Annotated in this window: 60 protein-coding genes and 5 tRNA genes (1 of these 65 cut by a window edge); 3 read left to right on the top strand and 62 right to left on the bottom strand. The window is 59.4% G+C overall.

What is annotated here, in order from left to right; translation table 11 throughout:
• Positions 1–621: the 3' portion of an asparaginase gene (locus RR51_RS21435; protein ID WP_039614609.1), read on the top strand. It extends 369 nt beyond the left edge of the window; only the last 621 of its 990 coding nucleotides appear in the window; its start codon lies beyond the left edge, outside the window; it ends in the stop codon at positions 619–621.
• A gap of 117 nt (positions 622–738) precedes the next feature.
• Here the strand turns inward: RR51_RS21435 and RR51_RS21430 are convergent.
• The 9 genes from RR51_RS21430 to RR51_RS21385 all read right to left on the bottom strand — a co-directional run bounded on the left by RR51_RS21430 (position 739) and on the right by RR51_RS21385 (position 11,784).
• Positions 739–834: transfer RNA gene (locus RR51_RS21430), tRNA-Sec, on the bottom strand.
• Positions 835–840: 6 nt separating this feature from the next.
• Positions 841–2,763 carry a selenocysteine-specific translation elongation factor gene (selB, locus tag RR51_RS21425; protein WP_039614608.1) on the bottom strand — a complete coding sequence of 641 codons (1,923 nt, stop codon included), beginning with the start codon at positions 2,761–2,763 and terminating at the stop codon, positions 841–843.
• Positions 2,760–4,187, bottom strand: a complete 1,428-nt coding sequence (gene selA, locus RR51_RS21420; RefSeq protein ID WP_039614607.1) for an L-seryl-tRNA(Sec) selenium transferase — start codon at positions 4,185–4,187, stop codon at positions 2,760–2,762. Before selA ends, selB begins: the two co-directional genes overlap by 4 nt.
• Positions 4,188–4,346: 159 nt before the next feature.
• Positions 4,347–5,267 (bottom strand): formate dehydrogenase accessory protein FdhE, encoded by a 921-nt coding sequence (gene fdhE, locus RR51_RS21415; protein WP_039614606.1) that lies wholly within the window; start codon positions 5,265–5,267, stop codon positions 4,347–4,349.
• A gap of 4 nt (positions 5,268–5,271) precedes the next feature.
• Positions 5,272–5,928: a formate dehydrogenase subunit gamma gene (locus tag RR51_RS21410; protein ID WP_013970651.1), complete on the bottom strand. Its 657-nt coding sequence runs from the start codon at positions 5,926–5,928 to the stop codon at positions 5,272–5,274.
• On the bottom strand, positions 5,925–6,875 hold the full coding sequence (gene fdxH, locus RR51_RS21405; RefSeq protein WP_039614605.1) for a formate dehydrogenase subunit beta: 951 nt from the start codon (positions 6,873–6,875) through the stop codon (positions 5,925–5,927). The genes RR51_RS21410 and fdxH overlap by 4 nt, the downstream gene beginning before the upstream one ends.
• The gene (fdnG, locus tag RR51_RS21400) at positions 6,875–9,943 is read right to left on the bottom strand and encodes a formate dehydrogenase-N subunit alpha (RefSeq protein ID WP_152619920.1); all 3,069 of its coding nucleotides are present in this window, start codon (positions 9,941–9,943) and stop codon (positions 6,875–6,877) included. Before fdnG ends, fdxH begins: the two co-directional genes overlap by 1 nt.
• A 272-nt stretch (positions 9,944–10,215) precedes the next feature.
• Entirely contained in the window at positions 10,216–10,977 is a 762-nt protein-coding gene (locus RR51_RS21390; protein WP_039614603.1) for an SDR family NAD(P)-dependent oxidoreductase, read from the bottom strand.
• 21 nt (positions 10,978–10,998) lie between these two features.
• Positions 10,999–11,784, bottom strand: a complete 786-nt coding sequence (locus RR51_RS21385) for a sulfite exporter TauE/SafE family protein (RefSeq protein WP_039614602.1) — start codon at positions 11,782–11,784, stop codon at positions 10,999–11,001.
• A gap of 199 nt (positions 11,785–11,983) precedes the next feature.
• On the opposite strand from RR51_RS21385, the gene RR51_RS21380 reads away from it, so the two are divergent.
• On the top strand, positions 11,984–13,366 hold the full coding sequence (locus tag RR51_RS21380; protein WP_039614601.1) for an aminotransferase-like domain-containing protein: 1,383 nt from the start codon (positions 11,984–11,986) through the stop codon (positions 13,364–13,366).
• 232 nt (positions 13,367–13,598) lie between these two features.
• On the opposite strand, the gene RR51_RS21375 is transcribed toward RR51_RS21380, so the two are convergent.
• The 3 genes from RR51_RS21375 to RR51_RS21365 all read right to left on the bottom strand — a co-directional run bounded on the left by RR51_RS21375 (position 13,599) and on the right by RR51_RS21365 (position 16,314).
• Positions 13,599–14,057 (bottom strand): hypothetical protein, encoded by a 459-nt coding sequence (locus RR51_RS21375; protein ID WP_039614600.1) that lies wholly within the window; start codon positions 14,055–14,057, stop codon positions 13,599–13,601.
• A 310-nt stretch (positions 14,058–14,367) separates the two neighbouring features.
• Entirely contained in the window at positions 14,368–14,910 is a 543-nt protein-coding gene (locus RR51_RS21370; RefSeq protein ID WP_013970644.1) for a single-stranded DNA-binding protein, read from the bottom strand.
• 9 nt (positions 14,911–14,919) lie between these two features.
• On the bottom strand, positions 14,920–16,314 hold the full coding sequence (locus RR51_RS21365; protein ID WP_039614599.1) for an MFS transporter: 1,395 nt from the start codon (positions 16,312–16,314) through the stop codon (positions 14,920–14,922).
• 129 nt (positions 16,315–16,443) lie between these two features.
• Between RR51_RS21365 and uvrA the strand changes: the two genes are divergently transcribed.
• Positions 16,444–19,278 (top strand): excinuclease ABC subunit UvrA, encoded by a 2,835-nt coding sequence (gene uvrA, locus RR51_RS21360; RefSeq protein ID WP_013970642.1) that lies wholly within the window; start codon positions 16,444–16,446, stop codon positions 19,276–19,278.
• Between the two features lie 117 nt (positions 19,279–19,395).
• Here the strand turns inward: uvrA and bfr are convergent, their stop codons facing one another.
• The 50 genes from bfr to birA form a co-directional block, all read right to left on the bottom strand.
• Complete coding sequence (bfr, locus tag RR51_RS21355; protein ID WP_003257116.1) at positions 19,396–19,860, bottom strand: bacterioferritin; 465 nt, start codon at positions 19,858–19,860, stop codon at positions 19,396–19,398.
• Positions 19,861–20,023: 163 nt separating this feature from the next.
• Entirely contained in the window at positions 20,024–21,463 is a 1,440-nt protein-coding gene (locus tag RR51_RS21350; protein ID WP_039614598.1) for a catalase, read from the bottom strand.
• A 172-nt stretch (positions 21,464–21,635) separates the two neighbouring features.
• Positions 21,636–22,022: a 50S ribosomal protein L17 gene (rplQ, locus tag RR51_RS21345; RefSeq protein WP_003255451.1), complete on the bottom strand. Its 387-nt coding sequence runs from the start codon at positions 22,020–22,022 to the stop codon at positions 21,636–21,638.
• A 42-nt stretch (positions 22,023–22,064) separates the two neighbouring features.
• Positions 22,065–23,066, bottom strand: a complete 1,002-nt coding sequence (locus RR51_RS21340; protein WP_003255452.1) for a DNA-directed RNA polymerase subunit alpha — start codon at positions 23,064–23,066, stop codon at positions 22,065–22,067.
• Between the two features lie 22 nt (positions 23,067–23,088).
• Positions 23,089–23,709 (bottom strand): 30S ribosomal protein S4, encoded by a 621-nt coding sequence (rpsD, locus tag RR51_RS21335; protein WP_003257114.1) that lies wholly within the window; start codon positions 23,707–23,709, stop codon positions 23,089–23,091.
• A 15-nt stretch (positions 23,710–23,724) separates the two neighbouring features.
• Positions 23,725–24,114 carry a 30S ribosomal protein S11 gene (gene rpsK, locus RR51_RS21330; RefSeq protein WP_003255454.1) on the bottom strand — a complete coding sequence of 130 codons (390 nt, stop codon included), beginning with the start codon at positions 24,112–24,114 and terminating at the stop codon, positions 23,725–23,727.
• Positions 24,115–24,132: 18 nt separating this feature from the next.
• Positions 24,133–24,489, bottom strand: coding sequence for a 30S ribosomal protein S13 (rpsM, locus tag RR51_RS21325; RefSeq protein ID WP_003257112.1), 357 nt, complete (start codon positions 24,487–24,489; stop codon positions 24,133–24,135).
• A 131-nt stretch (positions 24,490–24,620) separates the two neighbouring features.
• A complete protein-coding gene (gene rpmJ / locus RR51_RS21320; RefSeq protein WP_002555468.1) occupies positions 24,621–24,737 on the bottom strand; it encodes a 50S ribosomal protein L36 in 117 nt (38 codons plus the stop codon).
• A 28-nt stretch (positions 24,738–24,765) separates the two neighbouring features.
• Positions 24,766–26,097 carry a preprotein translocase subunit SecY gene (gene secY / locus RR51_RS21315; protein ID WP_003257108.1) on the bottom strand — a complete coding sequence of 444 codons (1,332 nt, stop codon included), beginning with the start codon at positions 26,095–26,097 and terminating at the stop codon, positions 24,766–24,768.
• Complete coding sequence (rplO, locus tag RR51_RS21310) at positions 26,098–26,532, bottom strand: 50S ribosomal protein L15 (protein ID WP_003257107.1); 435 nt, start codon at positions 26,530–26,532, stop codon at positions 26,098–26,100.
• A 3-nt stretch (positions 26,533–26,535) separates the two neighbouring features.
• Complete coding sequence (gene rpmD / locus RR51_RS21305) at positions 26,536–26,712, bottom strand: 50S ribosomal protein L30 (protein WP_003255463.1); 177 nt, start codon at positions 26,710–26,712, stop codon at positions 26,536–26,538.
• A 2-nt stretch (positions 26,713–26,714) separates the two neighbouring features.
• Positions 26,715–27,215, bottom strand: a complete 501-nt coding sequence (rpsE, locus tag RR51_RS21300) for a 30S ribosomal protein S5 (RefSeq protein ID WP_003255465.1) — start codon at positions 27,213–27,215, stop codon at positions 26,715–26,717.
• 3 nt (positions 27,216–27,218) lie between these two features.
• Complete coding sequence (rplR, locus tag RR51_RS21295; protein ID WP_009397496.1) at positions 27,219–27,569, bottom strand: 50S ribosomal protein L18; 351 nt, start codon at positions 27,567–27,569, stop codon at positions 27,219–27,221.
• 10 nt (positions 27,570–27,579) lie between these two features.
• Complete coding sequence (gene rplF / locus RR51_RS21290; RefSeq protein WP_009681972.1) at positions 27,580–28,113, bottom strand: 50S ribosomal protein L6; 534 nt, start codon at positions 28,111–28,113, stop codon at positions 27,580–27,582.
• A 12-nt stretch (positions 28,114–28,125) separates the two neighbouring features.
• Positions 28,126–28,518, bottom strand: coding sequence for a 30S ribosomal protein S8 (rpsH, locus tag RR51_RS21285; protein ID WP_009681971.1), 393 nt, complete (start codon positions 28,516–28,518; stop codon positions 28,126–28,128).
• 209 nt (positions 28,519–28,727) lie between these two features.
• A complete protein-coding gene (gene rpsN, locus RR51_RS21280) occupies positions 28,728–29,033 on the bottom strand; it encodes a 30S ribosomal protein S14 (protein WP_013970638.1) in 306 nt (101 codons plus the stop codon).
• Between the two features lie 13 nt (positions 29,034–29,046).
• Positions 29,047–29,586, bottom strand: coding sequence for a 50S ribosomal protein L5 (rplE, locus tag RR51_RS21275; protein ID WP_003257095.1), 540 nt, complete (start codon positions 29,584–29,586; stop codon positions 29,047–29,049).
• 20 nt (positions 29,587–29,606) lie between these two features.
• On the bottom strand, positions 29,607–29,921 hold the full coding sequence (gene rplX, locus RR51_RS21270) for a 50S ribosomal protein L24 (protein WP_013970637.1): 315 nt from the start codon (positions 29,919–29,921) through the stop codon (positions 29,607–29,609).
• A gap of 11 nt (positions 29,922–29,932) precedes the next feature.
• A complete protein-coding gene (gene rplN / locus RR51_RS21265) occupies positions 29,933–30,301 on the bottom strand; it encodes a 50S ribosomal protein L14 (protein ID WP_002555479.1) in 369 nt (122 codons plus the stop codon).
• 23 nt (positions 30,302–30,324) lie between these two features.
• Positions 30,325–30,591 carry a 30S ribosomal protein S17 gene (gene rpsQ / locus RR51_RS21260; RefSeq protein WP_003255478.1) on the bottom strand — a complete coding sequence of 89 codons (267 nt, stop codon included), beginning with the start codon at positions 30,589–30,591 and terminating at the stop codon, positions 30,325–30,327.
• A 2-nt stretch (positions 30,592–30,593) separates the two neighbouring features.
• Positions 30,594–30,785 (bottom strand): 50S ribosomal protein L29, encoded by a 192-nt coding sequence (rpmC, locus tag RR51_RS21255; RefSeq protein WP_002555481.1) that lies wholly within the window; start codon positions 30,783–30,785, stop codon positions 30,594–30,596.
• Positions 30,785–31,198: a 50S ribosomal protein L16 gene (gene rplP / locus RR51_RS21250; RefSeq protein ID WP_003255479.1), complete on the bottom strand. Its 414-nt coding sequence runs from the start codon at positions 31,196–31,198 to the stop codon at positions 30,785–30,787. Before rplP ends, rpmC begins: the two co-directional genes overlap by 1 nt.
• A 12-nt stretch (positions 31,199–31,210) precedes the next feature.
• The gene (rpsC, locus tag RR51_RS21245) at positions 31,211–31,897 is read right to left on the bottom strand and encodes a 30S ribosomal protein S3 (RefSeq protein ID WP_003255481.1); all 687 of its coding nucleotides are present in this window, start codon (positions 31,895–31,897) and stop codon (positions 31,211–31,213) included.
• A gap of 13 nt (positions 31,898–31,910) precedes the next feature.
• On the bottom strand, positions 31,911–32,243 hold the full coding sequence (gene rplV / locus RR51_RS21240) for a 50S ribosomal protein L22 (RefSeq protein ID WP_003103908.1): 333 nt from the start codon (positions 32,241–32,243) through the stop codon (positions 31,911–31,913).
• Positions 32,244–32,254: 11 nt separating this feature from the next.
• Positions 32,255–32,530, bottom strand: coding sequence for a 30S ribosomal protein S19 (rpsS, locus tag RR51_RS21235; protein ID WP_003255482.1), 276 nt, complete (start codon positions 32,528–32,530; stop codon positions 32,255–32,257).
• 16 nt (positions 32,531–32,546) lie between these two features.
• Complete coding sequence (gene rplB / locus RR51_RS21230; protein ID WP_015268750.1) at positions 32,547–33,371, bottom strand: 50S ribosomal protein L2; 825 nt, start codon at positions 33,369–33,371, stop codon at positions 32,547–32,549.
• 14 nt (positions 33,372–33,385) lie between these two features.
• Positions 33,386–33,685 carry a 50S ribosomal protein L23 gene (gene rplW / locus RR51_RS21225; protein ID WP_003255484.1) on the bottom strand — a complete coding sequence of 100 codons (300 nt, stop codon included), beginning with the start codon at positions 33,683–33,685 and terminating at the stop codon, positions 33,386–33,388.
• On the bottom strand, positions 33,682–34,284 hold the full coding sequence (gene rplD / locus RR51_RS21220; RefSeq protein WP_008089819.1) for a 50S ribosomal protein L4: 603 nt from the start codon (positions 34,282–34,284) through the stop codon (positions 33,682–33,684). The genes rplW and rplD overlap by 4 nt, the downstream gene beginning before the upstream one ends.
• A 12-nt stretch (positions 34,285–34,296) precedes the next feature.
• A complete protein-coding gene (gene rplC / locus RR51_RS21215; protein ID WP_003257089.1) occupies positions 34,297–34,932 on the bottom strand; it encodes a 50S ribosomal protein L3 in 636 nt (211 codons plus the stop codon).
• An 80-nt stretch (positions 34,933–35,012) separates the two neighbouring features.
• Positions 35,013–35,324: a 30S ribosomal protein S10 gene (gene rpsJ / locus RR51_RS28700; protein WP_003186070.1), complete on the bottom strand. Its 312-nt coding sequence runs from the start codon at positions 35,322–35,324 to the stop codon at positions 35,013–35,015.
• Between the two features lie 141 nt (positions 35,325–35,465).
• Positions 35,466–36,659: an elongation factor Tu gene (tuf, locus tag RR51_RS21205; protein ID WP_013970626.1), complete on the bottom strand. Its 1,194-nt coding sequence runs from the start codon at positions 36,657–36,659 to the stop codon at positions 35,466–35,468.
• Between the two features lie 27 nt (positions 36,660–36,686).
• Entirely contained in the window at positions 36,687–38,834 is a 2,148-nt protein-coding gene (gene fusA / locus RR51_RS21200; protein ID WP_039614596.1) for an elongation factor G, read from the bottom strand.
• Between the two features lie 30 nt (positions 38,835–38,864).
• Positions 38,865–39,335, bottom strand: a complete 471-nt coding sequence (rpsG, locus tag RR51_RS21195; protein WP_003246741.1) for a 30S ribosomal protein S7 — start codon at positions 39,333–39,335, stop codon at positions 38,865–38,867.
• A gap of 106 nt (positions 39,336–39,441) precedes the next feature.
• A complete protein-coding gene (gene rpsL, locus RR51_RS21190; RefSeq protein ID WP_003257088.1) occupies positions 39,442–39,813 on the bottom strand; it encodes a 30S ribosomal protein S12 in 372 nt (123 codons plus the stop codon).
• Between the two features lie 211 nt (positions 39,814–40,024).
• Entirely contained in the window at positions 40,025–44,224 is a 4,200-nt protein-coding gene (gene rpoC, locus RR51_RS21185; protein WP_013970632.1) for a DNA-directed RNA polymerase subunit beta', read from the bottom strand.
• Positions 44,225–44,288: 64 nt separating this feature from the next.
• Positions 44,289–48,362, bottom strand: coding sequence for a DNA-directed RNA polymerase subunit beta (rpoB, locus tag RR51_RS21180; protein WP_013970631.1), 4,074 nt, complete (start codon positions 48,360–48,362; stop codon positions 44,289–44,291).
• 220 nt (positions 48,363–48,582) lie between these two features.
• A complete protein-coding gene (rplL, locus tag RR51_RS21175) occupies positions 48,583–48,954 on the bottom strand; it encodes a 50S ribosomal protein L7/L12 (RefSeq protein ID WP_013970630.1) in 372 nt (123 codons plus the stop codon).
• A gap of 78 nt (positions 48,955–49,032) precedes the next feature.
• Positions 49,033–49,533, bottom strand: coding sequence for a 50S ribosomal protein L10 (rplJ, locus tag RR51_RS21170; protein WP_003257082.1), 501 nt, complete (start codon positions 49,531–49,533; stop codon positions 49,033–49,035).
• A 197-nt stretch (positions 49,534–49,730) separates the two neighbouring features.
• Entirely contained in the window at positions 49,731–50,426 is a 696-nt protein-coding gene (gene rplA / locus RR51_RS21165) for a 50S ribosomal protein L1 (protein ID WP_013970629.1), read from the bottom strand.
• Positions 50,426–50,857: a 50S ribosomal protein L11 gene (gene rplK / locus RR51_RS21160; protein ID WP_003255500.1), complete on the bottom strand. Its 432-nt coding sequence runs from the start codon at positions 50,855–50,857 to the stop codon at positions 50,426–50,428. The genes rplA and rplK overlap by 1 nt, the downstream gene beginning before the upstream one ends.
• Before the next feature lie 119 nt (positions 50,858–50,976).
• Positions 50,977–51,510: a transcription termination/antitermination protein NusG gene (gene nusG / locus RR51_RS21155; protein ID WP_003255501.1), complete on the bottom strand. Its 534-nt coding sequence runs from the start codon at positions 51,508–51,510 to the stop codon at positions 50,977–50,979.
• A 9-nt stretch (positions 51,511–51,519) separates the two neighbouring features.
• A complete protein-coding gene (gene secE / locus RR51_RS21150) occupies positions 51,520–51,888 on the bottom strand; it encodes a preprotein translocase subunit SecE (protein ID WP_039614595.1) in 369 nt (122 codons plus the stop codon).
• A 44-nt stretch (positions 51,889–51,932) separates the two neighbouring features.
• Positions 51,933–52,008 (bottom strand) — tRNA-Trp (locus RR51_RS21145).
• 54 nt (positions 52,009–52,062) lie between these two features.
• Positions 52,063–53,256, bottom strand: a complete 1,194-nt coding sequence (gene tuf / locus RR51_RS21140; protein ID WP_013970626.1) for an elongation factor Tu — start codon at positions 53,254–53,256, stop codon at positions 52,063–52,065.
• Positions 53,257–53,334: 78 nt separating this feature from the next.
• Positions 53,335–53,410 (bottom strand) — tRNA-Thr (locus RR51_RS21135).
• Between the two features lie 29 nt (positions 53,411–53,439).
• Positions 53,440–53,513: transfer RNA gene (locus RR51_RS21130), tRNA-Gly, on the bottom strand.
• A gap of 24 nt (positions 53,514–53,537) precedes the next feature.
• Positions 53,538–53,621 (bottom strand) — tRNA-Tyr (locus tag RR51_RS21125).
• Positions 53,622–53,773: 152 nt separating this feature from the next.
• Positions 53,774–54,199 carry a hypothetical protein gene (locus tag RR51_RS21120; RefSeq protein WP_039614594.1) on the bottom strand — a complete coding sequence of 142 codons (426 nt, stop codon included), beginning with the start codon at positions 54,197–54,199 and terminating at the stop codon, positions 53,774–53,776.
• Between the two features lie 7 nt (positions 54,200–54,206).
• Positions 54,207–54,956, bottom strand: coding sequence for a pantothenate kinase (locus tag RR51_RS21115; RefSeq protein ID WP_039614593.1), 750 nt, complete (start codon positions 54,954–54,956; stop codon positions 54,207–54,209).
• A complete protein-coding gene (birA, locus tag RR51_RS21110) occupies positions 54,946–55,905 on the bottom strand; it encodes a bifunctional biotin--[acetyl-CoA-carboxylase] ligase/biotin operon repressor BirA (RefSeq protein ID WP_003257078.1) in 960 nt (319 codons plus the stop codon). The genes RR51_RS21115 and birA overlap by 11 nt, the downstream gene beginning before the upstream one ends.
• Positions 55,906–56,176: the final 271 nt, after the last annotated feature.

Here is a 56,176-nt window from a genome sequence, read left to right as displayed (position 1 = left end):
GCAGGTAGCGCGGACAGCGACGCCTGGGGCAACTTGTGCGGCGCACTGCGCCAGTTCGAACAAGGGCTGGAAGATGGCGTGCAACTGTACTTCCATGGGCAGCTGCTGCATGGCTGCCGGGCGTCGAAGCTGCGCAGCGAGGCGTTCGATGCCTTTGCCGCGCTGCCGCGCCATCGTGACAGTGAGCGCGCAACGGCGATCCCTGCCGAGCTTGGCTACAAGCACCCGCGCCAGCCGGTCAACCTGGCGGTAGTGCCGGTGTTCCCGGGCCTGCAGGCCGGGCATTTGCAGGCACTGCTGGGCAGCGGCGTGCAGGGTTTGCTGCTGGAATGCTACGGCAGCGGAACCGGGCCGTCGGATGACCAGGCGTTACTGGATGTGCTGAGCGCGGCACGCCAGCGGGGTGTGATGCTGGCAGCTATCAGCCAGTGCCCTGAGGGGTCGGTGGTGTTCGATACCTATGCGGCGGGTAACCGCTTGCGCGGGGCCGGGCTGGTCAGTGGCGGGGGCATGACCCGGGAGGCGGCGCTGGCCAAGATGGTTGCGTTGCTGGGGGCCGGGCTGGATGTCGAAACGGCAGAGCGGTGGTTTGCCCTGGACCTGTGTGGGGAACGGGCCTGAGTGTTGCCTGGTCTGGCCCTATCGCCGGCAAGCCAGCTCCCACAGGGATAACACGGTCTGTGGAGTACCTGCGGGAGCTGGCTTGCCGGCGATAGGGCCCTGACAGGCAAAAGAAAATGGCGGAAGGCAGCGGGAGTCGAACCTGCCCGGGAACGGCTGCCGTCCCCAACCGGGTTTGAAGCCCGGCCGCGCCACCGGGCGCGATTGCCTTCCTTGAACTCAGTGCCTGGCCTGCTGCTGGGCCAGGGCGCTTTCGGCGCGAATGTGACGCTGATCGGCCACCCTCCGGGTCAGGCCGATGCGGTCGAAGTACTCCAGAATCTGCACACTGCGCTTGCGACCGATGCCCAACATATCGCGAAACGCGGCAACCTGCACTATCGGCGTTTCACTGGCCTGCCCCAGCAGCAGCTCTGCCATGCGCTGTAGCGTCGCCTCGGGGTAGAACAGGTCGCGCACCACCTGGTGCACCAGGCCCAACCGGGCCAGCTTGCGCAGCAACAGGCGCACATCGGCTTCGGCACAATTTTCCTCGCTCGCCAGCGTCCGGACCCAGGGCGGATCGTATTGCCCCGCCAGCAACTTCGGTTGCAGACTCGCCCATAATGCACTGTCGGCTTCGCTCAACTGCACCTTGTGATCGGGCAGGTGCAGCCAAGGCCCGCTGCTGGCAATGGCGCCGTCTTCGAGCAACTCATCCAGCAGGCTGACAAAAGCGGGCCGCTCCAGCGGCAAGGCAGCAAAGCGGCGCAGGCGGTCGCGGTCCGGGCCGAGCTGGTCGGGCTCCTGTTCATGGAACCGCGCCAGCTGCTCCAGCACCTGGCGCTTGAGCGCCTGCCACCGGGCACTGGCAAACAGCAGTTGGCCCTGCCGCGTAGCCACCACCAGCACATCTTCCGGCAACTGCCAGGTTTCGCGCAGGCGATTGAACTGCCGTTCCAGACGTTGCGGGTCGATACCCCCGGGTGCGCTGGCAAGCAGTGCCGGCAAGGCCTGCTCCAGGTCCTCGGCATCACGCAGCACCTGCAATTGGCGCAGGCGCTCATCACTGCGACGCTGACGGCTTGGCGCGAACGGATCGAGTACCTTGCCGCCCCCCAGTGTGCGCTGGGCACGCTGATCGCGCAGCACCAAGCGGTCGCCGTGTACCGCCTGCAGCGGCGCGTTGAGCAGCAACTGGGCGAACATGCGCTGGCCTGCCACCAAGGTTTCACCCTCGAGCAAGGCTACCCGGGCCGTTACATCCTGGGTGCCCAGGTGCACGTGCACAGCGCTGAAATGCTCGAAGGTACGGGTCTCGCCCGGCAACAGGTTCAACTCGACATCCACCCGCACGCTAGGCGCATGCAGCCACTCGGGCACCAGCCAGCCCCCCCGGCGCACCTGCTCCACCGCCAGGCGTTCGGCAGCAATGTTCAGTGCCACCCGCTGGCCCGCTTCGGCCACCAGTGCGGCCTGGTTCTGCGCATGCAGGCCACGCACCCGCACCGGTTTGCCGGCCTTGCCCAGTAACAAGGTGTCACCGGCACTGACCCGCCCGGCCAGCGCCGTGCCCGTGACCACCACACCCGCACCGGTAACGGCAAAGGCGCGGTCGACGGCCAGGCGGAAACCGCCGCGCACGCTGCGCTGGCACACGCGCTGTTGCGCGGCCAGCAAGGCCTGGCGCAAGGCATCGATACCTTCGCCGGTCACACTGGACAACGGAAACTGCCGCGCACCGGCATATGGGCCCGGCGCCAGAAGTTCGCTGACCTGTGCCTGCACTTCGGCCAGGCGGGCCGGCTCTACACGGTCGCATTTGCTGATCGCCACCAGGGCTTGTGGGATGCCCAGCAACTCGATGATCGCCAGGTGCTCGCGGGTTTGAGGCATCACCCCGTCGTCGGCCGCGACTACCAGCAGCACCAGATCGATGCCATGGGCGCCGGCCAGCATGTTGTGGATAAAGCGCTCGTGACCGGGCACGTCGATGAAGCCGGTCAGCGCTGCGCCCTCGGTCAACGCCGCATAGCGATAGCCAAGGTCGATGGTCATGCCACGGGCGCGCTCCTCCTGGCGCTGGTCACCGGCCTGGCCGGTCAGGGCCTGGAGCAGTGCGGTCTTGCCGTGGTCGATGTGGCCGGCGGTACCAACGATCACTGTACCGGCCCCAATTGCAGGGCGGGCAACTGAGCCAGCCACTGGGCCTCGTCATCCAGTTGGCGCAGGTCCAGCCACAGGGCGTCATCGTCGATTCGGCCGAGCACTGGCACGGGCAGACCGCGCAAGGCGCGCTCCAGTACATGCAGGCTGCGCCCGCGCAACTTCTTCGACACCTGCGGGCGCAGGCACAATGCCGCACTTGGCAGGCGGGCCACCGGTTGGCTGCCACTGCCAATCATGCCCAACGCCGGCTCCACACTGACCGCCCATTGCTCGCCGAGGCGGGCTTTGATTTCAGGGGCCAGGCGCTCGGCCTGGGCCTGGATTTCTGCCTGGCTGCGGGTCAGCAGGCGCAAGCTGGGCAGGCGCTCGGCCAGGCGGTCGGGGTTGCGGTACAACGCCAGCACCGCTTCGAGTGCGGCAAGGGTGATCTTGTCGACCCGCAGCGCGCGCTTGAGCGGGTTCTTCTTGATTCTGGCGATCAGCTCCTTGCGCCCGACGATGATTCCGGCTTGCGGCCCGCCCAGCAGTTTGTCGCCGCTGAAGGTGACGATATCGGCGCCGTCAGCAAGGGCCTGACGCACAGTAGGCTCGGCGGGCAGGCCCCAGCGGGCAAGGTCAAGCAGGCTGCCGCTGCCAAGGTCTTCGAGCAACGGCAAGTCATGTTGGTGGGCGATACGCGCCAGCTCGGCGGTGGGCACCTGGGTAGTGAAGCCCTGAATGCTGTAGTTGCTGCAATGCACCCGCATCAGCAGGCCCGTACGCGGGCTGATGGCGGCCTCGTAGTCACGGGCGTGGGTGCGGTTGGTGGTGCCGACTTCGTGCAGCTTCACGCCGGCGCGGGCCATGATGTCGGGGATGCGGAAGGCACCGCCGATCTCGATCAGTTCACCGCGGGAGATGATCCCCTCCTTGCGCGCACCCAGGCTGTTGAGCGCCAGCAGCACGGCGGCGGCGTTGTTGTTGACCACGGTGACGGCTTCGGCGCCTGTCAGCTCGCGGATCAGGCCCTCGATCAGGTCGTCACGGTCGCCGCGCTTGCCGGTGGCCAGGTCGAACTCAAGGTTGAGCGGGTAGCGGGCGGCGGTCTGCATGGCCTCGATGGCCTCCTCTGGCAACAGTGCGCGGCCGAGGTTGGTGTGCAACACGGTGCCGGTGAGGTTGAACACTCGGCGGACCTGGCTGCGTTGCTGGGTGGCCAAGCGTTCGCCAGTGCGGCCCAGCAGGACTTCAGCGGCCAGTTCGGCGGTGCTGAGCTGGCCGGTGCGGGCGGGGTCGCGCAGATCGTCGAGCAGTTGCCGCAGGGTGGCGAGGACCGCGTCGCGACCGTGGCGGTCGATCAGCGGGAGGCAGGCTGGGTGGCGCAAAAGGGTGTCGATGGAGGGCAGGCGTGGGGTGTCGCTGGCTAGGCTGGAGGACATGCGGTACTACCTTGGACTGATCCGTTGTCTGTACTGGCCTCTTCGCGGGTAAACCCGCGCCTACAAGGGCCGCGCAAGCCTCAAAAGCTGCGCGGGCCCTGTGGGAGCGGGTTTACCCGCGAAGAAGGCGACTCGGTCTTACAGTGTAGACACTCTCCATTACCCGGGTGCGAGCATCAGGTTCGGTGCCAACCGATGGAAGCCCTCCTCGTCCAGGCGAATGTCCAGTGCCAGGCTGGCCAGGTCATCGGCCAGCGGCTCGGCCGCCGCATCGTTTTCCAGGTAGTTCTGCTTCAGGTAGCTCTCGCACTCCGGGCAGCACTCCGCCCGTAGCGGCGCCTTGCCCGGCGCATGGCGGTCATCGTCAAGGCTGGTATAGCGCAGGTCCTTGCTCGACTCGCAGTACACGCATTTGACCCGCACCACATGCCATTCGCAGGCACACAGCGAACAAGCCAGGTAGCGCAGGCCATTGTGCTTGCCGCGGTTGCGCACCACCCCGGCCATCGCCGGCGAACCGCAGGCCGGGCACTGGGCCAGGCTGTCGGCGGGCTTGAGCTCTGGCGCGGGCAGCGCCAGCAACCAGCTGGACCAGGCCGCCTGCAAGGCCGCACCAATGAACGGCACCAGCGCCGCAGGCACGGCATCGTACTGACCGGCAAGCAAGGCGATGCCCCAACCCTTGCGTTGACAGTCGTCACTGCTGCGCAGAACTTGCAGCGCCTCCCCTAATGGACCGCTGGCCTGCGGATTGAAGTGCTCGAGCAAGGCCTGCAACCAGACCAGCCACGGCCCTTCACGCACCAGGCTGTCCGCCGCCAGTGGCGGCAAACCATGACTTATGCACAGGCGCTGACGCTCCTCTGCCACCGGCATGCCAGCGGGCGGGTTATCCACAAGCTGCTGCTGGATACGGCACAAACGAGCCACCAGCTTCAGGTATTCGCCAAGGGCATTGCCCTCGGCCAGCTGCTCCAGGCGCGCGGCGCGCAGTTCGAACAGGTTGGCGGGGGGCAGGTACAGAAACGGCGGCATCACTGCCGACGCTTCGATCTGCCCGGGTTCGAGTATCGTGCTCAAGCGCTCATCCTTCTTTTCGTCCGTGATTGCCCGGCGTCTTGTCACCAGTCACTTCGCGGTACCACAACTCATGGTGCTTGCGCGCCCAGGCGCGGCTGACCCAGCCATGCAGCATGGCGCCGATCGAGCCCTTGATCCAGATACCGGCGTAGATGTGCACGATGATGCTGAGGATCAGCACGAACGCCGCCAGGGCGTGGAGCAGCGCAGACAGGCGAATGACCTCGATGCCGAACAAATGGCTGAAGTATGCGCGCCAGATCACCACGCCGCTGACCAGCAGAACCAGCATGCACACCAGCAGGGTCCAGAACAACAGCTTCTGCCCGGCGTTGTACTTGCCGATCGGTGGCACACCCTCCTCCTTGTTGAGCATCACCCGGTCCACCCGGCGCAGCCACAGTCGGTCATTGGCAGTGATGAAATTGGCGCGCCAGAAACGCAGCACCAAGCCGAGGAAGAACACGAACATCGCCACCCCGAGGAAGGGGTGCAGGATGCGTGTCCACGGGCCACCGCCGAACAGGTTGCTGAGCCAGAACAGCGCCGGATGGAACAGCGCCAGCCCCGACAGGCCAGCCAGGATGAACAGGATCGCGACGACCCAGTGGTTGCTGCGCTCGTTGGCGTTGTAGCGCAGGATGGGTTTGTTGTCGTTCATGGTCGCTGCTCCCCTTGCCCACCGGGCTTGGTCGGATCATAGACATGGACCGACGGGTCCACCTGGTGCACGCTTTCATCCGCGGGTGTCGGGTGTTCGTCCTCCTCCACCCGCTGTGGCCCCACCCGCACATAGTGGAAGAACCCGGCCAGCACCGCAGCCCCCATGGCCAGCAGCGCCAGCGGCTTGGTAAAGCCCTTCCACAGCCCCACCAGCGGGCTGATCACCGGCTGGTCCGGCAGGCCGGCGTACAGCTTCGGCGTGTCGGCATGGTGCAGCACATACATCACGTGGGTGCCACCGACGCCGTCCGGGTCGTACAGCCCAGCCTTGTCGTAGCCTCGCGACTTGAGATCGACGATGCGCTCGGCAGCATGCACCTTCATCTCGTCCTTGGTGCCGAACACGATCGCCCCGGTCGGGCAGGTTTTCACGCAGGCCGGCTCCAGGCCCACGGTCACGCGGTCGGAACACAGGGTGCACTTGTACGCCTTGTGGTCCTTCTGCGAAATACGCGGGATATTGAACGGGCAACCGGTGATGCAGTACCCACAACCGATGCAGTGGTCCTGGTTGAAGTCGACGATGCCGTTGGCGTGCTTGATGATCGCTCCCGGGCTCGGGCACGCCTTCAGGCAACCTGGCTCGGCGCAGTGCATGCAGCCATCCTTGCGAATCAGCCACTCCAGGTTGCCGTCGTCGCGCTCGTGCTCGGTGAAGCGCATCAGGGTCCAGGTCTCGGCGGTGAGGTCCTGGGGGTTGTCGTAGGTGCCGTGGTTGTGGCCGACCTCGTCACGCAGTTCGTTCCACTCCGAACACGCCACCTGGCAAGCCTTGCAGCCGATGCACTTGGTGGTGTCGATCAGCTTGGCGACTTCCTGCTGCTGGCGTACCGAAGGCGGTACGGTGGTGGTGGCCGAGCGGGCGATGATGTCTTGGCTGGCCATCAGAGTTTCTCCACTTTGACGAGGAACGACTTGGACTCTGGCGTCTGGGTATTGCCGTCACCCAGGAAAGGCACCAGGGTGTTGGTCAGGTAGCCATGCCGCGTAGCCCCGGTGAAGCCCCAGTGCAGCGGGATGCCGATCTGGTGCACGGTCTGGTTGTTGACCTGGAGCGGGCGAATCCGCTTGGTCACTACCGCCACCGCATCGATATGCCCGCGCTTGCTCGATACCCGCACCCGGTCACCGGCCTTGATACCTTTCTCGTTGGCCAGCACCTCGCCAATTTCGACGAACTGCTCGGGCTGGGCAATGGCGTTGAGCCGGCAATGCTTGCTCCAGAAGTGGAAGTGCTCGGTCAGCCTGTACGTGGTCGCCGCGTACGGGAACTCGTCGTGCTTGCCGAGGGTGTCCCACACCGAGTCGAACACCCGCCCGGCCGGGTTGCTGGTGGCCTTCTTGTTCTGCGGGTGCAGCGGGTTTATGCCAATCGGCGTCTCGAACGGCTCGTAGTGCTCGGGGAACGGGCCTTCGGCCATCTTGTCGATGGCAAAGAACCGCGCCACGCCTTCGGGGTTCATGATGAACGGGTTCATCCCCGCCTCGGGCGGCGAGTCGACCTTGAAGTCGGGCACATCGGTCCCGGTCCAGGCCTTGCCGTTCCACCACACCAGGCGCTTCTTCTCCGGGTCCCACGGCTTGCCTTGCGGGTCGCTGGAAGCACGGTTGTAGAGGATGCGGCGGTTGGCCGGCCAGGCCCAGGCCCAGTTCTGCACCTGGTGCATGCCGTACGGGTCGCTGTTGTCACGGCGAGCCATCTGGTTACCCTGCTCGGTCCAGCTGCCGGCGAAGATCCAGCAACCGGACGCAGTGCTGCCGTCGTCCTTGAGCTGGCCAAAGCCCGCCAGTTGCTGGCCGGCCTTGAGCACTGCGCCAGTCGGATCGGTGACGTCCGTCACCGCCCAGCCGTTCATTTCCTTGGCCAGCTCCTCCGGGGATGGCTCTTCAGGGACCTTGTATGGCCAGTTGATGTTCATCAGCGCGTCAGGATAGGCGCCGCCTTCGGCCTGGTAGCGTCGCCGCAGGCGCAGGAACAGCTCGCTCATGATGTGAACGTCGGTGCGGGTCTCGCCCGGGCCGTCGGCGCCCTTCCAGTGCCACTGCAGCCAGCGGCTGCTGTTGACCAGCGAGCCGTCTTCCTCGGCAAAGCAGGTAGTGGGCAGGCGGATCACTTCGGTCTGGATGTTGGCCGTGTCGACATCGTTGAACGGCCCGGCGTTGCGCCAGAACTCCGAGGTCTCGGTGGCCAGCGGGTCCATGATCACCAGCCACTTGAGTTTGCTCAGGGCAGCAGTGACACGGTTCTTGTCCGGCAGCGCGGCAATCGGGTTGAAACCTTGGCACATGTAGCCGTTTACCTTGCCCTGGCCCATCATCTCGAACATGCGCAGCACGTCGTAGGCCGGCACATCAAGCTTGGGCAGCCAGTCGTAGCCCCAGTTGTTCTCCGCCGTGGCATTGGCGCCGTACCACGCCTTCATCAGGCTGACATGGAACTTGCCGTAGTTCTGCCAGTACGACAGTTGGCCAGGACGCAGTGGCTTGGAGGCGCGCTTGTCGATATAGGCGGCATAGTCCTGCTCGGCGTCGCCGGCAAGTGTCAAGTAACCCGGCAACGAGTTGGACAGCAGGCCGAGGTCGGTCAGGCCCTGGATGTTGGAGTGCCCGCGCAAGGCGTTGACCCCGCCACCTGGCATGCCGACGTTACCCAGCAGTAACTGCACCATGGCCGCACTGCGGATGATCTGCGCACCGATCGAGTGCTGCGTCCAGCCCAGCGCGTAGAGGATCGTCATGGTTTTGCCCGGTACCGAGCAGGTGGCGATCTCTTCCCAGATCTTCAACATGGCGTCCTGCGGCATGCCACAGGTCATGCTTGCCAGTTCCGGTGTATAGCGGCTGTAGTGCTGCTTCATCAGCTGGAACACGCAGCGCGGGTGCTGCAGCGTCGGGTCAACCTTGGCAAAGCCGTCTGCACCCAGCTCGTAACCCCAGCCGGACTTGTCGGCATACACGCGCTTGGCCTCGTCGTACCCGCTGAACAGGCCATCCTCGAAGCCATAGCTCTCTTTGACGATGAACGACACGTCGGTGTAGTTGCGCACGTACTCGTGCTGGATCTTGTCGTTGCTCAGCAGGTAATTGATCAGCCCGCCCATGAAGGCGATGTCGGTACCAGTACGGATCGGTGCGTAGTAGTCCGCCACCGAAGCGGTACGGGTAAACCGCGGGTCGACCACGATCAGCCGCGCCTTGTTGTGCGCCTTGGCCTCGGTCACCCACTTGAAGCCGCACGGATGCGCTTCTGCTGCGTTGCCACCCATCACCAGGACCAGATTCGCATTGGCGATATCGGACCAGTGGTTGGTCATGGCGCCACGGCCGTACGTCGGGGCAAGACTTGCCACCGTCGGGCCATGTCAGACACGAGCCTGGTTATCGAACCCCAGCATGCCTGTTGCGCGGATGACCTTGTGGGTCAGGTAGCCGGCCTCGCTGGAGGCGGCGGAAGCAGCAAGAAAACCGGTGGTAAGCCAGCGGTTGACCGTTTGCCCCTGGGCGTTCTTTTCGATGAAGTTGGCGTCGCGGTCCTGCTTCATCAGGTCGGCAACGCGATCGAGCGCCTCGTCCCAGCTGACCCGCACCCACTCCTTGCTGCCCGGCTTGCGTACCTCGGGGTACTGCAGGCGGCTCGGGCTGTGGATGAAGTCCAGCAAGCCGGCGCCTTTCGGGCAGAGGGTGCCGCGGTTGACCGGGTGGTCGGCGTCACCTTCGATATGGATGATGTTCTGTTTGACGTTCTTGCCCGCATCGCCCTGGCTGTACATGATCAGGCCGCAGCCGACCGAGCAGTAGGGGCAGGTGTTACGGGTTTCTTTGGTATGCGCCAGCTTGAAGTGACGCACCTGCTCGGCGAATGCTGGTGTCGGGGCCATGCCCAACGCCGCAAGGCTCGAGCCTCCAAGGCCGACGGCGGCGACCTTGAAGAACTGCCGACGGTTCAGGTCCATCGTGCACTCCTGATCAGGTGGTGGACGCACGGAACATGGCCGGCGCCTCTTGGTAGTCACGGTGGCGGCCAATTGATGGCCGCCAACAGTTAAGACTAGCCAAGAATCGAGAAGGTGCGATGACATGGGTCAGCTGAAGGCGCTGTGCTGCCTGATTCGCGGGTGAACCCGCTCCCACAGTTACTGCACATGCCCGAAACAGGGCGCTATTCCTGTGGGAGCGAGCGTGCCCGCGAACACCGGCAACACCGGTGCCATCCACCACCGGCCGATCAGCAAGCCGGCAGGTTGCGCACCACGTTCAGCGCCGCACTGCTCTGGGCCACCGGCATGATCTCGATGGTATTGATGTTCACATGCGCCGGCTGCTCGGCAATCCAGGCCACCGTGGCCGCGATGTCCTCGGGCAGGATGGCCTCCACGTCCCGATACAGCGCCTGCACGGCATCCAGATCACCGTTCAGGCGCACCACCGAGAAATCGGTCCCCGAGCACAGCCCAGGCTCGATGTTGCTCACTCGAACGCGGGTGCCCGCCAGATCGGCGCGCAGGTTGAGGCTGAACTGGCGAACGAAGGCCTTGCTGGCGCCATACACGTTACCGCCCGGGTAGGGATAGGTGCCGGCGATCGAGCCGATATTGATGATCATGCCGCTGTCAGCTTCCACCATCTGCGGCAGGATCTTGTGGGTGACCATGGCCAGGCCAGTGATGTTGGTGTCGATCATCCGCTGCCAGTTTTCCGCACTACTGGCCTGGGCACGGTCCACGCCCAGCGCCAGCCCGGCATTATTGACCAGCAGGTCGACCTGCAGTGACGCATCAGTAATCTGCTCGACCGCCTTCTCGAGCGACACCGGGTCGGTGACATCCAGCGCCAGCGGAATGAAATTGACGCCCAGCTCGGCGGCCAGCGCTTGCAGCTTGTCCATGCGCCGGGCGCCACCGATCACGCGGTAGCCTTTGCCGATCAAGGTACGGCAGATGGCGCGGCCAAAGCCCGAGGAGGCGCCGGTTACGAATGCGGTTTTCATCAGTTGTCTCCTATGGAAGGGTCAGGCCAGGTACTTCACGCCCAGGCTGGTGAACAGGCAGAGCATCGAGAACACCAGCGCCTTGCGCACCACTTCGTTGCCCTTGCGCAGGGCCAGTGCGCTGCCCAGGTGGTTACCGAGGATGTTGCAGGCCACCAGCGGCACCGCCAGCAGGTAGACGACCTTGCCGGCAATGACGAAGGCCACCAAAGCGCCGATGTTGGATGCGAAGTTGAAGGTTTTTGAATTGGCCGAGCTGGAGACCAGGTCCATGCGCAACAGGTAGTGGAACGCGATGATGAACATGCTGCCGGTACCCGGGCCGAAGAAGCCGTCGTAGAAGCCGATGGCCAGGCAGGTCAGCGGCACCACGGTGAAGAGCATGCGCGATGACAGTTCGCGCTCCTCGACCAAGCGGTCCTTGGGGGTGAGGAAGATGAGGATGCCGAAGGGGATCAGCGCCAGGATGATCTTGCCCACAGCTTCCTGGGAGATCGAGACGATCAGGTGCGCTCCCAGGTAGGCACCGAGCAACGAGAATGGCACGCCGACCAGCGCCACCTGCCAGACCATCTTGCTGTTGGCCAGGAAGTTGCGAATGGCTGCCAGTGTGCCAAGGGTACTGACCAGTTTTTCCTGGCCGAGGGCAACCTGCGGTGGCATGCCGACCAGCAGAAAGCCCGGCACCAGCAACAACCCGCCGCCACCGGCAATGCTGTCTACGAAGCCGGCAACGAAAGCGATAGCCCCAAGCATGAGCACCGCCAGCAACCAGTGTTCCGCCCAGAAAGCGCCCAGAATTTCCATAGCGAAGTCCATCCAGTGGAGTTTTCTGCCAAGCACAACGCAAATGTGCATGTCCCAATCAGCGCGATGATTGTAATTACAAAAATTGAATCGATGCAATATCGAATTAAATCGACTCAATGACGAATATTGCCATCATTACCCGCATCTTGGCTTTCATGTTAGGCTGCGCGCAATTGCAGAATCTGGTGCCATTTCCATGTGGGTCCCTCAATACGGCGATCAAACCCAGCCGGTTTACCTGATGATCGCTAATGCCCTTGAACAGGACATCGAAAGTGGTCGGCTTGCAGCAGGCGATCGTTTGCCCACCCTCAAAGACCTTGCCGAGGCACTGAATGTAACCCCCGGCACCGTTGGAAGAGCCTACGACGAAGCCGCCAAGCGCGGGCTGGTGGTTGGAGAGGTAGGCCGTGGCACATTTGTCAGGCAGTTGCGACAGCGGTTATCCGCCCCGTCGGTGCACACACCAGCTACTGGCGAAAGCAGCCAGATCGATCTCTCGATCATCAAACCCAACGACGCCCACATGAGTGAGTGGCTGGGTGCGGCCATCAGCGAGCTGGCCACCTCTGCGGACCTGGGACAGGTACTCGACTATGTGACAGAAGGTGGTCACACCTCCCACAAACAAGCAGGTGCAGCCTGGATTCAGCGCTGGCTGCCTGATGCCCGCTGGCAACAGGTTGTACTGACCTCTGGCGCCCAGCATGGACTATTGGTGGCCATCAGCAGCCTGTCGAAGAGCGACGATGTGGTGTTGTGCGAATCGTTCTGCTACCCAGGCATCATCTCCCTGGCCCACAGCATGGGCCGCCGCCTGCGTGGCGTGGCCATGGACGAGCATGGCCTTATTCCCGAGGCATTGCGCGCGGCCTGCCTGGAGCATCGCCCTTCCCTGTTGGTGTGTGTCACCACCCACCAGAACCCCACCAACTCGATCATGCCCCACGCACGGCGCCAGGCCATCGCAGAGATCGCCCGCGAGTTCGATCTGTTCATCGTCGATGACGATATCTACGGTTTCCTTGAACCCGCACCGGATTACCAGCCACTGGCGGCGTATGCGCCAGAACGTTCGGTGTATCTCACCAGCCTGTCCAAAAGTGTGCTGCCGGCGCTGCGTATCGGTTACCTGTACGCCCCACCGCAAACCCTCTCGCGGCTATCGTCGATGGTACGCAGCAGCGTCTGGATGCCATCTCCGTTGATGGCACAACTGGCCAGCAACCTGATCAACAGCGGCATGGCCGACCAGTTGGTGCGAGAACAACAGGAAGAGGCTGCCGCGCGCCAGCAAATGGCCCAGGAGATCCTTGGCAAGTACAAGATCCGCAACCAGCCCAACAGCTTCCACATCTGGCTGGAGTTGCCCGAGCCATGGACCAGCGACGAATTCGCCAACCTGGCGCGTAACAACGGCGTCACGGTAGTTAGTGGCAGCCAGTTCCTGCCAGAGCGCAGCCACGCCAGCTGCGGCGTGCGCATCGCCCTGATGGCCCCCAGCCGCCAGGAACTGGGCTTTGCCCTGACCAAGCTGGTCAGCTTGCTGGACTCGCCGGAGCCGCGGTTGTTTTATTGAACTGGACTGGTATTGGTGTAGTCGTGCCATTGGGGCACTATGCGCCCGTTTCGCGACGCGAGACCACTCCAACAGGCACTCGGTTTCACAGGGCTCGATTTGTAGCCGTCAACCAAACAGGTACAGCAGAACGGCACCAGCCAAAAGATCTGAGGGCAGACTGTCAAGCAAGAGGCATAACTTGAATCAATGACGAATGTGACGCTAACAAGGCCCGAACATACTCGCTCGACTACAAGTCGATGAATACACTGAAATTATCTCCTTCCAGATATCGGACAGAAACCTGACCGCTAACATCTTGCCCATCTTCCGTTACAAACTTGTAATGGGACAGGAGAAAATCCTCCCGATAAACAATGCCTTCATCCCGCTGCTTCCCGCCCCACGCCATTATCAACCCGCCGGCCATTGCAACGAGGCCGGAGTTCGCTTGTATGTGTTGAATCAGAGTTGGGCCTGAAAACCGGTCATAATAAATAACCTCAGGCCCAAACAGGAAGATGCCAAGGCCCAGTGCGGAAATTGCGAAACCAATGCCTATCAGTACTCGACCGTAAAACGCAGCGTCCCCAGCAGGCCCCTCAAGATGAGCCGCATACATCTCGGAAAAACCGGAGACATCGTAGTTTCGCGCGTCTGATTTCAGGTTTATTTGACCTAACAGGCATTCCTTCTCAGCACTTTGCATGATCCACTCCTTTAAAAAGTGAATACTAAGCGATCAGAATAGAAAAAGTGCGCTCCACTAAAACTTCAGAAGTCTCTGACATTTACGGTCAGCGTTTCCTATAACCATATAAAATTGGCAATATCTTATAGGCATTTTTCCTACTCAATGGGCTGCCGAGATTCCCGCAATATCGCGAAGCTGGCGCCCTATCCTCGCCGCTTTCTTTTTAGAGGAAAGCCCGCACAGCACTACCACTGTTTGCTCATAAAAAAACCCAAGACATCTGCCTTGGGTTTTTGGTTTTTTGCCAGCTGCTTAACGGCTTGGATCAGAACGGAATATCGTCATCGAAGCTGTCGAAGTCAGCCGCCGGCTGCGGGGCTGGCTGCTGCGGGGCCGGGCGCTGAGGAGCCTGTTGCGGGCGCGGGGCCTGCTGGCGTGGGGCCTGGTTGTACTGCTGCGGCTGGCCGCCACCGTAGTTGCCGCCACCCTGGTTGTACGGGTCACCGCCCTGCTGCTGGTTCTGCGGACGACCGCCGAGCAGCTGCATGGTGCCGTTGATGTCGACGATGATCTCGGTGGTGTAGCGCTTGATGCCGTCTTTTTCCCACTCGCGGGTCTGCAGCTTGCCTTCGATGTAGCACTGCGAACCCTTGCGCAGATATTCGCCGGCGATTTCGGCAACCTTGCCGAACAGCGACACACGGTGCCACTCGGTACGCTCGACCTTCTGGCCCGACTGCTTGTCGGTCCACTGCTCGCTGGTAGCCAGGCTCAGGTTGGTCACGGCGTTACCGTTGGGCAGGTAGCGGACTTCGGGATCCTGGCCACAGGTGCCGACCAGAATGACTTTGTTAACCCCACGGGCCATAACGTTCTCCTAGGCTTCGCACGCCGAAGAGGCCGGGTTCACCAGGCGCTCGAGGGTCGTACGGTCCAAAATTTTCGTATCCAGTTTGATATAGATGGCGGCTTCTTCCGCCACCACGACGGCGTCGGTCACACCCGGTACAGCCATCAGGCGCTCGGTCAGGCCGGCTTCCCGGACTGCCTCTGGCGTCAGCGGCATGCGCAGGCTGGTCACATAGGGCGGCTCGTTCATGCGCAAGGCGACGACCAACCAGATGGCACACAGTACCGCACAACCGAGGAACACCATGTTCAGCCCGCCGTGCTGGAACAACCAGCCACCGAGGATTCCTCCCAGGGCAGCGCCGAGGAACTGGCTGGTGGAGTAGACCCCCATTGCCGTCCCCTTGCCACCTGCAGGCGACACCTTGCTCACCAGTGAAGGCAGCGATGCCTCCAGCAGGTTGAATGCAGTAAAGAATACCACGGTGCCGATCACCAGTCCGCGCAAACCGTCAGCCCACTGCCAGAAGAACACCTCCACCAGCAGCAATACACTGACCGCCCCGGCCAGCACGCGTTTCATCTTGCGCTTTTTTTCGCCATAGATGATGAACGGGACCATTGCAAAAAATGAGATGAACAACGCGGTCAGGTATACCCACCAGTGCTGCTCCTTCGGCAGGCCGCCGCGCTCGACAAAGGCCAGTGGCAATGCGACGAAGCTGGCCATGAGGATGGCGTGGAGGATGAAGATGCCCACATCCAGGCGCAGAAGGTCCGGATGGCGCAGGGTCGGGCCGATGGCCTGGCGCGCCACACCCGACTCACGGTGCTGCAGGATGCTGTGGGTATTGGGCACCAGAAAGGCGATCAGCAGGATGCCGACCAGGGCAAGTCCTGCCGTGGCGAGGAACAATCCTGACAAGCCAAAGGCACGAGTCAGCAATGGGCCGACGACCATGGCGACAGCAAACGAAAGGCCGATGCTCATGCCGATCATGGCCATGGCCTTGGTCCGATGCTGCTCGCGGGTGAGGTCGGACAGCAGCGCCATGACCGCAGCGGAAATCGCCCCGGCACCCTGCAGGATACGCCCGGCAATCACACCCCAGATGGAGTCGGCCTGGGCCGCCAATACACTGCCCAGGGCAAAGATGACCAGCCCCAGGTAAATCACAGGCCGGCGGCCGATGCGATCGGAAATGATCCCGAACGGGATCTGCAATACGGCCTGGGTCAGGCCATAGGCACCAATGGCCAGGCCGATCAGCGCAGGCGTGGCACCGGCCAGGTCCATGCCGTAGGTGGCCAGCACCGGCAAGACCATGAACATGCCCAGCATACGAAAGGCAAAGACCAGGGCCAGGCCGCCAGCGGCGCGGGTTTCGCCGCCACTCATACGCTCGTTGTGGGTGTCGTGCATGGATTAACCTCGTGTGAACCGGCGGCGATTCTATCAGTCCGACAGCTTGACGGCATCTACGCGACGCTTTGCCGCGTACTGGCAGCGCGCCGTATACTTCCTTGTTTATGCCCGCCGAGCGAGGCCGCAGTGGACAAGATCCTGATTCGTGGGGCACGTACCCACAACCTGAAGAACATCGACCTGACCCTGCCCCGGGACAAGCTGATCGTGATCACCGGCCTGTCCGGTTCCGGCAAGTCGTCCCTGGCGTTCGACACTCTGTACGCCGAAGGCCAGCGCCGCTATGTGGAATCGCTGTCGGCCTACGCCCGGCAGTTCCTGTCGATGATGGAAAAGCCCGACGTCGACACCATCGAAGGCCTGTCGCCGGCCATTTCCATCGAGCAGAAGTCGACCTCGCACAACCCCCGCTCCACGGTCGGCACCATCACCGAAATCTACGACTATCTGCGCCTGCTGTACGCTCGCGTGGGTACCCCACGCTGCCCGGATCACGATATCCCGCTGGAAGCGCAAACGATCAGCCAGATGGTCGACCTGGTGCTGGAGCGACCGGAAGGCAGCAAGCTGATGCTGCTGGCGCCGGTGGTGCGCGAGCGCAAGGGCGAGCACCTGGCGGTGTTCGACGAGCTGCGCGCCCAGGGCTTCGTGCGCGCCCGGGTCAACGGCAAGCTCTACGAGCTCGACGAACTGCCCAAGCTGGACAAGCAGAAAAAACACAGCATCGATGTGGTGGTGGACCGTTTCAAGGTCCGCGCCGACCTGCAACAGCGCCTGGCCGAGTCGTTCGAGACCGCGCTCAAGCTGGCCGATGGCATAGCCCTGGTAGCGCCGATGGATGACGAGCCAGGCGAGGAGACGATCTTCTCCGCGCGTTTCGCCTGCCCGGTCTGTGGCCATGCCATCAGCGAGCTGGAGCCGAAGCTGTTCTCCTTCAACAACCCCGCCGGCGCCTGCCCTACCTGCGATGGCCTGGGGGTGAAGCAGTTCTTCGACACCAAGCGCCTGGTCAATGCCGAGCTCACCTTGGCCGAAGGCGCGATCCGCGGCTGGGACCGGCGCAACGTGTACTACTTCCAGATGCTCGGCTCGCTGGCCGCGCATTACGGCTTCAGCCTGGAGGAACCATTCGGCCAGCTTTCGGCCGAGCACCAGAAGGTGATCCTGCAGGGCAGCGGCAAGCAGAGCGTCGACTTCAAGTACCTCAACGACCGTGGCGACATCGTCAAGCGCTCGCACCCGTTCGAAGGCATCGTGCCGAACCTGGAGCGTCGCTACCGCGAGACCGAGTCGGCCACCGTGCGCGAAGAACTGGCCAAGTTCCTCGGCACCCAGCCGTGCCCCGATTGCCGCGGCACCCGCCTGCGCCGTGAGGCAAGGCATGTGTGGGTGGGTGAAAAAACGCTACCGGCAGTGACCAACCTGCCGATCGGTGAAGCCAGCAACTACTTCGGCGAGCTGACTCTGACCGGACGCCGTGGCGAGATTGCGGCGAAGATCCTCAAGGAAATCTGCGAGCGCCTGCAGTTCCTGGTGAACGTCGGTCTCGACTATCTCACCCTGGACCGCAGCGCTGATACCCTGTCCGGTGGCGAAGCGCAGCGTATCCGCCTGGCCAGCCAGATCGGTGCTGGCCTGGTGGGAGTGATGTACATCCTCGATGAGCCGTCCATCGGCCTTCATCAGCGTGACAACGACCGCCTGCTGGCCACCCTCAACCACCTGCGCGACCTGGGCAACACGGTGATCGTGGTGGAACACGACGAGGACGCCATTCGCCTGGCCGACTACGTTGTGGACATCGGCCCTGGGGCAGGCGTGCACGGCGGTCAGATCGTCGCCGAGGGGTCGCCGCAGGAAGTCATGGAGCACCCCGACTCGCTGACCGGCAAGTACCTGTCCGGACGCAAGAAGATCGTAGTGCCGGCCAAGCGCACGCCGCGCAACAAGAAGTTGCAACTCAAGCTCAAGGGCGCGCGTGGCAACAACCTGCAAAACGTCGACCTTGAAATCCCGATCGGCCTGCTGACCTGCGTGACCGGGGTGTCCGGTTCGGGCAAGTCGACACTGATCAACAACACCCTGTTCCCACTGGCCGCGACCGCCCTGAATGGCTCAAGCAGCCTGGAAGCGGCGCCGCATGCCAGCATGGATGGCCTGCAGCACCTGGACAAGGTAGTGGACATCGACCAGAGCCCGATCGGCCGCACCCCTCGCTCGAACCCGGCGACCTACACCGGCATCTTCACGCCGATTCGCGAGCTGTTCTCCGGTGTGCCGGAATCGCGTTCGCGCGGCTATGGTCCGGGGCGTTTCTCGTTCAACGTCAAGGGAGGCCGTTGCGAGGCCTGCCAGGGCGATGGCCTGATCAAGGTGGAGATGCACTTCCTGCCGGACATCTACGTGCCGTGCGACGTGTGCAAGAGCAAGCGCTATAACCGCGAAACCCTGGAGATCAAGTACAAGGGCAAGAACATCCACGAGGTGCTGGAAATGACCATCGAGGATGCCCGCGAGTTCTTCGACGCAGTGCCGGCGCTGGCGCGCAAGCTGCAGACGTTGATGGATGTGGGGCTGTCATACATCAAGCTGGGCCAGTCGGCGACCACGCTGTCGGGCGGTGAGGCACAGCGAGTGAAGCTGTCGCGCGAACTGTCCAAGCGTGACACCGGCAAGACACTGTACATCCTCGACGAGCCGACCACGGGCCTGCACTTTGCCGATATCCAGCAGTTGCTGGACGTGCTGCATCGCCTGCGCGACCACGGCAATACCGTGGTGGTGATCGAACACAACCTAGATGTGATCAAGACCGCGGATTGGCTGGTGGATCTGGGGCCGGAGGGTGGTTCGAAAGGCGGGCAGATCATTGCCTGCGGTACGCCGGAAGAACTGAGTACGATGAAGCAGTCGTATACCGGGCACTACCTGAAACCGTTGCTGGAGCGGGATCGGGCGTAAGGCCTCGGGGGGCGCTTTGCGCCCATTTCGCGACAAAAGGCCGCTCCACAGGAGGAATGCATTTCCCTGTGGGAGCGGCCTTTTATCGCGATAGGGCTGCAAAGCAGCCCCAGCCTTTTACATCTGCGACTGCAGGTAATTCTCGAGGCCAATGGCCTTGATCAGCCCCTGCTGCTTCTCCAGCCAGTAGGTGTGATCTTCTTCGGTATCAGCCAACTGAGCGCGCAGGATGTCGCGGCTGATGTAGTCCTTGTGCAATTCGCACAGTTCGATGCCTTTGCACAGCGCGCCGCGTACCTTGTACTCGAGCTTGAGGTCGGCCTCGATCATTTCCGGCACGGTGCTGCCCACTTCCAGGTCATCCGCGCGCATGTCAGGGGTGCCTTCGAGCATGAGGATGCGACGCATCAGGGCATCGGCGTGCTGCGTCTCTTCTTCCATTTCGTGGTTGATGCGCTCGTAGAGCTTGGACAGGCCCCAGTCTTCGTACATACGCGAGTGAATGAAGTACTGGTCGCGAGCCGCCAGTTCGCCCTTCAGCAGCGTAACGAGGTAGTTGATTACGTCCGGGTGACCTTGCATCGCCCTGCTTCTCCATGTGAAAACGTCTATGCCATATAGTGTGAACCAGCTTTTGCCCGCGGTCACTGAAAACCGCGCAATTAGAAGCAAAAAATCGGTTAAACAGTAGTGATATTCATTGAAAAACCGCCCAAATGAGGGCGGTTCTTCTTATCACTTCGACTTAGGCGAGATTGATGCCCAAGGCCTTGGCAACCCCTTCGCCATAGGCCGGATCGGCCTTGAAGAAGTATTGCAGCTGACGCTGGATCACGTCTTCGCTGACGCCTGCCATGGTGCCGGCAATGTTGTTTATCAGCAGGGCTTTCTGCTCATCGCTCATCAGGCGGAACAGCGCGCCGGCGTGGCTGTAGTAGTCGGTGTCCTCGCGGTGGTCGTAGCGGTCTGCCGAACCATTCAGGGCCAGTGCAGGCTCGGCGTGGCCTGGTGACTGCTTCGGCGCATCGCTGTAGCTGTTGGGCTCATAGTTCGGCGCGCTGCCGTAACTGCCAGCGGCCATGGAACCATCACGCTGGTAGCTGTTGACCGGGCAGCGTGGTGCGTTCACCGGCAGCTGCTGGTGGTTGGTACCCACCCGGTAGCGATGCGCGTCGGCGTAGGCGAATACCCGCCCTTGCAGCATGCGGTCCGGCGACAGGCCAACACCCGGCACCATGTTGCTCGGGCCAAACGCAGCCTGCTCGACCTCGGCAAAGTAGTTGAGCGGGTTACGGTTGAGCTCCAGCACACCCACTTCAATCAGCGGGTAGACCTTCTGCGACCAGGTCTTGGTAACGTCGAAGGGGTTTTCGTCGCGGCTGGCAGCCTCGGCTTCGCTCATCACCTGGATGCATACGGTCCAGCGTGGGTAATCGCCCCGCTCGATGGCTTCGAACAGGTCCCGCTGGGCGTAGTCCGGGTCAGTACCTGCCAGACGCGCAGCATCTGCCGGAGCGAGGTTCTTGATGCCTTGCTGGGTCTTGAAGTGCCATTTGACCCAGGTGCGTTCACCCTTGGCATTGATCAGGCTGTAGGTATGGCTACCAAAGCCGTGCATGTGGCGGTAGCCGTCCGGAATGCCGCGATCGGAGAACAGAATGGTGACCTGATGCAGCGCCTCGGGAGAGTGCGACCAGAAGTCCCACATCATCTGAGCGTTCTTCAGGTTGGATTGTGGGTGACGCTTCTGGGTGTGGATAAAGTCCGGGAACTTCAGTGGGTCGCGGATGAAGAACACCGGCGTGTTGTTGCCGACGATGTCCCAGTTGCCTTCCTCGGTGTAGAACTTGACGGCAAAACCACGGGGATCGCGCTCGGTATCAGCGGAGCCACGCTCACCACCAACGGTCGAGAAGCGCAGGAAGGTTTCGGTCTCCTTGCCAACCTGTTCAAACAACTTGGCACTGGTGTAATCGGTGATATCGCGGGTGACGGTAAAGGTGCCGTAAGCTCCCGAGCCTTTTGCGTGTACGCGGCGCTCAGGAATGTTCTCGCGGTTGAAGTGGGCGAGCTTCTCGATCAGGTGGAAGTCGTCGAGCAGCAGCGGGCCGCGCGGGCCGGCAGAACGGGAATTCTGGTTGTCTGCTACAGGTGCACCGCTGGCGGTGGTGAGAATCTTGCTCATGGGCTCTCCTTATCGGTCTTCAAGCGCCGGCTAATCGGCTCTGGAGAGAGTATTGACGAGCAAGGTTACAAGAACAAATGCATTACATGACTTGAATCAATAGAAATAAACAATACATGTTGAAACAAAAAACCGGGCACTAGGCCCGATTCTTTGTAGCAGACAGAACGTCTTACTCAGCAGCTTCTACAGCACCGCCGACCGGACGATCAACCAGCTCGACGTACGCCATAGGAGCGTTGTCGCCAGCGCGGAAACCGCACTTCAGGATGCGCAGGTAGCCGCCCTGACGGGTGGCGTAACGCTTGCCCAGGTCGTTGAACAGCTTGCCAACAGCGGACTTCGAACGGGTACGATCGAAGGCCAGACGGCGGTTAGCTACGCTGTCTTCCTTGGCCAGGGTGATCAGCGGCTCGGCAACGCGGCGCAGTTCCTTGGCTTTCGGCAGGGTGGTTTTGATCAGCTCGTGCTCGATCAGCGACACTGCCATGTTCTGGAACATAGCCTTGCGGTGAGAGCTGGTACGGCTCAGGTGACGTCCACTTTTACGATGACGCATGATTCATTCCTTACCAAACACTACGTTCGGTGATTACGACGATCAGGCGGTCGCCTTGTCGTCTTTCTTAAGACTTGCAGGCGGCCAGTTGTCGAGGCGCATGCCGAGAGACAGACCACGAGAGGCCAGGACGTCCTTGATTTCAGTCAGGGACTTCTTGCCCAGGTTAGGAGTCTTCAACAGCTCTACTTCGGTACGCTGAATCAGGTCGCCGATGTAGTAGATGTTCTCCGCCTTGAGGCAGTTGGCCGAACGTACAGTCAGTTCCAGGTCGTCAACCGGACGCAGCAGGATCGGATCGATCTCGTCTTCCTGCTCGACTACGACAGGCTCGCTGTCACCTTTGAGGTCGACGAACGCGGCCAGCTGCTGTTGCAGGATGGTCGCTGCGCGGCGGATAGCCTCTTCAGGATCCAGGGTGCCGTTGGTTTCCAGATCAATGACCAGCTTGTCCAGGTTGGTACGCTGTTCAACACGGGCGTTCTCGACCACATAGGCGATACGACGCACCGGGCTGAACGAAGCGTCCAACTGCAGACGGCCAATGCTACGGCTTTCGTCTTCGTCGGTTTGACGGGAGTCGGCCGGCTCGTAACCACGACCACGAGCTACAGTGAGCTTCATGTTCAGGGCGCCGTTCGACGCCAGGTTCGCGATTACGTGATCGGGGTTGACGATCTCGACATCGTGATCCAGCTGAATATCGGCAGCGGTAACCACCCCCGAACCCTTTTTCGACAAGGTCAGCGTAACTTCGTCACGACCGTGCAGTTTGATAGCCAGGCCTTTCAGGTTCAACAGGATTTCAATGACGTCTTCCTGAACACCTTCGATCGCGGAGTACTCGTGGAGTACGCCGTCGATCTCGGCCTCGACTACTGCACAGCCAGGCATGGAGGACAACAGGATGCGGCGCAGCGCGTTGCCCAGGGTATGGCCGAAACCACGCTCGAGAGGCTCGAGCGTAATCTTGGCGCGGGTCGGACTGACTACCTGCACATCAATGTGGCGGGGAGTCAGGAACTCATTTACCGAAATCTGCATGGATGCACCTATTTTCTAGCCCTTACTTGGAGTAGAGCTCGACAATCAGGTTCTCGTTGATGTCGGCAGACAGGTCACTGCGAGCAGGAACGTTCTTGAAAACGCCCGACTTTTTAGCAGCATCCACGTCAACCCACTCAACGCGGCCACGCTGGGCGCACAGTTCAAGGGCTTGAACAATGCGCAGCTGGTTCAGCGACTTCTCGCGAACCGCGACCACGTCACCCGGACGAACTTGGTAGGATGGAATGTTTACAGTCTTACCGTTGACGCTGATCGCTTTGTGCGAAACCAGCTGACGGGACTCGGAACGAGTCGAGCCGAAGCCCATACGGTAGACGACGTTATCCAGACGGCACTCGAGCAGTTGCAGCAGGTTCTCACCGGTTGCGCCTTTTTTCGAGGCTGCAGCCTGGTAGTAACCGCGGAACTGACGCTCCAGAACACCGTAGATACGACGAACTTTTTGCTTCTCGCGCAGCTGGGTACCGTAGTCGGACTGACGGCCACGGCGCTGGCCGTGGATACCTGGGGCTGCTTCGATGTTGCACTTCGATTCCAGAGCGCGAACGCCGCTCTTCAGGAACAGGTCAGTGCCTTCACGACGAGACAGTTTGCATTTTGGACCAATGTAACGTGCCATTTATCTGTCTCCTGATTACACGCGACGCTTCTTCGGCGGACGGCACCCGTTGTGCGGGATTGGCGTCACGTCGGTGATGCTGGCGATCTTGTAGCCGCAGCTGTTCAGTGCACGAACGGCGGACTCACGACCTGGACCTGGACCCTTGACGTTTACGTCGAGGTTCTTCAGACCGTATTCCAGCGCAGCTTGACCAGCACGCTCAGCAGCGATCTGGGCTGCGAACGGGGTGGATTTGCGCGAACCACGGAAACCCGAACCACCGGAGGTCGCCCAGGACAAAGCGTTGCCCTGACGGTCGGTGATGGTCACGATGGTGTTGTTGAAAGAGGCATGGATGTGGGCGATGCCATCAACCACTGTCTTTTTGACTTTCTTACGAGGACGAGCAGCAGGTTTTGCCATGTCTATATTCCTGGGCGATTACTTGCGGATCGGCTTACGCGGGCCCTTACGGGTGCGTGCGTTGGTCTTGGTGCGCTGACCGCGAACCGGCAGACCTTTACGATGACGCAGGCCGCGGTAGCAACCCAGGTCCATCAAGCGCTTGATCTTCATGTTGATGTCACGACGCAGGTCACCTTCGGTGGTGAACTTCGCGACTTCGCCACGCAGGGTTTCGATTTGCTCGTCGCTCAGATCCTTGATCTTAGCGGCTGGGTTTACACCAGCGTCTGCACAGATCTTCTGTGCAGTAGTGCGACCGACACCATAGATGTAGGTCAGCGAGATAACAGCATGCTTGTTATCTGGAATGTTGACGCCTGCAATACGGGCCATTCAGTGGGACTCCAATTGACAGCTACCTACGCCCCGGAAGCCAAGAAATAGGGCGCGAGATAATATCGCTGTAGAAACGAATAATCAACCCAGCAGCACACTAGCTGCTGGGTTTGAAGCGCAGATCACACTCAGCCTTGGCGCTGTTTGTGACGCGGTTCCGCGCTGCAGATCACTCGTACGACGCCTTCGCGACGGATGATCTTGCAGTTACGGCACAGCTTTTTCACCGATGCACGAACTTTCATTACCGACTCCTCGAACCTTAGGGGCGTATCAGCGCAGCAGACCGCTGCCACCGTAGCCTTTCAGGTTGGCTTTCTTCATCAGGGATTCGTACTGGTGCGAAACGAGGTGCGATTGTACTTGGGACATGAAGTCCATCACAACCACTACCACAATCAGCAACGAGGTCCCGCCAAGGTAGAACGGCACATTTGCTGCCACCACCAGGAACTGGGGCAGAAGGCAGACGGCCATCATGTAAAGAGCACCGAACATGGTCAGACGGGTCAGAACGCCATCAATGTAGCGTGCCGACTGCTCACCAGGACGGATACCCGGAATAAAGGCACCGGACTTCTTCAGGTTTTCCGCTACGTCTTTCGGGTTGAACATCAGCGCTGTGTAGAAGAAGCAGAAGAAAATGATCCCTGCACTAAACAGCAGAATGTTCAACGGCTGACCAGGAGCGATCGACTGCGAGATGTCCTGCAGCCAGCCCATACCTTCGGACTGACCGAACCAGGCACCCAGCGAAGCCGGGAACAGCAGAATGCTGCTCGCGAAAATGGCCGGGATAACCCCCGCCATGTTCACCTTCAGCGGCAAGTGGCTGGTCTGCGCAGCGAAGACCTTGCGGCCCTGCTGACGCTTGGCGTAGTGAACGGCGATACGACGCTGACCACGCTCAATGAACACCACAAAACCGATAATCGCTACTGCCAGCAAACCGATAGCGACCAGGGCGAAAATGTTGATATCGCCTGTGCGCGCAGACTCGAAAGACTGCCCGATTGCTCTCGGAAGACCGGCAACGATACCCGCGAAGATCAACATCGAGATACCGTTGCCCACACCGCGCTCGGTGATCTGCTCGCCCAGCCACATCATGAACATCGCGCCTGCCACGAAGGTGGAGACGGCAACGACATGGAAGCCCAGGCCTACAGAAAACGCCACGCCCTGGTTGGCCAGGCCAATGGACATGCCAATGGCTTGAACCAGTGCCAGGATAACGGTGCCGTAGCGGGTGTACTGGCTGATCTTGCGACGGCCAGCTTCACCTTCCTTCTTCAACTGTTCCAGTTGCGGGCTGACCGCCGTCATCAGCTGCATGATGATCGATGCCGAGATGTACGGCATGATCCCCAGTGCAAAGATGCTCATGCGCTCAAGCGCGCCACCGGAAAACATGTTGAACAAGCTAAGAATGGTCCCCTCATTCTGCCGAAACAGATCCGCCAGACGGTCTGGATTGATGCCAGGAACCGGGATATGCGCACCTATCCGATAGACGATGATCGCCATGAACAGAAAGCGCAGACGAGCCCAGAGTTCCGACATCCCGCCCTTACCGAGCGAAGAGAGAGCACCTTGCTTAGCCATTTATTCCTCGAACTTGCCGCCAGCTGCTTCGATAGCCGCACGCGCACCCTTGGTGGCTGCGATACCCTTGATGGTGACTGCGCGAGTGACTTCGCCAGACAGCATGATTTTCACGCGCTGTACGTTCTGGCCGATCACGTTGGCATCCTTCAGGGATTGCACGGAGATCACGTCGCCTTCCACCTTGGCCAGCTCGGACAGACGCACTTCGGCGCGATCCATGGCTTTCAGGGAAACGAAGCCGAACTTCGGCAGACGACGGTGCAGCGGCTGTTGACCGCCTTCGAAGCCAGGAGCGATCGAACCACCCGAACGGGAAGTCTGACCTTTGTGGCCACGGCCGCCGGTCTTACCCAGACCGCTACCGATACCACGACCTGGACGATGCTTCTCGCGACGGGAACCCGGCGCTGGACTCAGATCATTGAGTTTCATCGATTAACCCTCGACCTTCAGCATGTAGTAAGCCTTGTTGATCATCCCGCGGTTTTCGGGAGTATCCTGGACTTCTACAGTGTGACCGATGCGACGCAGACCCAGGCCCTTAACGCACAGCTTGTGGTTAGGCAGACGGCCCGAGACGCTCTTGATCAGCGTTACTTTTACGGTTGCCATGATCAGAAGATCTCCTCGACGCTCTTGCCGCGCTTGGCAGCAATGGATTCAGGAGATTGCATGGCTTTCAGACCCTTGAAGGTGGCGTAAACCACGTTCACTGGGTTGGTCGAACCGTAGCACTTGGCCAGAACGTTCTGAACACCAGCAACTTCCAGGACAGCACGCATTGCGCCACCGGCGATGATACCGGTACCTTCCGAGGCAGGCTGCATGTAAACCTTCGAGGCGCCGTGGGCAGCCTTGGTGGCGTACTGCAGGGTGGTGCCCTTCAGGTCAACCTGGATCATGTTGCGGCGAGCAGCTTCCATGGCTTTCTGGATCGCGGCAGGTACTTCGCGCGACTTGCCACGGCCGAAGCCAACACGGCCCTTACCATCACCTACCACGGTCAGCGCGGTGAAGGTGAAGATACGGCCGCCTTTTACGGTTTTGGCAACGCGGTTAACTTGAACCAGCTTCTCGATGTAGCCTTCGTCGCGCTTTTGATCGTTATTTGCCATAACTTAGAACTCCAGCCCGCCTTCACGAGCAGCATCAGCCAGCGCTTTGACGCGGCCGTGGTACTTGAAGCCGGAACGGTCAAAGGCAACTTGAGATACACCGGCGGCTTTCGCACGCTCAGCTACCAGCTTGCCAACCTTAGTGGCCGCGTCGATGTTGCCAGTGGCGCCATCACGCAGTTCTTTGTCCAAGGTCGAGGCGCTTGCCAGAACCTTGCTGCCGTCGGCCGAAATGACCTGGGCGTAGATGTGCTGCGAGGAGCGGAACACGCACAGGCGCACGACTTCGAGTTCGTGCATCTTGAGACGTGCTTTGCGAGCGCGACGCAGTCGAGTAACTTTTTTGTCGGTCATTTGCTAGGCCCTACTTCTTCTTGGCTTCTTTACGACGGACTACTTCGTCCGCGTAACGCACACCCTTGCCTTTGTAAGGCTCTGGCGGACGGAAATCGCGGATTTCAGCGGCCACCTGACCCACCAGCTGCTTGTCGATACCCTTGATCAGGATGTCGGTCTGGCTTGGGGTTTCAGCGGTGATACCGGCTGGCAGTTCGTAGTCCACTGGGTGCGAGAAGCCCAGGGCCAGGTTCAGGACGGTGCCCTTGGCCTGTGCCTTGTAACCAACACCGACCAGCTGGAGCTTGCGCTCGAAGCCTTGGCTTACGCCCTGGACCATGTTGTTCACCAGAGCGCGGGTGGTACCGGCCATGGCGCGAGCTTGCTGGTCACCGTTACGAGCGACGAAACGCAGCTCGCCAGACTCTTCGGTAACTTCAACAGACGAGTGAACGTTCAGTTCGAGAGTGCCTTTGGCACCCTTCACCGAAAGCTGCTGGCCGGCGAATTTGACTTCGACGCCTGCTGGCAGCTTAACGGGGTTCTTAGCGACGCGAGACATGCCTATCTCCCCTTAGAACACTGTGCACAGAACTTCGCCGCCGACACCGGCAGCGCGCGCAGCGCGATCAGTCATCACACCTTTGTTGGTGGAGACGATAGACACGCCCAGACCGCCACGTACTTTCGGCAGTTCTGCGACGGACTTGTACTGGCGCAGGCCTGGACGGCTGGAGCGCTTCAGCTCCTCGATGACCGGACGGCCTTCGAAGTACTTCAGTTCGATCGACAGGGAAGGCTTGGCCTCACCAGTTACCTGGTAGCCGGCGATGTAACCTTCGTCTTTCAGAACTTTGGCAACCGCGACCTTCAGGGTGGAGGAAGGCATGCTTACGACGGACTTTTCAGCCATCTGGGCATTACGGATGCGAGTTAGCATGTCCGCTAACGGGTCCTGCATACTCATGGGCTAGATGCTCCTGATACAAGAATTATTAGCCTTGCGGCTATCACAACCACCCGAGCGGACAGGGCAAAAAACCCAGGCTCAGGTGAGCCGGTCATTCTAGACACAAGGTAGAAACGAAACAAGCCCCATATAGGGGCTTGTTTGTTGGCGAGGTCACCGGCGGTCGGAAGATTGCTCCCCTTCCGCCGGGATCCAGCCTGCAGCGATTACCAGGAGGCCTTGACCAGACCTGGTACGTCACCGCGCATTGCAGCTTGACGCAGCATGTTACGGCCCAGGCCGAACTTACGGTATACACCGTGAGGACGACCGGTCAGGCGGCAACGGTTGCGCAGACGCGAAGCGCTGGCATCACGTGGCTGCTTCTGCAGGGCGACAACGGCAGCGAAACGCTCTTCAGGAGAGGCGTTCAGGTTGACGATGGTCGCTTTCAGCTCGGCACGCTTTTTGGCGTACTTGGCTACCGTGAGCTGACGCTTCAGCTCGCGGTTTTTCATGCTCTTCTTGGCCATTTTCCTACTCCAATCAGTTGCGGAACGGGAACTTGAAAGCACGCAGCAGAGCGCGGCCTTCGTCGTCCGAACGAGCAGTGGTGGTCAGGGTGATGTCCAAACCGCGCAGAGCATCGATCTTGTCGTAGTCGATTTCCGGGAAGATGATCTGCTCTTTCACGCCCATGCTGTAGTTGCCACGGCCGTCGAAGGACTTGGCATTCAGGCCGCGGAAGTCGCGAACCCGAGGCAGGGAGATCGCCAGCAGGCGGTCCAGGAATTCGTACATCTTGTCGCGACGCAGGGTCACCTTGACACCGATCGGCCAGCCTTCACGGACTTTGAAGCCCGCGATGGATTTACGAGCGAAAGTCACAACCGGCTTTTGACCAGTGATCTTTTCCAGGTCGGCAACAGCGTGCTCGATGACTTTCTTGTCGCCGATCGCTTCGCCCAGACCCATGTTCAGGGTGATCTTGGTAACGCGCGGAACTTCCATCACGTTCGACAGCTTAAGTTCTTCCTTAAGCTTAGGAGCGATTTCGTTCCGGTAAATCTCTTTCAGTCGTGCCATGGTCTTCTACCTAGCAGTGTTCAAGCATCAACCGCTTTTTGGGTCGACTTGAAGACACGAATTTTTTTACCGTCTTCTACTTTGAAACCAACGCGGTCAGCCTTGTTGGTTTCGCCGTTGAAGATGGCAACGTTGGAAGCGTGCAGAGGCGCTTCTTTTTCGACGATACCGCCCTGTACGCCCGCCATCGGGTTAGGCTTGGTATGACGCTTGACCAGGTTCACACCACCAACAACCAGACGGTTGTCAGCCAGAACCTTCAGCACCTTACCGCGCTTACCTTTGTCTTTGCCGGCGATCACGATGATCTCGTCGTCACGACGAATCTTTTGCATGTCGGATCTCCTTACAGCACTTCAGGGGCGAGCGAGACGATCTTCATGAACTTCTCAGTACGAAGTTCACGGGTCACTGGCCCGAAGATGCGAGTGCCGATCGGCTCTTGCTTGTTGTTCAGCAGAACAGCAGCGTTGCCGTCGAAACGAATGATGGAACCGTCAGCGCGACGAACACCGTGACGGGTGCGCACGACAACAGCAGTCATCACTTGGCCTTTCTTGACCTTACCGCGCGGAATTGCTTCCTTGACGGTTACCTTGATGATGTCACCGATGCCGGCGTAACGGCGGTGCGAACCGCCGAGCACCTTGATGCACATGACGCGACGAGCGCCGCTGTTATCGGCCACATCGAGCATGGATTGAGTCTGAATCATAAAATTTCTCCGACCCCTAGCCCTTAGACTTCAACAGCGCGTTCGAGGACTTCAACCAGTGCCCAGGACTTGGTCTTGGCCAGCGGACGGGTTTCACGGATGGAAACCTTGTCGCCGATCTTGCACTGGTTGGCTTCGTCGTGCGCGTGCAGCTTAGTCGAACGCTTAACGTATTTACCGTAGATCGGGTGCTTTACGCGACGCTCGATCAGAACGGTGATGGTCTTGTCCATTTTGTCGCTGACGACACGGCCAGTCAGCGTACGGACGGTTTTTTCAGCTTCAGCCATGATCACTTACCTGCCTGCTGGTTGAGCACAGTTTTCACGCGAGCGATGTCACGCTTAACTTGCGAGAGCAGGTGCGACTGCCCCAACTGGCCAGTTGCTTTCTGCATACGCAGATTGAACTGGTCGCGCAGCAAGCCGAGCAGTTGCTCATTCAGTTGCTGTGCCGATTTTTCACGAAGTTCATTCGCTTTCATCACATCACCGTCCGCTTAACAAAGGAGGTGGCGAGAGGCAGCTTTGCAGCAGCCAGGGCGAAAGCTTCGCGCGCCAGCTCTTCAGAAACACCCTCGATTTCATACAGGACTTTGCCTGGCTGAATCTGGGCAACCCAGTATTCCACGGAACCCTTACCTTTACCCATACGAACCTCGAGAGGCTTCTTGGAGATCGGCTTGTCCGGGAACACACGGATCCAGATCTTACCGCCACGTTTTACGTGACGGGTCAGCGCACGACGTGCGGACTCGATCTGGCGAGCGGTGAGGCGACCGCGAGCAACAGCTTTCAGGGCGAATTCGCCGAAGCTGACTTTGCTACCGCGCAGTGCCAGACCACGGTTGTGGCCAGTCATCTGCTTGCGGAATTTTGTACGCTTTGGTTGCAACATTTGGCGTACCCCTTACTTAGCAGCTTTTTTACGAGGCGCTGGTGCTTGTGGTTTCAGTTCTTCTTGGCGACCACCAATAACTTCGCCTTTGAAGATCCAAACCTTCACACCGATCACACCGTAAGTGGTGTGAGCTTCGTAGGTGTTGTAGTCGATATCGGCACGCAGGGTGTGCAGAGGCACACGACCTTCGCGATACCACTCGGTACGAGCAATCTCAGCACCGCCGAGACGACCGCTCACCTGGATCTTGATGCCCTTGGCACCAATACGCATGGCGTTCTGTACGGCGCGCTTCATGGCGCGACGGAACATTACGCGGCGTTCCAGCTGCTGAGCTACGCTCTGCGCAACCAGCATAGCGTCGAGTTCCGGCTTGCGGATCTCTTCGATGTTGATGTGCACAGGCACACCCATCTGCTTGGTCAGGTCCTGACGCAGCTTCTCGACATCTTCACCTTTCTTACCGATAACGATACCGGGACGAGCGGTGTGGATGGTGATGCGTGCAGTTTGAGCCGGACGATGAATATCGATACGGCTTACGGACGCGCTTTTTAGTTTGTCTTGGAGGTACTCACGCGTTTTCAGATCCTTCAACAGGTAATCTGCGTAAGTAGCACCGTCTGCGTACCAGACGGAGGTGTGCTCCTTGACGATTCCCAGGCGAATGCCAGTGGGATGTACTTTCTGACCCATCTGATCGACTCCGTTACTTGTCCGCAACCTTGACAGTGATATGGCAAGACCGCTTGACGATGCGATCAGCACGGCCTTTGGCACGTGGCATGATGCGCTTCAGCGAACGCCCTTCGTTGACGAAGACGGTGGAGACCTTCAGGTCATCAACGTCTGCGCCTTCGTTGTGTTCGGCGTTGGCAACGGCCGACTCGAGGACTTTCTTCATGATTTCAGCGGCTTTTTTGCTGCTGAAGGCCAACAGGTTGAGCGCTTCGCCCACCTTCTTCCCGCGGATCTGGTCGGCGACCAAGCGGGCTTTCTGGGCGGAGATGCGAGCGCCCGACAACTTAGCGGCTACTTCCATTTCCTTACCCCTTAACGCTTGGCTTTCTTGTCAGCCACGTGCCCGCGATAGGTGCGGGTACCGGCGAACTCGCCCAGTTTGTGGCCGACCATGTCTTCGTTCACCAGAACTGGGACATGTTGACGACCGTTGTGTACCGCGATGGTCAGACCGACCATTTGTGGCAGGATCATCGAACGGCGCGACCAGGTTTTAACTGGCTTGCGATCGTTCTTCTCCACCGCCACTTCGACCTTCTTCAGCAGGTGAAGATCGATAAAAGGACCTTTTTTCAGAGAACGTGGCACTGTCGTATCCCTCTAGTTACTTGCGACGACGGACGATCATGTTGTCGGTACGCTTATTACCACGGGTCTTCGCACCCTTGGTTGGGAAGCCCCATGGCGATACCGGATGACGACCACCGGAGGTACGACCTTCACCACCACCATGTGGGTGGTCAACCGGGTTCATGGCAACACCACGAACGGTTGGGCGAACGCCGCGCCAGCGTTTGGCACCAGCTTTACCCAGCGAACGCAGGCTGTGCTCGGAGTTCGAGACTTCGCCCAGGGTCGCACGGCACTCAGCCAGTACTTTACGCATCTCACCGGAACGCAGACGCAGAGTCACGTAGACGCCTTCACGAGCGATCAGCTGAGCCGAAGCACCAGCGGAACGAGCGATCTGAGCACCTTTACCCGGCTTCAGTTCGATGCCGTGAATGGTGCTACCTACTGGGATATTGCGCAGCTGCAGGGAGTTACCGGCCTTGATTGGGGCCAGGGCACCTGCGATCAGCTGGTCACCAGCGCTCACGCCTTTAGGGGCGATGATGTAGCGACGCTCACCGTCTGCGTAGCACAGCAGGGCGATGTGAGCAGTACGGTTCGGGTCGTATTCGATACGCTCGACAGTGGCTGGGATGCCATCTTTGTCGTTGCGACGGAAGTCGACCAGACGGTAATGCTGCTTATGACCACCACCAACGTGACGAGTGGTGATGCGGCCATTGTTGTTACGACCACCAGACTTCGATTTTTTCTCGATCAGCGGTGCGTGAGGAGCGCCTTTGTGCAGCTCCTGGTTGACCACCTTGACCACGAAACGGCGGCCAGGGGAAGTCGGTTTGCATTTAACGATTGCCATGATGCACCCCTTCCTTACTCAGCACTGCTGCTGAAATCGAGATCTTGGCCTGGCTGAAGGGAGACGATCGCCTTCTTCCAGTCATTACGCTTGCCCAGACCACGTGCGGTACGCTTGGTTTTACCCAGAACGTTAACAGTCGACACGTTTTCAACTTTTACGTTGAACAGGCCTTCGACAGCTTTCTTGATTTCCAGCTTGGTTGCATCGGTAGCAACCTTGAATACGAACTGGCCTTTTTTCTCAGCCAGAACGGTAGCCTTCTCGGAAACGTGCGGGCCAAGGAGGACTTTGAATACGCGTTCCTGGTTCATCCCAGCAGCTCCTCGAATTTCTTCACGGCCGAGACAGTGATCAACACTTTCTCGTATGCGATCAGACTGACCGGGTCGGAACCTTGTACGTCACGTACATCGACGTGCGGCAGGTTGCGAGCAGCCAGGTACAGGTTCTGATCAACAGCGTCGGAAACGATCAGTACGTCGTTCAGACCCATGCCGTTCAGCTTGTTCAGCAGATCTTTGGTTTTCGGTGCTTCAACAGCGAAGTCCTGAACCACGACCAGACGGTCGCTACGCACCAGCTCAGCGAGGATGGAGCGCAGGGCTGCGCGGTACATCTTCTTGTTGAGCTTCTGCGAGTGATCTTGAGGGCGAGCTGCGAAGGTTACACCACCGCCACGCCAGATCGGACCACGAGTGGTACCAGCACGAGCACGGCCAGTACCCTTCTGACGCCATGGGCGCTTACCGCCACCAGCCACGTCGGAACGGGTCTTCTGCTGCTTGGTGCCCTGACGGCCGCCGGCCATGTAGGCCACGACTGCTTGGTGTACCAGCGTCTCGTTGAATTCGCCACCGAAAGTCAGTTCGGAAACTTCGATCGCCTGAGCGTCATTTACATTGAGTTGCATGTCAGTTTCCCCTTAACCGCGAGCCTTGACAGCTGGACGTACAACCACGTCGCCGCCAGTAGCGCCTGGAACGGCACCCTTGACCAGCAGCAGGTTGCGTTCAGCGTCTACGCGAACTACTTCCAGGGACTGAACAGTCACGCGCTCGGCGCCCATGTGACCGGACATTTTCTTGCCCTTGAACACACGACCAGGAGTCTGGCACTGGCCGATGGAACCTGGGACACGGTGCGACACGGAGTTACCGTGGGTGTTGTCCTGGCCACGGAAGTTCCAGCGCTTGATGGTACCGGCGAAGCCTTTACCTTTGGACTGACCAGTAACGTCTACCAGCTGGCCTGCAGTGAAGAGTTCAGCTTTGATCAGATCGCCAGCCTGGAAATCGCCTTCTTCAAGACGGAACTCCCAGACACCGCGACCAGCGGCAACGTTGGCCTTGGCGAAGTGGCCTGCCTGAGCGGCAGTCACGCGCGAAGCACGACGCTCGCCGACAGTGACTTGCACTGCACGGTAGCCATCGGTTTCTTCAGTTTTGAACTGGGTGACACGATTCGGCTCGATCTCGATGACCGTGACCGGAATGGAGACACCTTCTTCGGTGAAAATGCGGGTCATACCGCACTTGCGACCGATTACACCAATAGTCATGTTGTAAACCTCATGAGTGTACGGGGCTTTCACCCGCTATGGCCGCCCATTTCAGAGCGTTACACGACCAGACCGAAGTCTTAGCCGAGGCTGATCTGTACTTCCACACCTGCCGCCAGATCAAGCTTCATCAGCGCGTCAACGGTTTTATCCGTTGGCTGGACGATGTCCAGAACACGCTTATGAGTGCGGATCTCGTACTGGTCACGCGCGTCTTTGTTGACGTGCGGGGAGACCAGAACGGTGAAACGCTCTTTGCGGGTAGGCAGTGGAATTGGACCACGCACTTGTGCACCAGTACGTTTCGCGGTTTCCACGATTTCCTGGGTGGATTGGTCGATCAGGCGATGGTCGAAAGCCTTCAACCTGATACGGATTTGCTGATTTTGCATTGGATTTCAGACTCCAGGCTGTTCCCAACGGACGCACTACGCCCGCTAAAAGGAGGCGTGATTCTATAGACGCCCCAATTTAGTGTCAACCCAATAAAAAAAACCCCCGCTGAGCGGGGGTTTTTTCAATCGGTCGAGTGATTACTCGATGATTTTGGCTACGACGCCAGCGCCGACGGTACGACCGCCTTCACGGATAGCGAAGCGCAGACCGTCTTCCATTGCGATGGTCTTGATCAGAGTGACAGTCATCTGAATGTTGTCACCTGGCATTACCATTTCAACGCCTTCCGGCAGTTCGCAGTTACCGGTCACGTCAGTAGTACGGAAGTAGAACTGAGGACGGTAGCCTTTGAAGAACGGAGTGTGACGACCGCCTTCTTCCTTCGACAGAACGTAGACTTCTGCGGTGAACTTGGTGTGCGGCTTGACCGAACCTGGCTTGACCAGAACCTGGCCACGCTCAACGTCGTCACGCTTGGTACCACGCAGCAGAACGCCGCAGTTCTCGCCAGCACGGCCTTCATCCAGCAGCTTGCGGAACATCTCAACACCGGTGCAGGTGGTGGTGGTGGTGTCACGCAGACCAACGATTTCCAGCGGATCCTGAACGCGAACGATACCACGCTCGATACGACCGGTAACAACGGTACCACGACCCGAGATCGAGAATACGTCTTCGATCGGCATCAGGAACGGCTGGTCAACGGCACGAACTGGCTCAGGGATGTAGGCATCCAGAGTTTCTACCAGCTTCTTGACAGCGGTAGTACCCATTTCGTTGTCGTCTTTGCCTTCCAGGGCCATACGAGCCGAACCGATGATGATCGGGGTGTCGTCGCCTGGGAAGTCGTAGGTGGACAGCAGGTCGCGAACTTCCATCTCGACCAGCTCCAGCAGCTCGGCGTCGTCTACCAGGTCAGCCTTGTTCAGGAAGACCACGATGTAAGGTACGCCTACCTGACGGGACAGCAGGATGTGCTCACGGGTTTGTGGCATCGGACCATCGGCGGCCGAGCAAACCAGGATCGCGCCGTCCATCTGGGCAGCACCGGTGATCATGTTCTTCACGTAGTCAGCGTGACCTGGGCAGTCAACGTGAGCGTAGTGACGAATGTTCGAGTTGTACTCGACGTGAGCGGTGTTGATGGTGATACCGCGCGCTTTTTCTTCCGGAGCCGAGTCGATCTTGTCGAACTCAACGACTGCCGAACCGAAAACTTCGGAGCAGACGCGAGTCAGAGCTGCGGTCAGAGTGGTCTTACCGTGGTCAACGTGGCCGATGGTGCCGACGTTAACGTGGGGAAGGGAACGATCAAATTTTTCTTTAGCCACGACAGTGAACCTCTTGCCTAAAGGGGATTAGCCTTGTTTTTTAACGAGTGCTTCGACGATGTTCGACGGAGCTTCGGCGTATTTGGAGAATTCCATGGAGTAGCTTGCGCGACCCTGAGACATGGAACGAACGTCGGTTGCGTAACCGAACATTTCTCCGAGCGGAACTTCAGCGCGGACGACACGGCCAGAGACCGACTCATCCATACCCTGGACCAGACCACGACGACGGTTCAGGTCACCCATCACGTCACCCAGGTAGTCTTCCGGGGTTACAACTTCGACCTTCATGATCGGCTCGAGAACCACGCCACCGCCCTTCTGGGCCAGTTGCTTGGTTGCCATCGAAGCAGCGATCTTGAACGCCATTTCGTTGGAGTCGACGTCGTGGTACGAACCGTCGAATACCGCGGCCTTCAGGCCGATCAGAGGATAGCCGGCAACAACGCCGTTCTTCATCTGCTCTTCGATACCCTTCTGGATCGCAGGGATGTATTCCTTAGGAATCACACCACCAACGACTTCGTTGGCAAACACCAGACCTTCGGTGATGTTGCCCTTGTCGTCCTGATCCGGCTCCGAGAAACGGATCCAGCAGTGACCGAACTGACCACGACCGCCCGACTGACGAACGAACTTGCCTTCGATCTCGACGTTGGACTTGGTGATCTTCTCGCGGTACGAAACCTGCGGCTTGCCGATGTTGGCTTCGACGTTGAACTCGCGCTTCATGCGGTCAACGAGGATGTCCAGGTGCAGCTCACCCATACCGGAGATGATGGTCTGACCAGTTTCTTCGTCGGTCTTGACGCGGAACGACGGGTCTTCCTGGGCCAGCTTGCCCAGTGCGATACCCATCTTCTCCTGGTCAGCCTTGGTTTTCGGCTCTACGGAGAGCGAAATCACAGGCTCCGGGAAGTCCATACGTTCGAGGATGATCGGCTTGTCGGCGTTGCACAGGGTGTCACCAGTGGTGACGTCCTTCATGCCGATCAGAGCGGCGATATCGCCCGCACGCACTTCCTTGATCTCTTCACGCTGGTTGGCGTGCATCTGCACCATACGACCAACGCGCTCTTTCTTGCCCTTGACCGAGTTGATGACGGAGTCACCGGAGGTCAGGAAGCCCGAGTAAACGCGAACGAAGGTCAGAGTACCAACGAACGGGTCGGTGGCAATCTTGAACGCCAGAGCCGAGAACGGCTCATCGTCGTCAGCATGACGCTCGTCGTACTGCTCTGGGGTGACTTCATCCTTCGGCACTTCGGCCAGATCAGGGTGGATACCCTTGATCGCAGGAATTTCGGTCGGAGCAGGCAGGTAGTCGATAACGGCGTCGAGAACCAGGGGAACGCCCTTGTTCTTGAACGACGAACCGCAGACAGCCGGAACGATCTCGCTGGCCAGGGTGCGCGCGCGCAGGCCTGCCTTGATTTCTTCGACGGTCAGCTCACCTTCTTCAAGGTACTTGTTCATCAGCTCTTCGCTGGCTTCGGCGGCGGCTTCAACCATGTTGTGGCGCCATTCGTTAGCCAGGTCGACCATGTCCGCTGGAATTTCTTCTTCGCGGTAGGTGGTGCCCTTGTCGTCTTCGTTCCAGTAGATGGCTTTCATCTTGATCAGGTCGACCTGACCCTGGAAGTCGTCTTCTGCACCGATAGCCAGCTGGACCGGAACCGGGGTGTGACCCAGGCGGTTCTTGATCTGACCGACAACGCGCAGGAAGTTGGCACCAGCACGGTCCATCTTGTTCACGTAGACAACACGTGGAACGCCGTACTTGTTGGCCTGACGCCATACGGTTTCGGACTGCGGCTCAACGCCGGAGGTACCGCAGAACACAACGACCGCGCCGTCGAGTACACGCAGCGAACGCTCTACTTCAATGGTGAAGTCAACGTGGCCGGGGGTATCGATGACGTTTACGCGGTAGTTGTCGTACTGACCACGGGAACCTTTCCAGAAGGTGGTAACGGCAGCGGAGGTAATGGTGATACCGCGCTCCTGCTCCTGCACCATCCAGTCGGTGGTCGCGGCGCCGTCGTGCACCTCGCCCATTTTGTGGCTCAGACCTGTGTAGAACAGGATCCGCTCGGTAGTGGTAGTCTTGCCCGCGTCAACGTGGGCGCAGATACCGATGTTACGGTAGCGGTTAATTGCTGTAGTACGAGCCATAAAGCCCTCGCAAAATGATTGATGCTTGAATTAGAAGCGGTAGTGCGAGAACGCTTTGTTGGCCTCGGCCATACGGTGCACGTCTTCACGCTTCTTGACTGCAGCACCCTTGCCTTCAGCAGCATCCAGCAGTTCGCCGGCCAGGCGCAGGGCCATCGACTTCTCGCCGCGCTTGCGGGCGTAGTCTACGAGCCAGCGCATTGCCAGAGCGTTACGACGGGACGGACGAACTTCAACCGGAACCTGGTAAGTGGCACCGCCAACACGGCGGGACTTAACTTCGACCAGCGGAGCGATGGCGTCGAGAGCTTTCTCGAAGATTTCCAGGGGATCGCTGTTCTTGCGTGCTTTGACGGTATCCAGGGCACCGTAAACGATGCGCTCGGCTACGGCCTTCTTGCCGCTTTCCATCACGTGGTTCATGAACTTGGCGAGAATCTGGGATCCGTACTTCGGATCGTCAAGGATCTCACGTTTTGCTGCTACACGACGTCTTGGCATGATAAGCCCTCAAACGGTCTTCAGGTTAGCCCGGGACCAGGTCTTTCGACCCCTGCCCGACCTTACTCTTATCGACTCAAATAAATGGATGTCTGCAAACGGCCGATTACTTCGGACGCTTGGTACCGTACTTCGAACGACCCTGGTTACGGCCTTTAACGCCCGAAGTATCCAGAGAGCCGCGAACGGTGTGGTAACGAACACCTGGCAAGTCTTTTACACGGCCGCCACGGATCAGGACGACGCTGTGCTCTTGCAGGTTGTGGCCTTCACCACCGATGTACGAGGAAACCTCGAAACCGTTGGTCAGACGCACACGGCATACTTTACGCAGTGCCGAGTTAGGTTTTTTCGGCGTGGTGGTGTACACGCGGGTGCACACGCCACGACGCTGCGGGCAGTTCTGCAGCGCAGGTACGTCGGATTTCTCGACGGTACGCTTACGCGGCTGACGTACCAGCTGGTTGATAGTTGCCATCTACTAGCTCCACTGATTGTCTTGCGACGCTATTGTCTTGCAAGAAAGCCAAAAATTGGCGAGACGGAGCCTCACCAAATTTAAGGGTACAAAAGTCTAAAGAGGATCTTGCACCCAGTCAAGACGAGGCCCCGGCCCTCCCCGCCCGATCATCGGCAACATTTCATGTCGCCGCTGATCGCTCGGGGCTTGCCGGGGCCCTGCCCTGTACTTAGTTACCGCTGGAGTTCAGCGCTTCGGTCAGTGCGGCTTCTACCTCACTGGCGCTCACACGCAGCGGCTTGTCGGCATCACGGCGACGCTTACGCTCGCTGTGGTAGGCCAGACCAGTACCGGCCGGAATCAGACGACCCACGACCACGTTCTCTTTCAGGCCGCGCAGGTAGTCGCGCTTGCCGGTTACCGCCGCTTCGGTCAGTACGCGGGTGGTTTCCTGGAAGGAAGCCGCGGAGATGAACGACTCGGTCGACAGCGAGGCCTTGGTGATACCCAGCAGCACGCGGGAGAACTTGGAGATGAACTTGTCCTCGCTGGCGAGACGCTCGTTCTCTACCAGTACCTGGGTCAGTTCCATCTGGTCGCCCTTGATGAAGCTGGAGTCACCCGACTCGGTGATCTCGACCTTGCGCAGCATCTGACGCAGGATGGTCTCGATGTGCTTGTCGTTGATCTTAACGCCTTGCAGACGGTAAACGTCCTGGATCTCGTTGACGATGTACTTCGCCAGCGCACTCACACCCAGCAGACGCAGGATGTCGTGCGGATCGCTCGGGCCGTCGGAGATAACTTCGCCGCGGTTTACCTGTTCGCCTTCGAAGACGTTCAGGTGGCGCCACTTCGGAATCAGCTCTTCGTACGGATCGCTACCGTCGGTCGGGGTGATGACCAGACGACGCTTGCCCTTGGTCTCCTTGCCGAACGCGATGGTGCCGCTGACTTCAGCCAGAATCGAGGCCTCTTTCGGACGGCGCGCTTCGAACAGGTCGGCAACGCGCGGCAGACCACCGGTGATGTCACGGGTCTTCGACGTTTCTTGCGGGATACGCGCGATAACGTCACCAACACCGATCTGGGCACCGTCAGCCACGCCGACGAGGGCGTTGGCCGGCAGGAAGTACTGGGCAGGTACGTCGGTACCTGGCAGGTACAGATCCTTGCCAGAAGCGTCGACCATCTTGATAGCAGGACGGATTTCCTTGCCAGCGGCAGGGCGATCCTTGACGTCCAGTACTTCAATGTTGGTCAAACCCGTCAATTCGTCAGTCTGACGCTTGATGGTGATGCCTTCTTCCATGCCAACGAAGGTCACGGTACCTTTCAGTTCGGTAACGATCGGGTGGGTGTGCGGGTCCCACTTGGCGACGATAGCGCCAGCTTCGACCTTTTCACCTTCCTTGACCGAAATTACCGCACCATAAGGCAGCTTGTAGCGCTCACGCTCACGACCGAACTCGTCGGCAATGGCCAACTCGCCCGAACGCGATACGGCAACCAGGTTGCCATCGGCACGTTCTACCTGCTTCAGGTTGTGCAGACGCACCATACCGCCGTTCTTCACCTGGACGCTGTCGGCAGCCGAGGTACGGCTTGCAGCACCACCGATGTGGAACGTACGCATGGTCAGCTGGGTACCCGGCTCACCGATCGACTGCGCAGCGATAACGCCGACAGCTTCACCGATGTTCACCTGGTGACCGCGAGCCAGGTCACGACCGTAGCACTTGGCGCAGATGCCGTAGCGGGTTTCGCAGTTGATCGGCGAACGCACGACCACTTCGTCGATGCTGTTCAGCTCGATGAATTCGACCCACTTCTCGTCGACCAGGGTACCGGCCGGAACGATGACGTCCTCGGTGCCTGGCTTGAACACGTCACGGGCGATGACACGACCCAGCACACGCTCACCCAGCGGTTCTACAACGTCGCCGCCTTCGATGTGCGGGGTCATCAGCAGGCCCTGGTCGGTGCCGCAGTCGATCTCGGTAACAACCAGATCCTGGGCAACGTCTACCAGACGACGAGTCAGGTAACCGGAGTTGGCGGTCTTCAGTGCGGTATCCGCCAGACCCTTACGAGCACCGTGGGTCGAAATGAAGTACTGCAGAACGCTCAGACCTTCACGGAAGTTCGCAGTGATCGGCGTCTCGATGATGGAGCCGTCCGGCTTGGCCATCAGGCCACGCATACCGGCCAGCTGACGGATCTGGGCTGCGGAACCCCGCGCACCGGAGTCAGCCATCATGTACATCGAGTTGAAGGACTCTTGCTCGACTTCCTTGCCTTCGCGATCGATGACCTTCTCTTTCGAGAGGTTGGCCATCATCGCCTTGGACACTTCGTCGTTCGCCTTCGACCACAGGTCGATGACCTTGTTGTACTTCTCGCCCTGGGTTACCAGACCGGAGGCGTACTGGCTCTCGATTTCCTTCACTTCGTCGGTAGCGGTACCGATGATGCGTGCTTTCTCGTCCGGGATAACGAAGTCGTTAACACCGATCGAAACGCCGGAAATGGTCGAGTAAGCGAAACCGGTGTACATCAGCTGGTCAGCGAAGATAACGGTCTCTTTCAGACCAACCACGCGGTAGCACTGGTTGATCAGCTTGGAGATCGCCTTTTTCTTCATCGGCTGGTTGACCACGTCGTAAGGCAGGCCTGCCGGTACGACCTGGAACAGCAGCGCACGGCCGACGGTGGTGTCGACGATGCGGGTGTTCTTGACCACGGAGCCGTCACGCTCTTTCACGGTTTCGTTGATACGAACCTTGATTTTCGCGTGCAGGGCAGCCTCGCCGGCGCGGAATACGCGGTCGACTTCCTGCAGGTCGGCGAATACGCGACCTTCGCCCTTGGCGTTGATGGCTTCACGGGTCATGTAGTACAGACCCAGTACCACGTCCTGCGACGGAACGATGATTGGCTCACCGTTGGCTGGCGACAGGATGTTGTTGGTCGACATCATCAGCGCGCGCGCTTCGAGCTGGGCTTCCAGGGTCAGCGGCACGTGAACGGCCATCTGGTCACCGTCGAAGTCGGCGTTGTACGCGGCACAGACCAGCGGGTGCAGCTGAATAGCCTTGCCTTCGATCAGAACCGGTTCAAATGCCTGGATACCCAGACGGTGCAGGGTCGGTGCGCGGTTGAGCAGCACGGGGTGTTCGCGGATCACCTCGGCGAGCACGTCCCACACCTCTGGCAGCTCACGCTCGACCATCTTCTTGGCAGCCTTGATGGTGGTCGCCAGACCACGCATTTCCAGCTTGCCGAAAATGAACGGCTTGAACAGCTCGAGAGCCATCTTTTTCGGCAGACCGCACTGGTGCAGACGCAGGGTCGGGCCTACGGTAATTACCGAACGGCCGGAGTAGTCCACACGCTTACCGAGCAGGTTCTGACGGAAGCGACCTTGCTTACCTTTGATCATATCGGCCAGGGACTTCAGCGGACGCTTGTTCGAGCCAGTGATGGCGCGACCGCGACGGCCGTTGTCCAGCAGGGCGTCGACCGCCTCCTGCAGCATGCGCTTTTCGTTGCGCACGATGATGTCCGGCGCCGACAGATCCAGCAGGCGCTTCAGACGGTTGTTACGGTTGATCACCCGACGATACAGGTCGTTCAGGTCGGAGGTCGCGAAGCGGCCGCCATCCAGCGGTACCAGCGGACGCAGGTCCGGCGGCAGCACTGGCAGGACGGTCAGGACCATCCACTCAGGCAGGTTGCCCGAACCCTGGAACGCTTCCATCAGCTTCAGGCGCTTGGACAGCTTCTTGATCTTGGTTTCCGAGTTGGTCTGCGGAATCTCTTCGCGCAGGCGACCGATCTCGTGTTCCAGGTCGATAGCGTGCAGCAGTTCGCGGACAGCCTCGGCACCCATGCGGGCGTCGAAGTCATCACCGAACTCTTCCAGCGCTTCGAAGTACTGCTCGTCGTTCAGCAGCTGGCCTTTTTCCAGCGTGGTCATGCCCGGGTCGATAACGACGTAGCTCTCGAAGTAGAGCACGCGCTCGATGTCACGCAGGGTCATGTCCATCAGCAGGCCGATACGGGACGGCAGCGACTTCAGGAACCAGATGTGGGCAACCGGCGAGGCCAGTTCGATGTGCGCCATGCGCTCACGACGAACTTTTGCCAGGGCAACTTCAACGCCGCACTTCTCGCAGATCACGCCGCGGTGCTTGAGGCGCTTGTACTTGCCGCACAGGCACTCGTAGTCCTTGACTGGGCCAAAGATCTTGGCGCAGAACAGGCCGTCACGCTCAGGCTTGAACGTACGGTAGTTGATGGTTTCCGGCTTCTTAACTTCACCGAACGACCACGAACGGATCATTTCAGGCGACGCCAGACCGATGCGGATGGCGTCGAACTCTTCGACTTGACCCTGGTTTTTCAGCAAATTCAGTAGGTCTTTCAAGGCCTTTCCTCCTGGCGGAGCAGGGAGCGGGCATTACCTGCCCCACTCCCCTTCGCGTCACGTGTTATTCGGTTTCCAGATCGATATCGATACCGAGCGAACGGATCTCTTTGATCAACACGTTGAAGGACTCGGGCATGCCCGGCTCCATACGGTGATCGCCATCCACGATGTTCTTGTACATCTTGGTACGGCCGTTCACGTCGTCCGACTTCACTGTGAGCATTTCTTGCAGGGTGTATGCCGCGCCGTATGCTTCCAGCGCCCACACTTCCATCTCCCCGAAACGCTGACCACCGAACTGCGCCTTACCACCCAGCGGCTGCTGGGTAACCAGGCTGTAGGAACCAGTGGAACGCGCGTGCATCTTGTCGTCCACCAAGTGGTTCAGCTTGAGCATGTACATGTAACCAACGGTCACAGGACGCTCGAACTTGTTGCCGGTACGGCCATCGAACAGCACCATCTGGCCGCTCTCTGGCAGGTCGGCCAGCTTCAGCATGGCCTTGATCTCGCGCTCCTTGGCACCGTCGAAGACCGGGGTAGCCATCGGCACGCCCTTCTTCAGGTTGTGGGCCAGGGCCAGGATCTCTTCGTCGGTGAACTCGTCCAGGTTTTCCTGACGACCGCCAATCTCGTTGTAGACCTCGGTCAGGAACACGCGCAGTTCAGCGGCCTTGCGCTGCTCTTCGATCATGCGGTCGATCTTCTCGCCCAGACCCTTGGCCGCCAGGCCCAGGTGGGTTTCGAGGATCTGACCGACGTTCATACGCGAAGGTACACCCAGCGGGTTCAGTACGACATCGACCGGAGTACCGTTGGCGTCGTGCGGCATGTCTTCGACCGGCATGATTACCGAGACGACACCCTTGTTACCGTGACGACCGGCCATCTTGTCACCCGGCTGGATGCGACGGCGGATTGCCAGGTAAACCTTGACGATCTTCAGTACGCCCGGTGCCAGGTCATCACCCTGCTGCAGCTTGCGCTTCTTGTCTTCGAACTTGTCGTCCAGCAGACGGCGACGATCGACGATGTACTGCTGAGCCTTTTCCAGCTGCTCGTTCAGTGCATCTTCGGCCATGCGCAGTTTGAACCACTGCCCGTGCTCCAGACCATCCAGCACTTCGTCAGTGATCACGGTGCCCTTCTTCAGGCCCGCGCCACCGTCGACCACCTGGCCGTTCAGAGCAGAACGCAGACGCTCGAAGGTTGCACCTTCGACGATGCGGAACTCTTCGTTGAGGTCCTTGCGGATCTCGTCCAGCTGCATCTTCTCGATGGCCAGGGCGCGGCTGTCGCGCTCGACGCCATCACGGGTGAAGACCTGTACGTCGATGACGGTACCCTTGGTGCCGGTTGGCACGCGCAGGGAGGTGTCCTTAACGTCGCTGGCCTTCTCACCGAAGATTGCGCGCAGCAGTTTTTCTTCCGGAGTCAGCTGGGTTTCGCCTTTTGGCGTTACCTTGCCGACCAGGATGTCGCCAGCGCCGACTTCGGCACCCACGTAGACGATACCGGCTTCGTCCAGCTTGTTCAGTGCGGCTTCACCCACGTTCGGGATGTCCGCAGTGATTTCCTCTGGGCCAAGCTTGGTGTCACGCGCCACACAGGTCAGTTCCTGGATGTGGATGGTGGTGAAGCGATCTTCCTGAACCACACGCTCGGACAGGCAGATGGAGTCTTCGAAGTTGAAGCCGTTCCACGCCATGAACGCGATGCGCATGTTCTGACCCAGTGCCAGTTCACCCATGTCGGTGGACGGGCCGTCGGCCATGATGTCGCCACGCTGAACCTTGTCACCCTTGCTCACCAGCGGACGCTGGTTGATGCAGGTGTTCTGGTTCGAACGGGTGTACTTGGTCAGGTTGTAGATATCCACACCTGCTTCGCCGGTTTCAACTTCGTCGTCAGCAACGCGGACAACGATACGGCTGGCGTCGACCGAGTCGATCACGCCACCGCGGCGAGCAACCACGCAGACACCGGAGTCACGGGCAACGTTGCGCTCCATGCCGGTACCTACCAGCGGCTTGTCGGCGCGCAGGGTCGGTACAGCCTGACGCTGCATGTTGGAACCCATCAATGCACGGTTGGCGTCGTCGTGCTCGAGGAACGGAATCAGCGACGCAGCGACGGAAACAACCTGCTTCGGCGAAACGTCCATCAGGGTGACGTCTTCCGGCGCCTTGACGGTGAATTCGTTCAGGTGACGAACAGCTACCAGCTCATCGATCAGTTGCTTCTTCTCGTTCATCGCGGCCGAAGCCTGGGCGATGACGTGATCCGCTTCTTCAATGGCCGACAGGAACACGATGTCGTCGCTGACCACGCCTTCCTTCACCACGCGGTACGGGCTTTCCAGGAAGCCGTACTGGTTGGTGCGGGCATAGGCAGCCAGGGAGTTGATCAGGCCGATGTTCGGACCTTCAGGGGTCTCGATCGGGCACACACGGCCGTAGTGGGTCGGGTGTACGTCACGGACTTCGAAGCCGGCACGCTCACGGGTCAGACCACCTGGGCCGAGTGCGGAGACGCGGCGCTTGTGGGTAATCTCGGAGAGTGGGTTGTTCTGGTCCATGAACTGGGACAGCTGGCTGGAACCGAAGAACTCTTTCACCGCCGCCGCAACCGGCTTGGCGTTGATCAGGTCTTGCGGCATCAGGCCTTCGCTTTCCGCCATCGACAGGCGTTCCTTGACCGCGCGCTCGACACGCACCAGGCCAACGCGGAACTGGTTCTCGGCCATCTCGCCGACGCAACGTACACGACGGTTACCCAGGTGGTCGATGTCGTCGACGATGCCTTTGCCGTTACGGATGTCGACCAAGGTCTTCAGAACCTCGACGATATCTTCCTTGCTCAGCACGCCCGAACCTTCGATCTCGGTACGACCGATACGACGGTTGAACTTCATGCGGCCAACGGCGGACAGGTCGTAACGCTCGGCGCTGAAGAACAGGTTGTTGAACAGGGTCTCGGCAGCATCCTTGGTTGGCGGCTCGCCAGGACGCATCATGCGGTAGATCTCGACCAGGGCTTCCAGCTGGTTGCTGGTGGTGTCGATCTTCAGGGTGTCGGAGATGAACGGACCGCAATCGATGTCGTTGGTGTACAGGGTCTCGATACGGACAACCTGTGCCTTGGCGACCTTGATCAGCAGTTCGGTGGTCATCTCGGTGTTGCATTCGGCCAGGATCTCGCCGGTAGCCGGATGCACGATGGCCTTGGCGGTAGTGCGGCCCAGGACGTATTCCATAGGAACGTCCAGCTGCTTGACGCCGGCCTTCTCGAGCTGGTTGATGTGGCGCGCGGTAATACGGCGGCCCTGCTCGACGATGACTTTGCCGGTTTCGTCATGGATATCCATGACTGCAACCTCACCACGCAGACGCTGCGGTACCAGTTCCAGGCTGAGTTTCTCGCCGGAAATGTGGAACACGTTGGTGGTGTAGAAGGTGTTCAGCACTTCTTCAGTGCTGTAACCCAGGGCACGCAGCAGCACCGAGGCCGGCAGTTTGCGGCGACGGTCGATACGTACGAACACGCAGTCCTTCGGGTCGAACTCGAAGTCCAGCCAGGAGCCGCGGTAAGGGATGATGCGAGCGGAGTACAGCAGCTTGCCGGAGCTGTGAGTCTTGCCACGGTCGTGGTCGAAGAACACACCAGGCGAACGGTGCAGCTGGGAAACGATCACACGCTCGGTACCGTTGATAACGAAGGTACCGTTCTCAGTCATCAGGGGGATTTCACCCATGTAGACTTCTTGCTCTTTGATGTCCTTGATCGCTTTGTTCGACGATTCCTTGTCGAAGATGATCAGGCGCACCTTGACCCGCAGTGGGACCGCAAAGGTCACGCCACGCAGGACACATTCCTTCACATCGAAGGCGGGCTCGCCCAGGCGATAGCCTACGTACTCCAGGGCAGCATTGCCGGAGTAGCTGATGATCGGGAATACCGATTTGAAGGCCGCGTGCAGGCCGACGTCGCGGAACTGATCCTTGGATGCTCCCGCTTGCAGGAATTCGCGATACGAATCCAGCTGGATGGCCAGGAGGTAAGGCACATCCATGACGTCCGGCAACTTGCTAAAGTCCTTGCGGATACGTTTTTTCTCAGTGTATGAGTAAGCCATCAGCGTTCCCCAGCTTGGTCACCTGCTTGTTTGGCTTCTCCCGGCGGGAGCAGCCAGAAAATCGTGCAAACCCCTTGGTTTGCGCCACCCACATGGGTGTCTTGCAGCTTGTTATCGGGGCCGGCCTGACCGGCCACCAATAACGGAAAAAGGCCGGTGGCATAAGCCACCAGCCATCAGCCCTTCGCTCAACGCTCGGACTGGAGTCGCAAGGTCGAGATTACTTCAGCTCGACTTTAGCGCCAGCTTCTTCCAGCTTCTTCTTCGCGTCTTCAGCGGCTTCTTTCGAAACGCCTTCAGCGATAACCTGAGGAGCGCCGTCGACTTTCTCTTTGGCTTCTTTCAGGCCCAGACCGGTCAGTTCACGAACGGCCTTGATCACGTTTACTTTCTTGTCGCCAGCTTCGGTCAGAACGACGTTGAACTCGGTCTGCTCTTCAACAGCGGCAGCAGCGCCAGCAGCTGGGCCAGCAGCAACAGCGGCAGCAGCGGTAACGCCGAAGGTTTCTTCCATCGCTTTGATCAGTTCAACAATTTCCAGAACAGTTTTCTGGCCGATCGCTTCGATGATTTGTTCGTTAGTCAGAGACATGACTTAAATCCTGTATTGGGGTGACAGCCTACGCAGCCATCAAATTAAACGTATGATTTTGAAAGAGTTGCGCGTGCCTTAGGCAGCAGCAGCTTCTTTCTGGTCGCGCAGAGCTGCCAGGGTACGAGCCAGCTTGCTGGTTGCACCTTGGATTACGCTCATCAGCTGTGCGATAGCCTCGTCGCGAGTTGGCAGGGTTGCCAGCACGTCGATCTGGTTAGCGGCAAGGAACTTGCCGTCGAACGCAGCTGCCTTGATCTCGAACTTGTCCTGACCCTTGGCGAACTCTTTGAACAGACGAGCAGCAGCGCCCGGGTGTTCGTTGGAGAAAGCAATCAGGGTCGGGCCTTTGAACGCGTCGTTGAGGATCGAGAATTCGGTGCCTTCAACAGCGCGCTTCAGCAGGGTGTTACGTACGACACGTACGTATACGCCAGCTTCGCGGGCCTCTTTACGGAGTCCGGTCATTGCGCCTACAGTCACACCACGGGCATCAGCCACGACAGCGGACAGAGCGACTTTGGCAGCCTCGTTGACTTCAGCGACGATGGCCTTCTTGTCTTCGAGTTTAATTGCCACGGGTTTACTCCTGGTTTTTACCGTTTCATCTGGCCGAAGCCGGATGTCGTTTTGGTGTCTGATTCGGTAACGAATCGGGAGCACCATCTGCGTGGGCTGGTATTTTAAGGCTTGCGCCGCCTACGGTCTTGGATAGCCCCCGCCAGGCAGGGACCCCAATTTTTGCTGGTGGCGCGACAGGTCGCGCCACCATGTTCTTACACGTTCAGCGAGCTCTGATCGATGACCAGACCTGGGCCCATGGTGGTGCTCAGGGTAACGCGCTTGACGTAGATACCTTTCGAGGAAGCTGGCTTGATACGCTTCAGATCAGCGATCAGGGCTTCAACGTTTTCCTTCAGCTTGCCAGCTTCGAAGCCGACCTTGCCAACGGAGGTGTGGATGATACCGTTCTTGTCGGTACGGTAGCGAACCTGACCAGCCTTGGCGTTCTTGACGGCGCCGGCTACGTCTGGGGTCACGGTACCAACTTTCGGGTTAGGCATCAGGCCGCGAGGACCCAGAACCTGACCCAGTTGACCTACAACGCGCATGGCATCAGGCGATGCGATGACGACGTCATAGTTCAGGTCGCCGCCTTTCATTTCGGCAGCCAGATCGTCCATACCTACGCGGTCAGCGCCGGCAGCCAGAGCGGCTTCAGCAGCTGGACCCTGGGTGAAGACAGCAACGCGAACGGTCTTGCCAGTGCCGTGTGGCAGCACGGTAGCGCTACGTACGACCTGGTCGGATTTACGCGGGTCAACACCAAGGTTAACGGCGATGTCGTAGGACTCTACGAACTTGGCAGCCGGCAGCGAAGCCAGCAGAGTGGCCGCTTCTTCGAAGTTGTAGGCCTTGCCTGCTTCGATTTTCTCGGCGATTGCCTTTTGGCGTTTGGTCAGCTTAGCCATTACACACCCTCCACGTTCAGGCCCATGCTGCGGGCAGAGCCAGCGATGGTGCGTACAGCAGCGTCCAGGTCAGCGGCAGTCAGATCAGCCTGTTTAGCTTTGGCGATGTCTTCCAGCTGAGCACGGGTAACGGTACCGACTTTAACGGTGTTCGGGCGAGCCGAACCACTGGTCAGGCCAGCAGCTTTCTTCAGCAGAACCGAGGCAGGGGTGCTCTTGGTCTCGAAGGTGAAGCTACGGTCGCTGTAGACAGTGATGATCACAGGAGTCGGCAGGCCGGCTTCTTGACCCTGGGTACGGGCGTTGAAGGCCTTGCAGAATTCCATGATGTTCACACCGTGTTGACCCAGTGCTGGACCAACGGGTGGGCTTGGGTTGGCCTGGCCGGCCTTAACTTGCAGCTTGATGTAAGCCTGAATCTTCTTAGCCATGAGCTACTCCAAAATCGGGTACGAACGCCTGTTGGCTCCCCGGATGACTTGCGTTTTATCCCAGTGACGACAAAACCCCGCAGCACACAGGGCTGCGGGGTATGGGATGCTTCGTCCGCCTAGACCTTTTCGACCTGGCTGAACTCGAGCTCCACCGGAGTAGAGCGACCGAAAATGAGCACCGCTACCTGCAGGCGACTCTTTTCGTAGTTAACCTCTTCGACACTACCATTGAAGTCAGCGAACGGACCGTCAATGACTCGAACCACTTCACCCGGCTCGAACAGCGTCTTCGGCTTCGGCTTGTCGCTACCGTCGGCAACGCGACGCAGGATAGCCTCCGCTTCTTTATCGGTGATCGGCGCAGGCTTGTCTGCGGTGCCACCAATAAAGCCCATCACACGAGGGGTATCCTTGACCAAGTGCCAAGTCCCTTCGTTCATCTCCATCTGGACCAGTACATAGCCAGGGAAGAATTTACGCTCACTCTTGCGCTTCTGGCCGTTGCGCATTTCGACGACTTCTTCGGTCGGGACCAGGATCTCGCCGAAACCGTCTTCCATGCCAGCCAGCTTGACGCGCTCGATCAGGGAGCGCATTACATGCTTCTCGTAACCCGAGTAAGCATGCACAACATACCAACGCTTAGCCACGGGACACCTTTAGCCAACGATCAAGGAGACCGCCCAGCCGAGCAGGGAATCAAGACCCCACAACAGCAGTGCCATAACCAGCACGACAGCCACGACAATCAGCGTGGTCTGGGTGGTTTCCTGGCGGGTCGGCCACACGACTTTACGAATCTCGGTACGAGCTTCCTTCGCCAGCGCAAAGAACGACCTGCCCTTCGCAGTCTGCAGAGCTACAAAGCCCGCGACAGCAGCCAGGACGAGAAGTGCAAGGACGCGATACAGAATCGGGGAGGCGGAGTAATACTGGTTACCCACTACACCAACAACCACCAAAGCCACTACAGCCAGCCACTTGAACAGATCAAAACGCGATTCTTGGGCTTCAGTTTTGGGAGTCATCGAGGAGGATCCTGTGAGAAGAAAGCCATCACACCGAGGTGAAATGGCAGGTCAGGAGGGAATCGAACCCCCAACCTACGGTTTTGGAGACCGTCGCTCTGCCAATTGAGCTACTGACCTGTAACGCTGTATCAGGCCGGCCATTATACCGGCCTGATCAAGTAAATCAACTACTTATTCAATAATTTTTGCTACGACGCCGGCGCCGACGGTACGACCGCCTTCACGGATAGCGAAGCGCAGACCGTCTTCCATTGCGATGGTCTTGATCAGGGTGACAGTCATCTGAATGTTGTCACCTGGCATTACCATTTCAACGCCTTCCGGCAGTTCGCAGTTACCGGTCACGTCAGTGGTACGGAAGTAGAACTGAGGACGGTAGCCTTTGAAGAACGGAGTGTGACGGCCGCCTTCTTCCTTCGACAGAACGTAGACTTCTGCGGTGAACTTGGTGTGCGGCTTGACCGAACCTGGCTTGACCAGAACCTGGCCACGCTCAACGTCGTCACGCTTGGTACCACGCAGCAGAACGCCGCAGTTCTCGCCAGCACGGCCTTCGTCCAGCAGCTTGCGGAACATCTCAACACCGGTGCAGGTGGTGGTGGTGGTGTCACGCAGACCAACGATTTCCAGCGGATCCTGAACGCGGACGATACCACGCTCGATACGACCGGTAACAACGGTACCACGACCCGAGATCGAGAATACGTCTTCGATCGGCATCAGGAACGGCTGGTCAACGGCACGAACTGGCTCAGGGATGTAGGCATCCAGAGTTTCTACCAGCTTCTTGACAGCGGTAGTACCCATTTCGTTGTCGTCTTTGCCTTCCAGGGCCATACGAGCCGAACCGATGATGATCGGGGTGTCGTCGCCTGGGAAGTCGTAGGTGGACAGCAGGTCGCGAACTTCCATCTCGACCAGCTCCAGCAGCTCGGCGTCGTCTACCAGGTCAGCCTTGTTCAGGAAGACCACGATGTAAGGTACGCCTACCTGACGGGACAGCAGGATGTGCTCACGGGTTTGTGGCATCGGACCATCGGCGGCCGAGCAAACCAGGATCGCGCCGTCCATCTGGGCAGCACCGGTGATCATGTTCTTCACGTAGTCAGCGTGACCTGGGCAGTCAACGTGAGCGTAGTGACGAATGTTCGAGTTGTACTCGACGTGAGCGGTGTTGATGGTGATACCGCGCGCTTTTTCTTCCGGAGCCGAGTCGATCTTGTCGAACTCAACGACTGCCGAACCGAAAACTTCGGAGCAGACGCGAGTCAGAGCTGCGGTCAGAGTGGTCTTACCGTGGTCAACGTGGCCGATAGTGCCGACGTTAACGTGGGGAAGGGAACGATCAAACTTTTCCTTAGCCATCGATACAATCCTCCGCAGAAGAAATAGTCTTGCGCTGATAAAACAAAGGCAGATATTTTCATATCTGCCTTGTTTATATGGAGCTCTTGAGCGGACTTGAACCGCTGACCTCACCCTTACCAAGGGTGTGCTCTACCAACTGAGCTACAAGAGCGAAACATTTTGTGCAAAATCCAGCAAACTTGGAGCGGGTAGCGGGAATCGAACCCGCATCATCAGCTTGGAAGGCTGAGGTTCTACCACTAAACTATACCCGCGGAGCTTGCGGCTCTCGCTAAAACTGGTGGAGGGAGAAGGATTCGAACCTTCGAAGCTCTCGCAACGGATTTACAGTCCGTCCCCTTTGACCGCTCGGGAATCCCTCCAGATGTGGCCAGCATTCTATTTGTCTGCCGTCCTAGTGTCAAGCTTTTTTTCAAATTTTTTCAATCAAATCTGAAACTTAGCTACTTTGACACTGCTTCCAGTTCTGCCACCTGAGTGGTGTTCCCTGTGAAGCGGGCGCCATTCTATCAAGCTATTCGCCAGTTGCAATACCCTGGCAGAAAATAATTTTGTGTTTTAAGTCTTTGAAATCGTTGGAAAGAGTTGCAAGGACGGTTTGGTCCAGCAAACGCTCGCTTTCCGGGGCAACCTTGAGCCAACGACCGTCCGCCCCTGGCAGCTGCCCCACCACCGGCAGCGTGGAAATATCCAAGGTCACCAGGCGCTGACGCAGCGCATCGAGCTGACCCTGCCCCATCACACCACCGACCACCAGGCACTCATCCCGGCGCTTGGGCGGCGCCGACACCCCTGTTTCGCGCAACAAGCGGATTTCTTGCTGATTGCCCTTGTACAGCGACAAGGGCGCGACTTCCTTGACCTTCAGCGGGGCTTCCTGCTGGTGCCACACGTAATAGAAGACGTTAAGCACCAGTAACAGCAGAAACAACCAACGCATAGGCACCTCAATCCAATGGGCAGGCCATGGCCAGGCCTACGAAAACCAGGTCAGGCACGACACGCGCCTGGGGGACGGCCTCCCTTACCAGCGGCGCATCACCTCCTGTGAGAAACACTGTGAAATCCTGCCCCCACAACGCACGCGCCTGTTCGAGCTGGGTACGCGCAAAACCCTGAAGCATCAACACGCAACCGCGCTCGACCGCCTCGACCGTCGAACGGCCCGGCTCCAGACTGGCCAACGCCCGCTCTGCGGAGGCATCGTCATAACGGATACGCCGGGTGTGCGTACGCAACTGGCTACGCATCAATGGCATCCCCGGGCAGATGTAGCCACCCAGATGCTCGCCATCCGCCGCAACGAAATCCGCTTTTGCAGCGGTCCCCAGATCAATGACCAGGCAGGCACCCCTGGCCAAGTGAAAGGCTCCCAGCACCGCCAACCAACGGTCCATGCCCAGGCGCTGGTAGTCGTCATAGCCATTGCGCACACCCGCCATTTCCCGGGCCGGGTGCGCCACCCGAGCTTGCACGGCAAACGCCTGGGCAATCAGCGCGCAAAGCGCATCTGTTTCCTCCTCACTGCGCACACTGACAATGCGGCAACCGCTGAGACGCACCGAAGCCAGTGCAGCCACTTCGGCCACCAGCGCCTGATCGGAGTCGACGATACCGCCGCTTTCAATCACTGCATCAGCGACATGGATTACCCGCCACTTGATGAAGCTGTTACCGCAATCGAGCTCAAGAATCATCACGCAACCTCAAACTGAGCTCACCACCACTGAAGCTCTTCTCCACCCCGTCCACCTCAAGGCGTAAACCGCCCTGCCCATCGACGCCAAGAACCACGCCATCAATACGCGTGCTACCGGCAACCAGAGAAACCTTGCGCCCCTGCCAGAGGTGCGCCTGCTCCCATTCTTCCTGGAATGCGGCAAACCCATAGCGACGATGCCGTGCCAATTCGTGCTGCAACTGCTGACTGAGCAACGCTACCAGCCGGTTACGGTCTATTGCCGCACCTATTTCGCGACGCATCGAGGTCCACATCTGGTCGACCTGATCGTTGGTCTGCATGTTCACATTGATGCCAATACCCAGTACCACATGACAAACATCTGCCGGGTCGCCCACTAACTCCAGGAGGATACCGGTGATCTTTTGCCCGCGAACGAGGACATCGTTGGGCCATTTGAGCCCCACATCCTTTACGCCAAAAGCCTGCAGGGTACGCATTACCGCCAATCCAACCACCAGGCTCAAGCCCTCGAGCTGGCGCATGCCACCATCCACGCGGAGAACCAGGCTGTAATAGAGGTTTTCGGCAAACGGGCTGACCCACTGCCGACCGCGCCGACCACGGCCGGCGCTCTGGCGCTCGGCCAGGACCAGGAATGGAGCGATCTGCCCTTCCCCGGCGAGCCGCAAGCCTTCGGCATTGGTCGAGTCGATGGTTTCGTGGATGAAAACGGGCCACTGCTCGCCGTCGGCAAACCCGGCAATCGCTTGTGCATCGAGCAAAGCCAGTGGCGCCGCCAGCTGATAGCCGCGCCCACGAACCTTGTGAATGGTGAGGTTCAGTTCGCTCTCCAGGTGCTGCAGCTGCTTCCAAACGGCGCTGCGACTTACCCCGAGGGCCGACCCCAGAGCTTCTCCGGAATGGAACCGACCATCCTTGAGGAGATTCAACAACTTCAGCATGCCAGTCTCGACTTGGAATAAGGCAGGCATGATAGCTATGGGCTGTTGGCTTGCATAGGAAAAGGGCTGCCGGCGGCAGCGAACGGCCGCTCCCACAGGGATCGCGCAAGCCTGAAGAATGCCATCAGGCTGATGTGATCGGTGTGGGAGCGGGCGAGTCGAGGCGTCGAACCGCCGCGAAACAGACGACGCGGTGTATGGCACCGGCTATGCCGGTGTTCGCGGGTGAACCCGCTCCCACAGGGACTGCGTATGCCCAGGAATATTTTCG

It is taken from the genome of Pseudomonas sp. C5pp, from assembly GCF_000814065.1.
GTDB classification, from domain to species: Bacteria; Pseudomonadota; Gammaproteobacteria; order Pseudomonadales; family Pseudomonadaceae; genus Aquipseudomonas; species Aquipseudomonas asiatica.
The sequence above is the reverse complement of the archived record's forward strand: the minus strand, read 5'-3'. Positions and strand labels throughout refer to the sequence as shown.

Excerpts from the sequence above, each read along its gene's own strand:
- selA (WP_039614607.1), bottom strand. The coding sequence starts at position 4,187 with ATGTCCTCCAGCCTAGCCAGCGACACCCCACGCCTGCCCTCCATCGAC.
- RR51_RS21410 (WP_013970651.1), bottom strand. The coding sequence starts at position 5,928 with ATGAACGACAACAAACCCATCCTGCGCTACAACGCCAACGAGCGCAGC.
- fdxH (WP_039614605.1), bottom strand. The coding sequence starts at position 6,875 with ATGGCCAGCCAAGACATCATCGCCCGCTCGGCCACCACCACCGTACCG.
- RR51_RS21390 (WP_039614603.1), bottom strand. The coding sequence starts at position 10,977 with ATGAAAACCGCATTCGTAACCGGCGCCTCCTCGGGCTTTGGCCGCGCC.
- RR51_RS21385 (WP_039614602.1), bottom strand. The coding sequence starts at position 11,784 with ATGGAAATTCTGGGCGCTTTCTGGGCGGAACACTGGTTGCTGGCGGTG.
- RR51_RS21380 (WP_039614601.1), top strand. The coding sequence starts at position 11,984 with ATGTGGGTCCCTCAATACGGCGATCAAACCCAGCCGGTTTACCTGATG.
- RR51_RS21375 (WP_039614600.1), bottom strand. The coding sequence starts at position 14,057 with ATGCAAAGTGCTGAGAAGGAATGCCTGTTAGGTCAAATAAACCTGAAA.
- RR51_RS21370 (WP_013970644.1), bottom strand. The coding sequence starts at position 14,910 with ATGGCCCGTGGGGTTAACAAAGTCATTCTGGTCGGCACCTGTGGCCAG.
- RR51_RS21365 (WP_039614599.1), bottom strand. The coding sequence starts at position 16,314 with ATGCACGACACCCACAACGAGCGTATGAGTGGCGGCGAAACCCGCGCC.
- bfr (WP_003257116.1), bottom strand. The coding sequence starts at position 19,860 with ATGCAAGGTCACCCGGACGTAATCAACTACCTCGTTACGCTGCTGAAG.
- RR51_RS21350 (WP_039614598.1), bottom strand. The coding sequence starts at position 21,463 with ATGAGCAAGATTCTCACCACCGCCAGCGGTGCACCTGTAGCAGACAAC.
- rplQ (WP_003255451.1), bottom strand. The coding sequence starts at position 22,022 with ATGCGTCATCGTAAAAGTGGACGTCACCTGAGCCGTACCAGCTCTCAC.
- RR51_RS21340 (WP_003255452.1), bottom strand. The coding sequence starts at position 23,066 with ATGCAGATTTCGGTAAATGAGTTCCTGACTCCCCGCCACATTGATGTG.
- rpsD (WP_003257114.1), bottom strand. The coding sequence starts at position 23,709 with ATGGCACGTTACATTGGTCCAAAATGCAAACTGTCTCGTCGTGAAGGC.
- rpsK (WP_003255454.1), bottom strand. The coding sequence starts at position 24,114 with ATGGCAAAACCTGCTGCTCGTCCTCGTAAGAAAGTCAAAAAGACAGTG.
- rpsM (WP_003257112.1), bottom strand. The coding sequence starts at position 24,489 with ATGGCCCGTATTGCAGGCGTCAACATTCCAGATAACAAGCATGCTGTT.
- rpmJ (WP_002555468.1), bottom strand. The coding sequence starts at position 24,737 with ATGAAAGTTCGTGCATCGGTGAAAAAGCTGTGCCGTAACTGCAAGATC.
- secY (WP_003257108.1), bottom strand. The coding sequence starts at position 26,097 with ATGGCTAAGCAAGGTGCTCTCTCTTCGCTCGGTAAGGGCGGGATGTCG.
- rplO (WP_003257107.1), bottom strand. The coding sequence starts at position 26,532 with ATGAAACTCAATGATCTGAGTCCAGCGCCGGGTTCCCGTCGCGAGAAG.
- rpmD (WP_003255463.1), bottom strand. The coding sequence starts at position 26,712 with ATGGCAACCGTAAAAGTAACGCTGATCAAGAGCGTCTCGGGCCGTCTG.
- rpsE (WP_003255465.1), bottom strand. The coding sequence starts at position 27,215 with ATGGCAAATAACGATCAAAAGCGCGACGAAGGCTACATCGAGAAGCTG.
- rplR (WP_009397496.1), bottom strand. The coding sequence starts at position 27,569 with ATGACCGACAAAAAAGTTACTCGACTGCGTCGCGCTCGCAAAGCACGT.
- rplF (WP_009681972.1), bottom strand. The coding sequence starts at position 28,113 with ATGTCTCGCGTCGCTAAGAACCCCGTTAAGCTGCCAGCAGGCGTCGAA.
- rpsH (WP_009681971.1), bottom strand. The coding sequence starts at position 28,518 with ATGAGTATGCAGGACCCGTTAGCGGACATGCTAACTCGCATCCGTAAT.
- rpsN (WP_013970638.1), bottom strand. The coding sequence starts at position 29,033 with ATGGCCAAGAAGAGCATGAAAAACCGCGAGCTGAAGCGTCAGCTCACG.
- rplE (WP_003257095.1), bottom strand. The coding sequence starts at position 29,586 with ATGGCACGACTGAAAGAGATTTACCGGAACGAAATCGCTCCTAAGCTT.
- rplX (WP_013970637.1), bottom strand. The coding sequence starts at position 29,921 with ATGCAAAAGATTCGTCGTGACGACGAGATCATCGTGATCGCCGGCAAA.
- rplN (WP_002555479.1), bottom strand. The coding sequence starts at position 30,301 with ATGATTCAGACTCAATCCATGCTCGATGTGGCCGATAACAGCGGCGCT.
- rpsQ (WP_003255478.1), bottom strand. The coding sequence starts at position 30,591 with ATGGCTGAAGCTGAAAAAACCGTCCGTACGCTGACTGGCCGTGTCGTC.
- rpmC (WP_002555481.1), bottom strand. The coding sequence starts at position 30,785 with ATGAAAGCGAATGAACTTCGTGAAAAATCGGCACAGCAACTGAATGAG.
- rplP (WP_003255479.1), bottom strand. The coding sequence starts at position 31,198 with ATGTTGCAACCAAAGCGTACAAAATTCCGCAAGCAGATGACTGGCCAC.
- rpsC (WP_003255481.1), bottom strand. The coding sequence starts at position 31,897 with ATGGGTCAGAAAGTACATCCCACTGGCATTCGCCTGGGAATCGTCAAG.
- rplV (WP_003103908.1), bottom strand. The coding sequence starts at position 32,243 with ATGGAAGTAGCCGCTAAGTTGTCGGGCGCTCGCATCTCCGCCCAGAAA.
- rplB (WP_015268750.1), bottom strand. The coding sequence starts at position 33,371 with ATGGCAATCGTTAAATGCAAACCGACTTCCCCTGGCCGCCGTTTCGTG.
- rplW (WP_003255484.1), bottom strand. The coding sequence starts at position 33,685 with ATGAACCAGGAACGCGTATTCAAAGTCCTCCTTGGCCCGCACGTTTCC.
- rplD (WP_008089819.1), bottom strand. The coding sequence starts at position 34,284 with ATGCAACTCAATGTAAATGACGCTCAGGCGATCGAAGTTTCCGAACTG.
- rplC (WP_003257089.1), bottom strand. The coding sequence starts at position 34,932 with ATGACTATTGGTGTAATCGGTCGCAAGTGCGGTATGACCCGCATTTTC.
- rpsJ (WP_003186070.1), bottom strand. The coding sequence starts at position 35,324 with ATGCAAAATCAGCAAATCCGTATCAGGTTGAAGGCTTTCGACCATCGC.
- fusA (WP_039614596.1), bottom strand. The coding sequence starts at position 38,834 with ATGGCTCGTACTACAGCAATTAACCGCTACCGTAACATCGGTATCTGC.
- rpsG (WP_003246741.1), bottom strand. The coding sequence starts at position 39,335 with ATGCCAAGACGTCGTGTAGCAGCAAAACGTGAGATCCTTGACGATCCG.
- rpsL (WP_003257088.1), bottom strand. The coding sequence starts at position 39,813 with ATGGCAACTATCAACCAGCTGGTACGTCAGCCGCGTAAGCGTACCGTC.
- rpoB (WP_013970631.1), bottom strand. The coding sequence starts at position 48,362 with ATGGCTTACTCATACACTGAGAAAAAACGTATCCGCAAGGACTTTAGC.
- rplL (WP_013970630.1), bottom strand. The coding sequence starts at position 48,954 with ATGTCTCTGACTAACGAACAAATCATCGAAGCGATCGGCCAGAAAACT.
- rplA (WP_013970629.1), bottom strand. The coding sequence starts at position 50,426 with ATGGCTAAGCTGACCAAACGCCAAAAGGCAATCGCCGAGAAAATCGAA.
- rplK (WP_003255500.1), bottom strand. The coding sequence starts at position 50,857 with ATGGCTAAGAAGATTCAGGCTTACATCAAGCTGCAAGTTAAGGCCGGC.
- secE (WP_039614595.1), bottom strand. The coding sequence starts at position 51,888 with ATGACTCCCAAAACTGAAGCCCAAGAATCGCGTTTTGATCTGTTCAAG.
- tuf (WP_013970626.1), bottom strand. The coding sequence starts at position 53,256 with ATGGCTAAGGAAAAGTTTGATCGTTCCCTTCCCCACGTTAACGTCGGC.
- RR51_RS21120 (WP_039614594.1), bottom strand. The coding sequence starts at position 54,199 with ATGCGTTGGTTGTTTCTGCTGTTACTGGTGCTTAACGTCTTCTATTAC.
- RR51_RS21115 (WP_039614593.1), bottom strand. The coding sequence starts at position 54,956 with ATGATTCTTGAGCTCGATTGCGGTAACAGCTTCATCAAGTGGCGGGTA.
- birA (WP_003257078.1), bottom strand. The coding sequence starts at position 55,905 with ATGCTGAAGTTGTTGAATCTCCTCAAGGATGGTCGGTTCCATTCCGGA.